The sequence below is a fragment of the Streptomyces sp. NPDC017940 genome (assembly GCF_044328435.1).
Taxonomy (GTDB): Bacteria; Actinomycetota; Actinomycetes; order Streptomycetales; family Streptomycetaceae; genus Streptomyces.
On sequence record NZ_JBIRHJ010000002.1, the window covers coordinates 802,306 to 859,976 of the forward strand.

Genomic DNA, 57,671 nt, shown 5'->3' on the forward strand with positions numbered 1-57,671 from the left:
AGGGTGTCCAGGCGGCCGTACGCCTCCAGGGCCGTCCGCACGAGGGAGGCGGCGCCTTCGGAGGTGGCGATGTCCCCGCGGTGCGCGACGGCGTCCCCGCCCGCCGCCCGGATCTCCTCGACGACGTCCTGCGCGGGCCCGCCGGACGCGCCGGAGCCGTCGAGACGCACTCCGAGGTCGTTGACGACGACGCGCGCCCCCTCGGCGGCGTACGCGCGCGCGTGGGCGCGCCCCAGGCCCCGGCCCGCGCCGGTGACGACCACGACGCGGCCCGCGCAGATCCCGGACCCGACAGCGGCGTGGGCCTTCATGCGCGCACTCCCTTCGTCTTCGTACGCGCACTCCCCCGCATTTTCCTACGCGTACTCCCCTTCGTCCTCATGCGCACACTTCCCTTCGTCGCTGGGCCGTACGGGTGTCCATGGCTGACGGGAGGTCAGTGGTTCACGGAGGCCGCGTCGAGGAACGCGGGCCGCTCGCCGCCGCCGTGCAGGTGCAGTGCGGCGCCGCTGACGTACCGTGCGGCGTCGGAGGCGAGGAAGACGCAGGCGTCCCCGACGTCGGCCGGGTCGGCGAGGCGGCCGAGCGGCACCGTGCGGCCCACCGCGGCGACACCCTCCGCGTCGCCGTAGTGCAGAGCGGAACTCTCCGTTCGGGTGAGGCCGAGCACGACGGTGTTGACGCGGACGTGCGGCGCCCACTCCACGGCCATGGTGCGCGCCAGGTTCTCCAGGCCCGCCTTGGCGGCGCCGTAGGCCCCCGAGCCGGGTGAGGGGCGGGTGCCGCTGACGCTGCCGATCATGACGATGGCGCCGCCCTCCTGCTGATGGCGCATCACCTCGTAAGCACCCAGGGAGGCGTAGAGCGGAGACAGCAGGTTCAGCTCGACGATCTTCCTCTGGCGGGCGGCGGGGGTCTCGGCGAGCAGGCCGAACGGTGTTCCTCCCGCGTTGTTGACCAGGACGTCGATCCGCCCGTGGTCGGCCGCGACCGCCGCGAAGAAGCCGGCCGCCGCGGCGGCGTCCCGCACGTCGAGGGCGCGGAACTCGGCAGCGGCGCCCCCCGCTTCGACGGGCGCCCCGGGGGGTCTGCGGGCACAGACGACGACGCGTGCGCCCGCGGCCAGGAAGCGCCGTGCGATGCCCGCGCCGACGCCTCGGGTGCCGCCGGTGACCACGACCATCTGTCCCTTGTCAGTCATGGCTGCTACCTTCCAGGTAACTAACAAATGTTTGGTTGAGGGCGTTGTTCGAAAGGTAGCGGATCTCCTGATGTCTGTCTCCACCTCGGCTCCGCGGGAAGGCGTGGCCGTCGTCACCGTCGACCACCCACCGGTCAACGCCCTGCCGGTGCGGGGTTGGTACGCCCTGGCGGACGCGGTGCGCGCCGCGGGCCGCGACCGCGGCGTGCGCTGCGTGGTGCTCGCCGCTGCGGGCCGCGGCTTCAACGCGGGCGTGGACATCAAGGAGATGCAGCGCGACCCCGGCCACGAGGCGCTGGTCGGCGCCAACCGCGGCTGCGCGGCGGCCTTCTCCGCGGTGTACGACTGCGAGGTCCCGGTCGTCGCGGCGGTGCAGGGCTTCTGTCTGGGCGGCGGCATCGGGCTCGTCGGCAACGCGGACGCCGTCGTGGCCGCCGACGACGCCACCTTCGGCCTGCCGGAGCTGGACCGCGGCGCGCTCGGCGCCGCCACGCATCTGGCGCGCCTGGTGCCCCAGCACCTGATGCGGGCGCTGTACTACACCTCGCGCACGGCGACCGCCGCCGAACTGCACGCGCACGGCTCGGTGTGGCGGGTGGTGCCCCGCGCGGAGCTGCGCGCGGCGGCCCTGGACCTCGCCCACGAGATCGCCCGTAAGGACGGCACGCTGCTGCGCCTGGCCAAGGCCGCGATCAACGGCATCGACCCGGTCGACGTGCACCGCAGCTACCGCTTCGAACAGGGCTTCACCTTCGAGGCCAACCTCACCGGCCTCGCCGACCGCGTCCGCGCGGACTTCGGCCGCGCGGACTTCGGCCGTGCGGAGACAGGAGGAACCTCATGAGCGGCGGGGGAACCTCATGAGCGGCGGGCGCGGCGGAAAGGTCATGACGCCCGACGCGATCGTGGGGCGCCTGGAGAGCGGCATGACGCTCGGCATCGGCGGCTGGGGCTCGCGCCGCAAGCCGATGGCGCTGGTGCGGGCGCTGCTGCGCTCGGACGTCACGGACCTGACGGTCCTGTCCTGCGGCGGCCCGGACGTGGGGCTGCTCGCCGCTGCGGGCCGTATCCGCAAGCTGGTCACGCCGTTCGTGACCCTCGACTCCATCCCGCTGGAGCCGCACTTCCGCGCGGCCCGCGAGCACGGCGCCGTCGAACTGGTGGAGCTGGACGAGGCGATGTTCCTCCAGGGCCTGACGGCGGGCGCCCAGCGGCTGCCGTTCCTGCCGGTCAGGGCGGGCCTCGGCTCGGACGTGCTGCGCGTCGACCCGTCGCTGCGCACGGTGACGTCGCCGTACGCGGACGGCGAGGAGCTGGTGGCGGTCCCGGCGCTCCGCATGGACGCGGCCCTCGTGCACCTGAACCGCGCGGACGCCCGCGGCAACGGCCAGTACCTGGGCCCCGATCCGTACTTCGACGACCTGTTCTGCGAGGCGGCGGACACGGCGTACGTGACGTGCGAGCGGATCACGGCCACCGCCGAGCTGACACGGCACGCGGCACCGCAGACGCTGCTCGTCTCCCGGCACGCGGTGACGGGCGTCGCCGAGACCCCCGGGGGCGCCCACTTCACCTCGTGCGCACCCGACTACGGCCGCGACGAGGCCTTCCAGAAGGAGTACGCCGCGGCGGCCCGTGCCCCGGAGACCTGGCGGTCCTTCACGTCCCGCTTCCTGTCGGGGGCGGGCGAGGAGGACTACCGGTCGGCTGTGCGGTCCTGGCACAAGGAGCGACGATGACACCGCAGACGCCCCAGCCCCAGCCCCAGCCCCCGACTCCGGCACCGGCACCGGCACCGGTGACGCGGGCCGAGTACTGCGTGGTCGCGTGCGCCGAGGCCTGGCGGGGCGACGGCGAGGTGCTCGCCGCCGCCATGGGCACGGTGCCGACGATCGCGGCGCGCCTGGCGAAGCTCACGTTCGCCCCCGACCTGCTCCTGACCGACGGCGAGGCCCTGCTGATCGGTGATGTCCCGGCGGTCGGGGCGCGGTCGGAGGTGACGGAGGGCTGGCTGCCGTACCGCCGCCATCTGACGATGGTGATGGGAGGCCGCCGCCACGTGATGATGGGCGCGAGCCAGATCGACCGCTTCGGCAACCAGAACATCAGCTGTGTCGGCGACTGGCGGCGGCCCACGCGCCAGCTCCTCGGGGCCCGCGGCGCGCCCGCCAACACCCTCAACAACCCGGTGAGCTACTGGATCCCGCGGCATTCGCCCCGTGTGTTCGTCGAGCGGGTCGACATGATCTGCGGGGTCGGGTACGACAGTGCCGCCGCGGCGGGCCCGTCCGCGACGCGCTTCCACGAGCTGCGCCGGGTGGTGTCCGACCTCGGCGTCTTCGACTTCGCCACGCGGGACCGCGCGATGCGTGTGGTGAGCCTCCACCCGGGGGTGACGGCGGACGAGGTCCGCGCGGCGACCGGCTTCCGCCTGGGCTCCCCGGAGGACCCGCCCCCGGGCGGCACCACCCGTGCGCCGACCGCTGAGGAACTCCAGCTGATCCGTGCCGTCCTGGACCCCGCGGGGCTGCGTGAGCGCGAGGTGCCCGCGCCGTGACCGCGCCGCCGGGACCGCAGACGGCGCTGACCCGGCTCGTCGGGGTGCGGCACCCCCTCGTGCAGACCGGCATGGGGTGGGTGGCGGGCCCGCGCCTGGTGTCGGCGGTGGCGAACGCCGGGGCGCTCGGCATCCTGGCGTCCGCCACGATGACGCCCGAGGGGCTGCGTGCGGCGGTGCGGGAGGTCAGGTCCCGTACGAAGGCGCCGTTCGGCGTGAATCTGCGGGCCGACGCGGGGGACGCCCGCGAACGGGTGCGGATCATGATCGACGAGGGGGTGCGGGTGGCGTCCTTCGCCCTGGCACCGACGAAGGACCTCATGGCGGAGCTGAAGGACGCCGGTGTCCTGGTGATCCCGTCCGTGGGGGCGCGGCGGCACGCGGAGAAGGTGGCGGCGTGGGGTGCGGACGCCGTGGTGGTGCAGGGGGGCGAGGGCGGCGGCCACACCGGCGACGTCGCCACCACAGTGCTCCTGCCGCAGGTCGTGGACGCCGTGGACATCCCCGTGGTGGCGGCGGGCGGCTTCTGTGACGGCCGGGGTCTGGTCGCCGCCCTCGCGTACGGCGCGGCGGGCGTGGCGATGGGCACCCGGTTCCTCCTCACGGCGGAGTCCACGGTGCCGGACGCGGTGAAGGCCCGCTATCTGGCGGCGACGGTCAAGGACATCACCGTCACCACGCGTGTGGACGGCCTCCCCCACCGCATGCTGCGCACGGACCTCGTGACCGCGCTGGAGCGTTCGGGCCCCCTCCGCTCCCTGCTCCGCGCCGCCCGCCACGCCTCCACGTTCCGCCACGCCTCCGGCACGAGCTGGCCCGCCCTGCTGGCCGACGGCCTGTCCCTGCGCCACGAGAAGCACCTCACCTGGAGCCAACTCCTCCTGGCCGCCAACACCCCCATGATGCTGAAGTCCGCCCTTGTGGACGGCGACCCGGACCGGGGCCTGATGGCATCGGGCCAGGTAGCGGCCCGCATAGCCGACTTGCCGACGTGCGCGGAACTGATCGCAAGGACGGTACGGGAGGCGAGGCGAACGCATGAGTCGCTGCATAGGGGTCCGTTCGGTACCTGAGCACGCGGGGGGCGCGGCCGACGCGACTGTGTCACCAGGCGGGCATACTTCAGCCCGTCCGGCGCTTGAGGACGAGGCCGCAGGCCGATCGACGGCGAGCAGGGCAGGGCGCGGCAGGGCAGGGACGCGCCCCTAGGCGCCGGCCAACCCCCGCTCAGCCCGGGCGGCCAGCCCATCCGCCCCGCAAGCCCGCGCCAGCGCAAGCCCCCGCTGCACCGCGTCCACGTCCCCCGCGGCGATCCCGTACTCGACCCGCGCGACAGCGTGCTCGTACGCACACGGCGAGGCCTCCAGATACGTGACGGCCTGGGCGTAGAGGGCCACGGCGCGCGTACCGGACGCGAGCCCCGCCGCACAGCGCACCGCCTCCCCGATCGCCGTGTCCGTGCCGAACCGCTCGGCCTGCGCGCGGGCGTCACTGACGAGGTCGGCGGCGCGCCGCGGGTCCTCGTGGGCGAGCGCGCGGGCGAGGTCGAAGGCCCACGGCGCGAGCACCGTGTTGTACTGGCCGCGGGCCGTCAAGGCCTTGGCCGTGGCCTCCAGTTCGTTGAGGCCCTCCTCCGTGTGGCCGAGCGCGAGCAGCAGTCTGCCGCGTACGGACATCGCATCGGGCACGTAGATCGTGGACGCGGACGGCGGGGCGAAGCCGTACTGGTCGGCGACGGCCTTGGCCTGCTCGGCGTGGCCGCGGGCGAGCAGCGTGTCGATGAGCATGCTGGCGGCCTCCCAGTGCATCGGGAGTCCGCCCTGCACCACGCGGTCGGCGAGCCGCAGACTCTCGCGCAGCGACTTCTCGGCGTCCCTGAGCCGCCCGCGCCTGCGGTACACATAGCCGAGGAAGGCGTGCGCGAGCGCGAGGTGGCCGCCGCTCCAGCCCGCCGTCTCGTACGCCCTCACCGCTTCGGTGAACAGGCTCTCCGCCCGGTCGAGCCGGTCCGCGAAGGCGTAGGAGCTGCCGAGCATCAGGCGCAGCTCGAAGCCCCACTCGGTGTCGGTCCAGCCGAGGCCGGGCGCGAGCCGGCCGTTGACGAGGGCGCGGTCGCACAGCTCGACGACCTCTTCGGCGTTCTCCCCGCGGGTCATCGCGTCGAAGGCGCGCAGGATGAGCAGCGCGCGCTCGGCGTTGTCGCGGCCGGTCAGCGGTCCCGCAAGCGCGGCGAGGCGCCGGGAGCGGCCCGGTGCGTCCTCCTCGCCCGCGTGGATGCCCTCCCACATGAAGTGGACGGCCCGCAGCCGCAGCCGGTCGGTGCCGTCGGGGAGCCTCGCGGCCTCCTCGTCGATGACGCGCAGGCCCTCGCCCAGCTCGTCGTTGTGCACGAGCGCCTGCGAGAGGCGGCACACCGCGTCGACGCGCAGCTCCTGGCTGAGCCCGGTCATCGACAGCGCTTCGCGCAGGTGCCCGATGGTGGTGACGGGTGAGGTGAGCAGCGTGGCGCAGCCCAGTTCGTAGAGCACGCGGGCGTGCACGCCGGGCCGGGGCGGTTCGCGCAGGGCACGTTCGAGACAGCGGCGGGCCGCGTCGGGCGCGCCGACCGCGAGGTGTTCGGCGGCGGCCTGACGCAGCTGTCCGACGAGTTCGGGATCGTCGTCGGGGATGACTTCGAGGAGGTGGGGCGAGGCCGCGGCGGCACCGCGCCCGGACTGGGTGACGGCCCAGGCGGCCCGGCCGTGGAAGGCGGTGCGGGTGGCGGGCGGCATGGAGCGGTACACCTCGGAGGCGATCAGTGGGTGCACGAACTCCAGGCCCATCTCGCCACTGGTCACGATGCGGGCGGTGGCGAGCCGCTCCGCGCACCGTTCGGCGTCGGCGAGCGGCATGGGGATGAGGGACGCGGCGAGCTCCACGGGAATCGCGGAGCCCAGGATGGCGGCGGCCCAGGCGAACTGGGTGACGTCCGTGCCGAGTTCCTGGATGCGGTCGACGAGGCCGCGGCCGCGTGCCGAGCGGTTGAGGTCGCGCAGCTCGGCGGCGGAGCTCTCCACCGGTTCGATCCCGCTGTCCTGGACCTTGGCGAGCAGTTCCACGGACTCGTACGGATTGCCGCCGGTGACCGCCCAGACCTCACGGCAGAACGGGGCGTCCGCGTGGTCGCCGAGAGTGGCGCGGGTCAGGCCCGCCGCGGCGTCCGGGGTGAAGGCGCGCAGCACCGTCGCGGGACGGGCGGCGGAGCGTATCGCCGCGAGGTGGACGGCGCTGTCGCCGTTGGCCTCGCCGGGACGGTGGCCGACCACCACGAGGACGGGCAGGTCGTCGAGGCGCTCGACGAACGCGGCGAGCCACCGCAGGGTCTCCTGGTCGGCCCAGTGCGCGTCGTCGACGATCAGGACGAGGGGCCAGTGCACCCCGGCGAGGCGGGTGACCACGTCGACCAGGCCGTCGCACACCGCCTGCGGGTCGGGGCGGCCGCTGCCCGGCTCGGTGATGCCGAGCGCGGGGCCCGCGATGTCGTGCCAGTCGCCGAGGTATTCGCGGGTCTCCTCGGGCGTGAGCGGGATCAGGGCGGGTTGCAGCAGGTGCCGTACGACGTTGAACGGGACCTCTTTCACGGTCTCGCCGCCGCGTGCCACCCAGACCGCGGCGGCCCGGTCCCGCGCGATGCGGCGGGCCTCGGCGAGCAGTGCCGTCTTGCCGATGCCGGCCTCGCCGCTGAAGACCAGCAGACCGCCCCGGTTCGTCCTGCCCGAGCAGAGGTCGGACACCGCGCGCTCGATCGCGGCGAGTTCCTTCTCGCGCTCCCACAGCGGGGCCCAGGCGCCGCCTCCGGGCCGTCCCTGCGTCATCGCGCTACCTCCCGGAGTCGCTCAATCGACGTACGGAACTTGAGACTAGCCCGGCCGGACTCTCCGCGGTGCACGGTCCGCGCAGCTGCTCACACAAGGAGTGACGGGATGTCATATGCCAAGGGCGCGCGGTTCCGCCCGCGGGGGCGGGGGATCCCGCCGCGGCGCCTTCGCCTGTGTGTCCGGCAGGTCACAGTCGTTCGATCACCGTGACGTTGGCCTGGCCACCCCCTTCGCACATCGTCTGGAGTCCGAACCGGCCGCCGGTGCGCTCCAGTTCGTGCAGGAGGGTCGTCATCAGGCGGGCGCCGGTGGCCCCGAGGGGGTGGCCGAGGGCGATGGCTCCGCCATTGACGTTGACGCGCCCCGGGTCGGCGCCGGTCTCCTTCAGCCAGGCGATGACGACCGGTGCGAAGGCTTCGTTGATCTCGACGAGGTCGATGTCGTCGAGCGTCAGGCCGGTCCTGCGCAGGGCGTGGGCCGTGGCGGGGATGGGTGCGGACAGCATCCTGATCGGGTCGTCGCCGCGCACCGAGAGGTGGTGCACGCGGGCGCGTGGCGTCAGCCCGTGGGCGCGGACGGCCCGTTCACCGGCCAGGAGCAGGGCCGCGGCGCCGTCGGACACCTGCGACGAGCAGGCGGCGGTGACGGTGCCGCCGGCCACGACGGGGGCGAGGCCCGCCATCTTCGCCGCCGTGGTGTCGCGGCGCGGTCCCTCGTCCGTGGTCACGCCCGCGAGGGGGACGAGTTCACGGTCGAAGCGGCCCTCGTCGACGGCGCGGAGGGCACGCCGGTGGGAGCGGAGGGCGAACTCCTCCATGTCCGTACGCGTTATGCCCCATTTCTTCGCTATCAGTTCGGCGCCGTGGAACTGGTCGACGGGCTGGTCGCCGTAGCGGGCGCGCCAGCCCTCGCTGCCCGCGAAGGGGCCCTCGGTCAGGCCGAGGGGCGCCGCCGCCCGCCGGGACGCGAAGGCGATGGGGATCATCGACATGTTCTGGGTGCCGCCCGCGACGACGAGGTCCTGGGTGCCGGAGAGGATGGCCTGGGCGGCGAAGTGCAGGGCCTGCTGGGATGATCCGCACTGCCGGTCCACGGTGACGCCCGGCACCTCCTCGGGGAGTCCCGCGGCCAGCCAGCTGGTGCGCGCGATGTCCCCGGCCTGCGGTCCGACCGCGTCCAGGCAGCCGAAGACGACGTCGTCCACGGCGGCCGGATCGACTCCGCCGCGCTCCACCAGCGCCTTGAGGACGTGGGCGCCGAGGTCGGCGGGGTGTACGGCGGCCAGGCCCCCGCCCCGCTTGCCGACGGGCGTGCGGACCGCCTCGACGATATAGGCCTCGGCCATGGCTGCGTACTCCTCGCGGTCGTGGCGCCGTACGGGCGACGGCGCGTGCTCAGGTGCGTACGGCGATGCCGTCCAGGACCATCGACAGGTACTGGCGGGCGATCTCCTCGGGGCTGTGGCCGCCCCCGGGGCGGTACCAGGACGCGGCGACCCAGACCGTGTCGCGCACGAAGCGGTAGGCGAGGCGGACGTCCAGGTCGGCCCGGAAGGCGCCTTCGGTGACGCCGCGTTCCAGGGTCGAGAGCCAGGCCTTCTCGAACCGCTGCTGGGACTCGACCAGGTACTCGAACCGGGTCTGGGTGACCAGGTGCCTGGACTCCTTCTGGTAGATCGCGACGGCGGAGCGGTGCCGGTCGATCTCCCGGAAGGACTCGGTGACGAGGGCCTCCAGGGTTTCGCGCGGTCCCAGTGGCGCGGAGAGGACGCTGTCGTACCCGTCCCACAGCTCCGTCAGGAACGTGCGCAGGATCTCTTCGAGCATCGACTCCTTGGAGTCGAAGTGGTAGTAGAGGCTGCCGGCCAACATGCCCGCGGCGTCCGCGATCTTGCGGACGGTCGTGGCGTTGTAGCCCTGTTCGGCGAAGACGTCCGCGGCGATGCCGAGCAGCTCGCCGCGCCGCTCGGGCGAGGGTGTCACCGGGGGCTTCCTCTTGGCACGGGCGGCCCGCCCGCCGCCGCTCGTCTTCGTGTCGCCGGTCTGCTCGGCGCTGGTGTCGCCGGACCGCTCGGCACTGGTGTCGTCGGTCTGCTCGGTACTGGTGTCGCTGGACTGCTTCTGTTTTGGCACACCGGCATTCTCCCCGTCGTCCGGATCCTAGGGATGCCTGCTGCTGACCGAGACCGTCTCCCCCGTCATGTACGAGGAGTAGCCGCTGGCCAGGAAGACGATCACGTTCGCCACCTCCCAGGGCTCGGCGGCGCGGCCGAACGCCTCGCGTGCGGTCAGCTCGTCGAGGAGTGCGCCGGAGGTGACCTTCGCCAAATGCGGGTGCAGGGCGAGGCTGGGTGCTATCGCGTTGACGCGGACGCCGTCGGGTGCCGCTTCCACGGCGGCGCAGCGGGTGAGGGCCATGACGCCGGCCTTCGCCGCCGCGTAGTGCGCCTGGCCCGCCTGCGCGCGCCAGCCGAGCACCGAGGCGTTGTTCACGACGATGCCGCCGCGGCCGCCGGAGCGCAGGCGGCGCAGGGCGGCTCTGGTGCAGCGGAACGTGCCGGTCAGTGTCGTGCCGACGACCGTGTCCCACTGCTCGTCGGTCATGTCCGCGAGCAGGGCGGTGCCGCCGAGGCCCGCGTTGTTCACGACGATGTCGAGGCCTCCGTGGTGCTCATCGGCCAGGTCGAAGAGGGCGGCCACCTGGGCCTCGTCCGTCACGTCGCACGCGGTGCCGTGCACGCGCCCGGCGCCGAACTCCCCGGCGAGGCGCGCCACCGTCTCCTCCGTGCGGCGGGCGTGCACATCGCCTATGACGACACGGGCGCCCTCCTCCAGGAAACGGCGTGCGGTCGCGCCGCCGATGCCCGCTCCCGCCGCCGCCGTGACGACGGCGGTACGGCCGCCGAGCAGACCGTGCCCGGTCACGTACGACGCAGCTGTCCTGTCCGCCTCGACCATGCCTGCCACCCCCTCACGCGAAGCCCGCTCCGAACTCGTCCGGGACCTCCGCCGCAGTCAGTCGACTCTCGACGAGCGCCCTCGCACACGGTAACCTACCAAACACTTGTTAGGGAAGGTGCCCGGGCGGAAGGCGGACCGGCATGGACCTCGATCTCACGGCGGCGCAGGAGGAGTTCGGGCGGCGGGCGCGCGCCTGGCTCGCCGCGCACGTTCCCCGGCGGCCGCTGCCGTCGCTGGAGACCGAGGAGGGTTTCGCCGCCCACCGGGACTGGGAGCGCGAACTCGCGGCGGACCGCTGGTCGGTGGTTTCCTGGCCCGAGGAGTACGGCGGACGGGGCGCGGGGATCGTGGAGTGGCTCCTGTTCGAGGAGGAGTACTGGGCGGCGGGCGCCCCCGGCCGGGTCTCGCAGAACGGCATCGCCCTGCTCGCGCCGACGCTCCTCGACTTCGGCACGCCCGAGCAGCGCGCACGGCTGCTGCCTCCCATGGCGCGCGGCGAGACGATCTGGGCGCAGGCCTGGTCGGAGCCGGAGGCGGGTTCGGACCTGGCCTCGCTGCGCGCCACGGCCCGCCGCGCGTCCGGCGGCTGGGTGCTGAACGGGCAGAAGGCGTGGTCGTCGCGGGCCGCGTTCGCCGACCGCGCCTTCGGCCTGTTCCGCAGCGATCCGACGGCGGACCGGCCGCACCGGGGTCTGACGTATCTGATGTTCCCGCTCGACGCGGACGGCGTCACGGTGCGGCCGGTCGGGCGCCTGGACGGCAAGCCCGCCTTCGCCGAGCTGTTCCTGGACGACGTGTTCGTACCCGACGACGACGTGATCGGCGAGCCCGGGCACGGCTGGCGGATCGCGATGTCGGCGACGGGCGACGAGCGCGGCCTGACGCTGCGTCCGCCGGGACGCTTCCTCGCGACGGCCCGGCGCCTCGTGCGCGAGTGGCGCGCGCACGGCGACCCGGCGGACACCGCGCTGCGCGACCGGGTCGCCGACGCGGTGATCGGGGCGCGCGCCTATCAGCTCTTCACCTGGGCCGGGGAGGCGCGCGGCGCGGCCGGTGAGTCGCTCGGGGCGGAGTCGAGCCTGAACAAGGTGTTCTGGTCGGAGCACGACATAGCCGTGCACGAGACCGCCCTGGACCTGCTGGGGACGGAGTGCGGCGACTGGACCGAGGGGTATGTGTTCGCGCTCGCCGGACCGATCTACGCGGGCACCAACGAGATCCAGCGCGACCTCGTGGCCGAGCGGCTGCTCGGCCTGCCGAAGGGACGCCGGTGATGCGGTTCCTCCTGGACGACGAGCAGCGGGCGTTCGCGCGCTCGCTCGACGGCATGCTGACGGCGGCCGGCACCTCGGCGGCCGCGCGCGCCTGGGCCGCGGGGGAGCACGCCCCCGGACTCGCCGTGTGGCGCGGACTCGGCGCGGCCGGTGTCTTCGCGCTCGCGGCGCCGGAGGAGCACGCGGGCCTGGGGCCGCTGCCCGTCGAGACGGCCGTCGCCTTCGTGGAGCTGGGGCGGCACGCGGTGCCCGGGCCGCTCGTCGAGACGGTGGCGTCGGTGGCGCTCCTGTCCCGCCTCGCCGAACTCGGCGCGCCGGACGCGGCGAAGCGGCTGCTGCCGGGGCTGGCCGACGGCTCGGCGGTGGCGACGCTGACGCTGGCCGGTACCGGTACCGGCACCGGCACCCGAGCCCTGGACGCCGACGCCGCCGCGGTGCTGCTCGCCGCCGGTGACGGCGATGTGCGGCTCGCCCCCGGGCACACGGACCTGCGCGCCTCCCTCGACCCGGCCCGCAGGTCGGCCGCGCTCCTGCCGGGCGGGGAGCGCCTCGCGTCCGGGGCGCACGCGGACGCCGCGGCCCGGCGGGCCCTCGACTGGGCGGCCCTCGCGACGGCCGCGCAGTGCCTGGGAGTCGGGTACGCACTCCTGGACCGCACGGTGGCCTATGTGCGGGGGCGGACGCAGTTCGGGGTGCCGGTGGGTTCCTTCCAGGCCGTCAAGCACCGGCTCGCCGATGTCCTCCTGGGCCTCGCCTTCGCACGGCCGCTGGTGTTCGGGGCGGCGGTGTCCCTGGCGGGCGGCGGGCGGCAGGCCGACGTGGACCTCGCCGCCGCCAAGGTGGCCGCCGGGGAAGCGGCACACCACGCGGCCCGGGCCGCGCTGCAACTGCACGGCGCCCTCGGCTACACGGCCGAGTACGACCTGTCCCTGTGGCTCCTGAAGGCCCGGGCCCTGCGGGGGGCCTGGGGCGGAGCCGGGGAATGGCGGGGGCGGGTGGTGCGCGCCTCCAGGGAGTGAGGGCGGGTCGGGGTGAGGGCGGGTCGGGGTGGGTCCTTTCGGGGGGTGACGGGGCCCGCGGTCTCAAGGATCATGGGGACGGCACCCGGCGAGACATCCGGGGGCGGCACCCGGCGGAGCCTCCGGGGCCGCGGCACCCGGCGAGGCAAGGAGACCTTCGTGCGCGTGATCGGTCTGATGTCCGGCACCTCCCACGACGCCATCGACGCAGGCGCCGTCGACCTCGCCCTCGAAGGCGACTGCCTCCGTCTCACGCCGCTCGGCGTCATCAGCCGCGCGTACGACGACGGCCTGCGGGCCGCCCTCACCGCGGCCCTGCCGCCGTCACCCACCACCCTCGCCGACGTCTGCGCCCTGGACACCCGCATCGGCCGTGCGTTCGCCGCGGCGGCAGCGGAGGCCGACAGGGAACTGTGCGACGGGCGAGCCGAGTTGATCGCCTCGCACGGGCAGACGGTGTTCCACTGGGTGGCGGACGGGCAGGTGCACGGCACCCTCCAGATCGGCCAGCCCGCGTGGATCGCGGAGGCGACGGGCCTGCCCGTGGTCGCCGACTTCCGGCCCCGTGACGTGGCGGCGGGCGGGCAGGGCGCGCCGCTGGTCAGCCTGTTCGACCAGCTGTGGCTGCGCGGCCGCCCCGGCACCCCGGTCGCCCTGAACCTCGGCGGCATCGCGAACATCACCGCCCCCGACGGCACCGCCTTCGACACCGGCCCCGCCAACGCGCTGATCGACGTCGCGGTGCGCGAACTGACGCCGCAGGGCCGTACGCAGGGCCTCGCCTACGACAGGGACGGCGCGATCGCCGCCCGCGGCACCGTGCACGGCGGGCTCCTCGCCCGCCTCCTGGCCGAGCCGTACTACGCGCTGCCCGCCCCGAAGACCACCGGCAAGGAGCTCTTCCACGCGGCCTATCTGCGCGAGGCCCTCGCGGGGTACGCGCCGTCGACGACGGAGGGCCCGATGAGCCCGCAGGACGTCGTCGCGACCCTCACCCGGCTCACGGCGGTGACGGTCGCGGACGCGGTGCGTTCGGTGCGGGCCACCGAGGTCGTCGCCTCGGGCGGCGGCATCCGCAATCCGACGCTGCTGGCCATGGTGCGGCAGGAGTTGGGGCCCGATGTGCCGGTGCGCGGCTCCGACGAGCTGGGCCTCGCGTCGGCGGCGAAGGAGGCGTACGCCTTCGCGGTGCTCGGTTTCCTCACGGTGCACGGCCTGCCGGGGACGGTCCCGGCGAGCACCGGCGCCCGGCACGCGAGCGTCCTCGGCTCGATCACGCCGGGCCGCGCGGGCCTGCGGCTGCCCGGTGGCACGGAGGCCGTCCGGGCACCGACACGCCTCGTCGTCAACGGATACACCCACTGAACCGAGCACCCACCCGACGAAGCCTCTCCGCCCAACAGCCACCCCCACGAAGCGACTCCGCCCCAACAGCCGCGCCACGCAACGGCTCCGCCCGGACAGCCGCGCCACGCAACGGCTCCGCCCGGACAGCCACCCCACGCAACGGCTCCGCCCGGACAGCCACCCCACGCAACCTCGCCGCCGTGACAGCCACTCGGGCAACCCCGCCACCCGAACAACCACCCCACGAAACGAGTACGCCCCAACAACCGCACCGCCGAACCATCCCGCCCCAACAACCGCACCACCCAACCACCCCGCCCGAACGGCCCCACCGCCCAACCACCCCGCCCGGCAGGCAGGCAGGCAGGCAGCCAGGACAGGAACCGGCGCCGGGCGACCCGCCCGGCCACCACGCACCCCCTCTCATCCGGCTTTCACGCGGTGCTCATACGCTGGCGCCCATGACGCACGCGACTCCCCCGGGCTGGTATCCCGACCCCGGGCAGATACCTGGTGCCCCGCCGTCCGAGCGATGGTGGGACGGGACCACGTGGACGGAACACGTCCGCGCGCCGGGCGGTGGCTTCGGTGCCGTCGCCCCCTACCCGCAGCAGCCGCCGCAGGCTCCGCGGCGCCGGACGCGTACGGCCGTCGTCGTCGTGGTGGCGCTCGCGGTCCTCGCGAGCATAGGGGGCGGCGTGTACGCGCTGACCGCGGGCGACGACGGCGATGACGACGACAGCGCCAAGCCCTCGGTCTCCGCCGGGCCCTCGAAGCCCGGCAAGGGCGACAGGGAACCCGGCAAGCCCGACCCGACGGGCCCGTCCGGGCCGTCCGAGGGGCCGCAGACCGAGGAGGGCTTCGCCACCGACACCGCGAGCGGCATCAGCATGCCGGTCCCGGACGGCTGGGAAGGCAGGTCGAGCGGCCTCGGCTCGAGCGTCACGACCGGCAAGTACCCGTGCCCCGGCGACGACACGAAGACCTGTGTGCGCGGCGGCGCCTTCTCCGCCCCGGCCCGCAGCCTGAAGGTCGGGGAGACCGACCCCGAGGCCGCGGCCAAGGCGGACATCGAGAAGAACGCCGAGGAGTCGTACGGCGGCAAGATCTACGGCGGCAAGCTGGTCTCGCACAAGGTCCTTGCGTCGAAGCAGGTGACCGTCGCCGGGCAGAAGGGCTATCTGGTCCGCTGGAAGGCCGTGAACCGCAAGGGCCCCGACGGCTATGTGCAGTCCCTCGCCTTCAAGTCGCCCGCCGACGACATGACCCTCGTACTCGTACGCTTCGGCATCGACGACCACGACGAGGCGCCGTCGGTGTCGTCCATGGACCAGATCACCAAGGGCATCAAGGCCGCCAGGGGCGGCGGCGGCACGGGCGACGGCCAGCAGGTCTGACGCCTGCCCCCCCACCTCAGAAGTGCCCGCCGTGCCACGACGGCGGGCGCCGGGCGGGCTGAGTGTGTTCAGCCCGCCCGGACCCGGGATGCGCGCCGCCCCCGTCCCCACGGTGCGGCGCCCGGCGGGCCCGGCCCGGTCATCCACCGGAGCCGGGCCCACGTTCAGTCGGCCACCGGCCGCGCCGGGGCCGGTGGCCCCTCGACGAGCCCGAGCACCGGAAGCAGCACGGCCTCCACGAAGCGCGTCAGATACGCCGCGTCGGCGTCCTTGCCCTCCACGAGGGGCCGCGCCCGCAGCACACCGAACAGCTGGACCGTGAGGAACTCCGCCGCCGGGTGCCCCTCGGTGATCTCCCCGCGCTCGACCGCGCGCCGCACGAACCCCTCGATGGCCTCCACCTCGGGCTCCACCAGCGCCTCGCGCAGCGCGTACTGGAGGTCCTCGTCCTGGAGGACGGCGTGACTGAGCGCCTGCTCGATCATGGTGTCGCGCACCGCCCAGCTGGATGCCGCGCGCGCCGCCTGCCGCAGGTCGCCCGCGAGTGAACCCGTGTCGATGCCCGCGAAGCGCACACACCGGTTGGCGCGCAGTGCCGCGGCCACGAACTGGGGCTTCGTCTTCCACTGGCGGTAGAGCGTGGACTTGCTGCACCGAGTGCGCGCGGCCACGCCCTCCATCGTCACGGCCTCGTAGCCGCAGGCGCGCAGCTGGTCCAGGACGGCGTCGTAGAACTCCTGCTCGCGCTCGGGCGTGAGCTTGGAGCGCCGTGACGCCGCCACCTGCTCGCAGAGCTCTTCGTGAACCCGTTCCCGCGGCGTCATCACTGGTCTCCTCGGTGCGGTGGTCCGCCGGTCCACAGGTCGCGGACCCATCGATACGTCAGTGTACCGGTACGCCCCCGTATCGGTACGCTCTAGTATCGGTACACTGGCGTATCGGTACACTGGCGTGTCGATGTACGCGGGAGCAGGGTCCCGCACCCACGACCACCGCACCGCGGCACATCGCACCAGCACACCCGCACCACACCAGCACACCGCACCGCACCGCACCGCACCACCACCCAGTCGTCACGCAGAGGGGCCGGCGGATGGATTCCCGCACCGAGCCTGCGGAACAGGAGCCGGAGACAGCCTCCGGACGACCGGACGCCCCCGCCCGGCCACCGCTCGTACGCGAGCTGCTCCTCGTCGCCGGTCTCTTCCTGTTCTACAAATTCGGCCGGCGGCTCGCGGGCGGCCACACCGGCGAGGCGTTCCGCAACGCGCGGCACGTCTGGGACGCCGAGCGGTTCCTGCGCCTGCCGGGCGAGGGCTCCGTCCAGGACGTACTGCTCGGCGGCGACACCCTCGTACACATCGCGAACACCTACTACGCCACCGTGCACTTCCCTGCGACGCTGCTGTTCCTGGTGTGGCTGTACCTGCGCCGGCCCCGGCACTACGTCTGGGCGCGGCGGATCCTCGCCGCGCTGACCGCCGCCGCGCTCGCGCTGCACCTCGGCTTCCCGCTGGCGCCGCCGCGCATGCTGCCCGGGGCGCACCTGGTGGACACGGCCCAGGTGTACGGCCCTTCGGTGTACGCCGCCAAGCCCGCGACCGACACCATGGCCAACCAGTTCGCCGCCATGCCGTCGCTGCACTTCGGGTGGGCGCTGATGGTGGCCGTCGGCCTGATCGTCGCCACCAGTTCCCGGTGGCGCCGGCTGTGGCTGCTGCATCCACTGCTCACGCTGTTCGTGATCGTGGGCACCGCGAACCACTACTGGCTCGACGCCCTCGCGGCGGCCGCGCTGCTCGGCATCGCCCTCGCCGTACTCCCGCTGCCGCGCCCGGCCCGCTCCCGGATCGTCCGCCGCTCCGCCCCAGGAGTCCCGGCACCGGGAGCACCCCCCGGCGCCCACGCCTCCGCGCTCGTCTCCACCTCCGCGCCCGCACCCGCACCCGCACCCGCCGTGCCCGCACCCGCATCCGCATCCGCATCCGCATCCGCATCCGCATCCGGAGCGTCCCGATGAACGGCCCGATGAGCGCCACCCTGCTCGCCGTCGCCCTCTCGCTCGTCTCCGCCGTCGCGTACGCCGCCGCGGCCGTGGCCCAGGAGCGGCTCGCCGCACGCATGGCGGACGGGGGCGGCCAGGTGCTGCGGCTGCTCGGCAGCGGCGCGTGGTGGTCGGCGGTCGGGCTGAACGCGGCGGCGGCGCTTTTGCACGTGGCGGCGCTGAAGTTCGGGCCGCTCACGCTGGTGCAGCCGCTCGGCGCGCTCACCCTGGTGGCCGCCGTGCCGCTCGGTGCGCGCCTCGCCGGGCGGCGGGTCACCGGCCTGGAGTGGCGCGGTACGGGACTGACCCTGATCGGGCTCGGCGCGCTGCTGCTCACCGCGTCGGGGCCGGAGCCCGACGACACGCTCTCGCTGCCGGAGGCGGTGACGGTCGCCGCCCTGACGATGGCCGTCATCGGTCTGCTCTCGCGGCCCGGCACCCGCCCGGGGCTGCGGCACGCGACCGCGTCCGGCTTCGCGTCGGGGGTGGCGTCGGCGCTCACCCAGACGGTGACGGTCGCGGCGACGGACCGGTCGGGGCCCGTGCTGAGCGGGCACGTCGTGGTGGTGGCGCTGCTCGTCGCCGCGCTCGCGGTGGGCGGCCTGCTGCTCTCGCAGACCGCGTACCGCGGGGGCCTCGGGGCGCCCCTCGCCGTCGTGACGCTCGCCAATCCGCTGGCGGCGTCGGCGATCGGCGTGGCCCTGCTCGGCGAACGGCTGCGCGGCGGCGCCGGCGGGGTGCTCCTCGCGGTGGCGGGCGCGCTGATCGCCTCGTACGGAGTGGTGGTGCTCACCCGCTCGTCGCAGCAGGTCACCGGCGAGGGACCGGCACAGGCGCCCCCACTGGGGCCCGCGCCGGGAGCCGAGCCCCCGGCGTCGGTCCTCGACGCGGTGGAGGGCGGCTATCTGCCCTCGATCCCCGTCCAGCCGGACCCGGCCGCCGCCGCCCTACGGGCAACACCCCACTAGCCCCCAACGCGCACCGCGGCCCCGCCCGGGACACCGCGCGCCCCCTCCGGAAACACCGCGCCCCGACGGCGGCCGCGAGACCGTGTCGGGGCGTAGGTCATCGGCTCGGGACGTGAGGCGCCGGGCAAGGGCGCGAGGCGTCGGTCCCGTCGGACCGTCAGCCCAGTCCCCGGGAGTCCTGCTTCAGGGCCGTGTCGACCGTCAGCGCGGTGGCCACGACCAGGCTCAGGAGCGGGTCGGGGAGCTGGAAGTGGATCTGTAGGACGTAGTTGTCCGCGGTCGTGAACATCGTCTTGGCGAGGCCTTCCCAGGTCTTCGTGATCCGGGCGACCTCGGTGTCCGTGTGGTCGACGATCGAGAAGTTCCAGGCGCGCCAGTTCTCCGCCTTGATCGCGCCGACCTGTACGCCGTTCACGTTCATCGCGAAGTTGATCTTGCCGAAGACGTTCTGCTGGACGATCTCGCCGACGACCTGGCCGTCCGGGCGCTCCACGACGACCCGCGACTTCATGAACTTACGCGGCCGGGTCATGAGGAGCTGCGGCGTGCCGTGCGCGTCGCGGATCTCCAGCTTGTGCGTCATGAACTGGTCGACGCTGGCGACGAAGCGCGCGACCTTCTTGAGGGTGCTCTGGCCGACCTGGACGACCGAGCCGAGCTGGTTGCCAGACTGGTCCATGACGGAGTACTCGTTGGTCAGCTCGATCAGCTTGGCCTTCTGGTTCACCACCAGGACGGGCTCGCTGAACAGGCTCCCGCCGCCCTGGGCGGTGGGGGCGACACCCGCCTGCCGCTGCACCTGGCGCTGGACCTTGGCCGGGTCCGCGGGCGGGGCGGCGGGGGCGGCCTGCCTGCCCTGCGGGGCAGCGTTGGTGTGGTCCGTCCACTGAGTGCCGTCCCACCAGCGGAGGAGCTGGGTGGCGCCCTGGGGGTCCGGGTACCAGCCAGCCGGAGTGTTCGATTGCGTGGTCACCGGGGCACACTACCCCGAAGGCCCCCGAGTCCGACCAGCCTCCGGATGGCACTTTCCGCAGGCCGGACGGGGGGCGGACATGCTTCGGACGGTGGCGAGCGCCGGGTCGCTGACGCCCGCCCGACCGGTCTCCGCATGTCCGGCGAGACGCCGCAGGAAGCCGGGCTCGGTGTCGGACACCACGGTCAGGTCGTACCAGCGCTCGCCGACCCGCAGGTCCACGGTGTGCCGGACCGTCGCGCCCGGCCTGACCCCGAAGGTCTCCTTGTGGCCGCCGTAGGCGTTGGCGACCGTGAGGTGGCAGTCCGCGGAGCCCGCGTCGGTCAGGGTCGGCGCGAGGTTCCCGGTCGCCCTGTCGTGGCGGGCCGCGACCTCGGGCTCCGCCTTCCCGCCGGGGTTCTTGTCGTTGCGGGTTCGTGAACTCCCGCGCGCCCCGGAATGCGGGAGGCGCGCCGGGCCTTGTGATCATTGAGCGCGGCTGGTCCCCGCAGGGTGCCGGGCCGCGGGCGCGAGCGGAAGCGGAGCGAGGGACACATGGCCAAGGCGTACGTCTTCACCCGGCACGGCGGCCCCGAGGTGGAGGCCCTGATCGACCGCGAGCCGCCCGAGCCGGGGCCCGGGCAGCTCCTGATCGAGGTGCGCGCGGCGGGCGTCAACCCCGTCGACTTCAAGCTGCGCGACGGCTACCGCAGGCCCGGCCAGGCCCCCGTCGAACTGCCCGAGGTCTTCGGGAGCGAGGCAGCGGGCGTGGTGGTGCGGACCGGGCCCGGCGTCGAGGAGTTCACCGTCGGGGACGCCGTGTTCGGTTCCACGCTGACCGGCGGCTACGCCGAGTACACCCTGCTGCCGGTGGCGGTGGCCGCCCGCAAGCCGGGGGGCCTGACGTTCGCCGAGGCGGCGACGCTGCCGGTCGCCGCGGCCACCGCCTACGACGGGGTGCGCCAGCTCGCGCTGCCCGCGGGTGCGACCCTGCTCGTCACGGGCGCCGGCGGGGGCGTGGGCAGCACCGCGGTGCGGCTCGCGCTGCACGAGGGGCTGCGGGTGGTGGGCACGGCGAGCGAGGGCAAGAAGGACGTCGTCGAGTCGCTCGGCGCCGTCCATGTGGCGTCGGGTCCCGGCCTGGTGGAACGCGTACGGGCGGCGGCACCCGACGGTGTCGACGGTGTCTTCGACCTCGTCGGCGGGGAGCCCCTGCGGGCCGTCGCCGAGCTGGTCGCCGACCGCACCAGGCTGATCACGGCGGGCGGCAAGCAGATCGTGGGCGAGCTCGGCGGCTCCCCGGTGGCACGGGCGCGCGACGCGGCCACCCTGACCGCGGTGGCCGGACTCGCCGCGCGGGGCGTGCTCAGGCCCCGCATCACGGCGACGTTCCCCCTGGCACGGGCGGGCGAGGCGCTCCGCACCGTCGAGGCGGGCCACGCACACGGCAAGGTCGTGATCGAGGTGGGGGCGTGACCGCCCCGGCGGTACGGCGGTCCGCCCCGGGCGCGGAGACGGCCCCCGCGGCACCTGGCGACCCCACCGCCCTCGCGCACAGCGATCCCGCCGCCCCCGCACACAGCAGCCCCATCGCCCTCGCACACAGCGGCCCCACCGCTCCCGCGCACAGCGTCCCCATCGGCCTCGCACACAGCGGCCCCACCGCTCCCGCACACAACGCCCCCGCCGCCCCCGCGCACAGCACCCCCGCGGACTCCGCGCACCCCCTCGACAACCCCGGCTTCGCCTCCCTCAACGGGCCGCACGCGCGGTTCGCCGAGCGGCGCGGGCGCGTGGTGCGCTATCCGGTCGACGTGTCGCCGTGGCTGGGGCTCCCCGCGGAGCCCGCCGCCGCGGACTGGGCGGACCTCGCCGCCCTCGCGGGGCCGGACGGCGAGGTGCCGCTGCCCGGTGTCGGGGCGCCGGTGCCGGACGGCTGGGTGCTCACGGCCGACGTGGCGGGGGTGCAGCTCGTGGCCGCGTCCGTCGTCGGCGCGCCCGACGCGGAGGCGGTGCGGCTCGGCCCCGACGACGTGCCCGAGATGCTCGACCTGGTGGCGCGCACCCGCCCCGGCCCGTTCCGGGAGCGCACACGCGAGCTCGGCACCTACCTCGGCATCCGGCACCGGGGCGCCCTGGTCGCGATGGCCGGGGAGCGGCTGCGTCCGCCGGGCGCGACGGAGATCAGCGCGGTCTGCACCGACCCGGCGCACCGGGGCAAGGGCCTGGCGGGCCGTCTCGTCCTCGCCGTCGCGTACGGGATACGCGAGCGCGGCGAGACCCCGTTCCTGCACACGGCGGCCCGCAACACCGCGGCGATCCGGCTGTACGAGTCACTGGGGTTCCAGGTGCGCCGCGCCGTCCGCTTCCGTGCCGCACGAGTGCCCACCCTCGCGTCCCGAGAGGCACCCGCAGGGCCCTGACCGGGGAAAATGACAGGACGCCCGGCGGGGCTCATTGATACTTTCCGGGCATGCGTGCCCTCGGTGAAAAAGACATCCGTGCCTCGTTCGTGAACTGCTCCAAGGGCGAGGCCAGACGACTGACCCTGCCCACGGGCTTCGCCGGGACGCCCTGGTCCGACCTGGACTTCCTCGGCTGGCGCGACCCCAAGGCCCCGGACCGCGGCTATGTGGTGGCGGAGCGGGACGACGCCCTCGTCGGCATCGCCCTGCGCGCCTCCGCCGGGGCCCGGCGCTCCGTGCTGAAGTCCAGCATCTGCTCGGTGTGCGTGACGCCGCAGGCCGGTTCGGGCATCGCCCTGCTCGTCGCGCCCCGCGCGGGCGAAGCGGGGCGGCAGGGCAACACGGTCGGCCTGTACATCTGCGCGGACCTCGCCTGTTCCCTCTACGTACGCGGCAAGAAGCAGTCGGCGCTGGCCCGCCGCATGGAGGAGAGCCTCACCCCGCAGGAGCAGAACGAGCGGACGGTGCGCAACCTGCGCGGCTTCCTGGACCAGGTCCTGGCGGGCACCTGAGAGCCGCAAGGCCTTACCAGCTATTGCTGCCGGGGGTCGACCAGTTGCAGGGTCAGGGCGTCCGGCGGGTCGGCGAGCCCGGGACCGCCCGCCTCCGCCCAGGCGAGGATGTCGTCGAGGGAGGCGTCGTCCAGGGCGAAGCCCACCCAGGCGGGGCGGCCGCCCCGGGCCCGGCCGTCGCGGGAGGGCTGGAGGACGACGATGTTGGCCTGGCCGCAGGGGCCGAGGCAGTCGCTGGTGCGTACCGTGAACCGGCCCCCCGAGCGCTCCGCTGCGGCCCGCAGCCGCGCCAGTTGGCCCGCGTGGTCGGTGCCGGGGTGCTTGCCGGGGTCTCCGCAGCAGCACCCCCGGCACACCACCAGCGTGCAGGGGCGGGCGGCGGGCCTCGGCACGGCAACGGCCGCGGGGGGCGCGGGGGCGGGCTCGGCGCGGAACTCGGACGCGGTCATCCGATGATCATGTCAGGTAGGCGAGGCCCGGGTGCGCCTGCCCGTAGCCGTCCATCAGGCGCCGGGCCACAGACACCGAGTCGACGAGCGGGTGCAGTGCGAAGGCCTTGACCGCGGTGGCCCGGGAGCCGCTCTCGACGGCGGCGAGCACCTCGCGCTCGACCGCCTTGACCGCGCACACCAGACCGGTGGCGTGCCCCGGCAGGGGGGACACCGTCGCCGGACTCGCGCCGGACGCGTCGACCGTGCACGGCACCTCGATGACGGCGTCCGTGTCGAGCTGCGGCAGGGTGGTGCGATTGCGGACGTTGAGGATCAGCTGGGCGCGCTCGTCGCGGGCGATGGCGCGCATCAGGGCGAGGGCGACCTGCTCGTAGCCGCCGGACTCCATGTCCTCGGCGGCCCGCTCCCCCGCGCCCGCGGCTTCCCTGCTGTGCGCCATGTACGTGGCCTCGCGCTCGACGCGCGTCGCCTCCCAGGCCGCGAACGCTGCGGTCTCCGGGTCCCGCATCCGCGCGTAGAAGCGGGCCTGCTGGTCGTGCAGGAACGCGCCGCGGGTCCGCTCGGCCTGCCGGTAGGCCCGTACCGCCTCGCGGTTGAAGTAGTAGTAGTGCAGATATTCGTTGGGGATCGCACCGAGGGACCGCAACCAGTCCGCGCCGAAGAGCTTGCCCTCCTCGAAGGACTCGAGGAGGTCGCGGTCGGCCAGGAGGCGCGGGAGGAGGTCCTCGCCGTCGACGTGGAGCCCGCTCAGCCAGCCCAGGTGGTTCAGGCCCACGTAGTCGAGCCACGCCCGGCGCGGCTCGGCGCCGAGCAGCCGTGCGACGCGGCGGCCGAGGCCCACGGGCGAGTCGCAGATGCCGATGACGCGGTCCCCCAGATGGCGGGACATCGCCTCGGTCACCAGGCCCGCCGGGTTGGTGAAGTTGATGACCCAGGCGTCGGGCGCGAGCCGGGCGACACGGCGGGCGATGTCGACGGCGACGGGCACCGTCCGCAGCCCGTACGCGATGCCGCCGGCGCCGACGGTCTCCTGCCCGAGCACCCCTTCGGCGAGGGCGACACGCTCGTCGGCGGCCCGGCCCTCCAGGCCACCGACGCGGATCGCGGAGAACACGAAGTCGGCGCCGCGCAGCGCCTCGTCGAGATCGGCGGTGACGCGTACGCCGGGCGCGTCCGGCACCCGGGCGCCCTGCTCGGCGAGCACCCGCGCGATGGCGGCCGCCCTGTCGTCGTCCACGTCGTGCAGGACGACCTCGGTGACCCTGCCTTCCGCACGGTCGCCGAGCAGTGCCCGGTACACCAGCGGCACCCGGAAGCCGCCGCCACCCAGTATGACCAGCCTCACGTCTGAACCACCTCGTCCGCCGTCGTCGTGTGCCGTCGTGTGCTGCACCCGTGAACCTATACGGCGGCGCCGCCCACCGGCGCGACGGCCCGGCCCGCCCACTGCGGCGCCGGTTCCACGAACTCGGCGAGGCGCTCGCTGACCGTGTCGGGGAACGGCACCGCACGCCCCCGTTCCTGGTCGACGTGCAGCGCGAGCAGCTCGGTCGTCGCCACGGGCGCAGCGTCCCGCGCCGGGTCGGCCCCGGCGTCGTCCACCACGTACATCTCGTGGGCGAAGTGCGCCTTCTTGCCGTGCACGCCGAGCACGCGGGTGCGCACGGCGAGGTGCGCGCCCTCGGCGACGTCCCGCAGATAGCGCAGATGCCCCTCGACGGTGTAGAGGGAACAGCCGGTCGCCTCGCGGTACGCGGCGTGCAGACCGGTGGCGTCCATCATGGCGTCCGTGGCCAGGCCGAAGGCCAGCGAGTAGTAGCCCTCGCTCATGTGGCCGTTGTAGTCGATCCACTCGGGCGGTACGACCTGCCGGTGCAGCGGAAGCCGCCGGGCGATCTCCCTGGTCACTTCGTACTCCTCTCGATGGCGGTGGCGGTGGCGGTGGCCTCGCGCGGCAGTCGGCCGGTCGCGCGCAGGACGTCGATGACGCCCTGGTCGCGCTCGGCGACGAGGTCGGCGACGGTGCGCCCGTCGGCGGCCTCCTCGCATCCGCGGACCACCGCGTCGTACAGCTTCCGGTCAAGCTCGGGGGCTTCGAGGCGCGTCCACGGCGACTTCAGGGACGGCCCGAAGTGGTCGAGCGTGTGCGCCATGCCGCCCTCGCCGCCCGCCAGCGCGAAGGTGAGCATGGGGCCCATGAACGCCCAGCGCAGACCGGGTCCTTCGGTGATGGAGGCGTCGATCTCCCGCACGGTGGCCTCGCCGTTGGCGACCATGTGCAGCGCCTCGCGCCACAGGGCCTCCTGGAGGCGGTTGGCGATGAAGCCGGGCACCTCGCTCCTCATGGTGATCACGGACTTGCCCGCGACCTCGTAGAAGCGGGACGCCCAGGTGACGGCGTCGGCGTCGGTCCGCTCACCGCCGACGACCTCGACGAGCGGGATCAGGTACGGCGGATTGAAGGGGTGCCCGACGACCAGGCGTCCCGGGTTCGCCGCCCCGGTCTGCATGTCGGTCATCGGATAGCCCGAGGTGGACGAGGCGATGACGACCCCGGCGGGCGCGGCCGCGTCGAGGCGGGTCAGGAGGTCGCGCTTGAGCTCCAGCTTCTCGGGGGCGCTCTCCTGCACGAACTGGGCGTCGGCGACGGCTTCTTCGAGCGTCGCGGCGACGGTGAGCCGCTCCCGCGAGGCGCCATCGGCGAGGCCGATCCGCTCGAGCGCGGGCCAGGCGGCATCGACGAGCCGCCGCAACCGCTGCTCGGCACCGGGAGCCGGGTCCCAGGCGGTGACGTCATAGCCACGCGCCAGGAAGTGCGCGACCCAGCCGCCCCCGATCACGCCCGCACCGACACAGGCGACGCGACGGACTTCTTCGGGTGTGGTCGTGCTCATGAGGGTGTCCTTCCAGATACGACAGGAATCGCGCCCCGAAGGAACGCCGGGGGGTGCGATGCGCCCCGAAGGGGCGCGGGGAACTGCGCGACCAGCCACAGCCGACCCGCAGACGGAAACACCGGGCGAACCCCTACGGACGGGGTTTGAGGCCCAGCTTCACCCGGGCCTCACCGGCCGAAGCCACCCGCGACCCGAGACTTTCCACAATCAGGACAGCGCGCTCAACAAGGTGAGCGTTGGTCGCCTTGTTGCCCCTGCCGAGGTACAAGTTGTCCTCGAGCCCCACCCGGACCTGTCCCCCGAGCAGCACGGACTGCGCCACCCACGGCATCTGCATCCGGCCGAGCGCGAAGCTGGCCCACTGCGCGCCCGCGGGCAGCATGTTGACCATGGACTGGAGCACGCCGGGGTCGGCGGGAGCACCCCACGGGACGCCCATGCAGAGCTGGAAGACGGTGGGGTCGTCCAGCAGGCCCTCGGCCAGGAGCTGCTTGGCGAACCACAGCTGGCCGGTGTCGAAGATCTCCAGCTCGGGCCGTACGCCGAGTTCCTGGATGCGCCTGGCGCCCTGGCGGAGCATGTCGGGCGTGGAGACGTAGAGGGTGGAGCCGTCGCCGAAGTTGAGGGAGCCGCAGTCCAGGGTGCAGATGTCGGGGAGCAGGTCCTCGACGTGCGGGAGGCGGTCGAGCCCGCCGACGAGATCGGTGCCCGGCAGGTGGGTGAGGGGCTCGTCCGGGTCGATGACGAGGTCGCCGCCCATGCCCGCCGTCAGGTTGATGACGACGTCGGTGCCGGTCTCCCTGACGCGTTCGACGACCTCGCGGTACAGGCGCGGGTCGCGGGACGGGGCGCCGGTCTCCGGGTCGCGGACGTGGATGTGCACGACGGCGGCCCCCGCCTCGGCGGCCTCCACCGCGTTCCGGGCTATCTGCTCGGGGGTGACGGGGACGTGCGGGCTCTTGCGGACGGTGTCGCCGGCGCCGGTGAGGGCGCAGGTGATGATGACGTTGTCGTTCACGAGCATGGGGGACTCCCTTGCGGGTGCTGGGGGTTGGGGCTGGGGCTTGGGGGCTGGGGGCGCGTGGCGAGGCGTACGGCCGTACGGGGTTCAGTGCGCGGTGAGCGCGGTGTCCACGTGGGCGAGCAGGGCCGCGTACATGTCGTCGGGGCTCGTGCCGGGGCCTTCGGGGGCGCCGACGAGGACCTGGGTGGCCAGGCCGTCGATCAGGGCGGTCAGGTGCAGGGCGGCGGCGTCGGGGTCGACGGGCCTGAAGACGCGCTGCTCGACGCCGCGCCTCACGACGTCGGCGACGGTGGCGCGCCACTGCCGGTAGTACTCGGTGTGCAGCAGGCCGACCGTGGTGGAGCGGGCCGCCTCCGCCCACAGGTCGAGCCAGACGCTCCACTGCTCGCGCCGGCGTGCGGTGCGCGGGGTCTGGAGCTCGATGAGCTGGCGCAGTTCGTCGGCGGCGTCGGCCGCGTCGGCGAGGGACGCGGCCCTGCGCGCGGTGTCCTCGTCCATGCACCAGCGCACGGCGGCCTCCAGGAGGTCGTCGCGGCCGGGGAAGTGGTAGTGGATGGCGGCCGTGCTCGTCTCGCAGGCCCGGGCGATGTCCTGGACGCGGACGGCGTGGAAGCCGTGCTCCGCGATGAGGCGGACCGTCTCGCGGATGATCTGGAGTGGACGGCCCTCGGGCGGGGCGGTGGCGCGCCGTCCGCGTGCCGTACCGGAGCGGGCGGGCGGGGGTTCCGCGCCGCCGCGCGTGCCGAGCAGCCAGGCGGCGTCGACGTCGGCGGTGTCCGCGATGCGGGCGAGCTCCGCGGCGGTGAAGCGCCGGGTGCCGCCGAGCGAACGGGAGAGCTTCGAGGGGTCCATGACGATCCGGCGGGCGAACTCCCGCTGGGTCACGCCCGCCGCGGCGATGACTTCCCGCACCCGGGCGGGCACGTCAGGGTCTTGCTCCATGCCGACCACCGTACCCCCGCATTGAGATCAGCACAACGAGGAAGTCAGCCGCCCCGCCGCGACGACTCGCAAAGCTCCTACGATCAAGGCGAGAAAGCCTCTCCACGGAACGATTCCTCGAAGCCGTTGCGGCACTAACTGTCGCATCAGTCAGCGCCGCAACACCTGCTCCCGCCGCGACAAGCACGACGACAAGACCGCGACGGACACAGCGACCTGCACCGCGACGAGCACAGCGACGAGCACCGCAGCGGGCGCCTCGCACCCCGTCCGCCACCCCGCGCGTCCCGGCGCTTCCCGGCGCTCCGTACACGCGTTTGACCCGCACGAATGCATTCCGGCGGGCTTATCACGCGATGGTGTGACCGGTGGCGTCCGGCGGCATCGGGGGGCGCGCCGCGGGTAGTGCTCGGCTGCCCGTACGCCATTCCTTGCGAGGAGAGACCCCGCATGCCGCAGTCACGCCCCTTCGAACTGCCGCGCTTCTACATGGTGCATCCGGCGCGCCTCAACCCCCATGTGGATCAGGCGCGTTCGCACACCCGGCGGTGGGCGCGGGACAGGGGGATGCTGGAGGGGTCCGGGGTCTGGGACACGGCCGACCTGGAGGCGCACGACTACGCGCTGCTGTGCGCGTACACGCACCCCGACTGCGGGAGCCAGGCGCTCTCGCTGGTCACCGACTGGTACGTGTGGGTGTTCTTCTTCGACGACCACTTCCTGGAGCTGTTCAAACGCACCCAGGACCGGAAGGGGGGCAGAGCCTATCTGGAGCGCCTTCCCATGTTCATGCCGATGGACCTGGGCGCGCCGATGCCGGAGCCCGCCAACCCGGTGGAGGCGGGCCTCGCCGACCTGTGGACGCGCACGGTGCCCAGCATGTCCCTGGAGTGGCGCGCACGCTTCGCGGAGAGCACCCGCAACCTCCTCAACGAGTCCCTGTGGGAGCTGTCCAACATCAACGCGCACCGTGTCGCGAACCCCGTCGAGTACATCGAGATGCGCCGGAAGGTGGGCGGCGCCCCGTGGTCGGCGGGGCTCGTGGAGTACGCGACGGGCGCGGAGGTGCCGGACGCGGTGGCGGCGTCGCGGCCGCTGCGGGTGCTCAGGGACACCTTCGCCGACGCCGTGCACCTGCGCAACGACCTGTTCTCGTACCAGCGCGAGGTGGAGGACGAGGGCGAGCTGAGCAACGGCGTCCTGGTGCTCGAAACGTTTCTGGGCTGCACGACCCAGGAGGCCGCGGACGCCGTGAACGACCTGCTGACCTCGCGCATGCAGCAGTTCGAGGACACCCTGTGCACCGAACTCGTGCCGCTGTTCACCGAGCGGGCCCTGCCACCGGACCGGTGCGCGGACGTCCTCGCGTACGCCAAGGGCCTCCAGGACTGGCAGTCCGGCGGCCACGAGTGGCACCTGCGCTCCAGCCGGTACATGAACGAGGGCGCCGTCGGCAGCCGCTCACCGCTCGCGGGCCCCACCGGCATCGGCACGTCGGCGGCCGGCGTCAAGGACCTCATCGCGGCGACCGGCACGGCGCGTACGCGCCGCTTCACGCACGTGCCGTTCCAGCGCGTCGGCCCCTCCAGGATCCCCGACTTCCACCTGCCGTACACGACCACGATCAGCCCGCACGTCGACGGCTCCCGGCGCGAGGTCCTCGACTGGGCCGCCCGCATGGGCATGCTGCGGCCGCAGCCGGGCGTTCCCGCCTCCCACATCTGGGACGCGCGCAAGCTCGCCGGTTACGACTTCCCGCTGTGCGCGGCGGGCATCCATCCCGACGCGACGCCCGAGCAGCTGGACATCGGCTCGTGCTGGCTGACCTGGGGGGCGTACGGCGACGACTACTACCCGGTGGTGTTCGGCAGGTCCCGGGACCTGCTCGGCGCGAAGGTGTGCACCGAGCGGCTGCCGCTGTTCATGCCGCTCGACTGCTCCCCGACGCCCCCCGCGCACAACGCCATGGAGCGCGGCCTCGCCGACCTGTGGGCGCGTACCGCGCGGCCGATGGACGCGGAGGGACGCGCCTCGCTGCGCCGGTCGCTGGTGTCGATGACGAACAGCTGGCTGTGGGAGCTCGCCAACCAGGCGCAGAACCGCATCCCCGACCCGGTCGACTACATCGAGATGCGCCGCCACACCTTCGGCTCGCACTTCACGATGAGCCTGTGCCGCTTCTGGCACGGCAGGCACGTGCCCCCGCAGGTCTACGCGAGCGCCCCGGTCCAGAACCTGGAGAACGCCGCCGCCGACTACGCGATGCTCATGAACGACGTGTTCTCGTACCAGAAGGAGATCGAGTACGAGGGCGAGGTGCACAACGGGATCCTCGTCGTGCAGCACTTCTTCGACTGCGACTACCCGACGGCGCTCGCCGTGGTCGACGACCTGATGACGTCCCGCATGCGGCAGTTCCAGCACGTCGTCGCGCATGAACTCCCCGTTCTGTGCGAGGACTTCCGGCTCGGCGAGGAGGCGCGGGACGTCCTCGACGGCTATGTGGAGGAGCTGAAGCACTGGATGGCCGGCCTCCACATCTGGCACCGCGACTGCCGCCGCTACCGCGAGCAGGACCTTGCGGGCGGCCCGCTGCCCACGCCTTCGGGGCTCGGCACGCAGGTGGTGCGCCCCGGCTGGCTGCGGGAGCCCGCCACGCCCTGAACCCGGCCCGCGCGGCGCCTTGTCACCACTCCGCGAAGGAGCCGTCCGGGTGCCGCCAGACCGGGTTGCGCCAGGCGTGCCCGCTCCGGTCGGCGGCCCGTACCGCCGCCTCGTCGACCTCGATGCCGAGCCCCGGCAGCGCGGTGCGGTGGGCGTGGCCGTCGGTGAAGCGGAACGGCTCGGTGTCGACCACGTACGACAGGAGGTCGCCGCGCTTGTTGTAGTGGATGCCGCGGCTCTGCTCCTGGATGAGGAAGTTCGGTGTGACCCAGGCGATCTGGAGGCAGGCGGCGAGCGCGATCGGGCCGAGGGGGCAGTGCGGGGCGAGCAGCGTGCCGTAGGTCTCGGCGAGCGCGGCGATGCGCTGCACCTCCGTGATCCCGCCCGCGTGCGACAGGTCGGGCTGGGCGACGGCGACGCCCGCGGTGAGGGCGGGCAGGAAGTCGGCGCGGCTGTAGAGGCGCTCGCCGGTGGCGATGGGGACGGGGCTCGCCGCGACCAGGGCGGGCAGCAGATGACTCTGCTCGGGCAGCAGCGGCTCCTCCGCGAACAGCGGGTGCAGCGGGGCGATCTCGGTGAGGACACGGCGGGCGCTCGCCGGGGTGAACCGGCCGTGGAAGTCGACGGCCACGTCCCGGCCCGGGCCCATCGCCGCGCGGGCGACGGCGACGCGGTCGACGACTGCGGCGGTCTCCGCGGGCGTGGTCAGGGGCGATGTCGCTCCGGCCGCGTTCATCTTGACGGCCGTGAAGCCCGCGTCGAGCTGCGCGGCGATGTGCTCGGCGAGCACCGCGGGCTCGTCGCCGCCCACCCAGGCGTACACCCGCACCCGGTCCCGCACCGGCCCGCCGAGCAGGGCGTGCACGGGCGCCCCGTACGTCTTGCCCGCGATGTCCCAGAGGGCCTGGTCGAGGCCCGCGACGGCGCTGGAGAGCACGGGGCCGCCGCGGTAGAAGCCGCCCTTGCTGAGCACCTGCCAGTGGTCCTGGATGCGCAGCGGGTCCTGCCCGATCAGATGCTCCGCGAGTACGTCGACGGCGGCGCGCACCACCTCGGCCCGGCCCTCGACGACGGGCTCGCCCCAGCCGACGACGCCGTCGTCGGTCGCCACGCGGCAGAACAGCCAGCGCGGCGGGACGAGGAAGGTCTCCACGCGGTCGATCCTCATGTCCGGTGCCTCCTCGCCGAGGGTTCGCGGCCCGCCCGGCTCACGCCGATGCCTTGGTCACGCTCCAGCCGCCGTCCACGACCAGGCTCGTCCCGGTGATGTACGACGCCTCGTCCGCGGCGAGGAAGGCGATGGCCGCCGCGACCTCCTCCGGCGAGCCGAACCGCCCGGCGGCCGTACCCTGGACGGTGAGCGCGCGGTCCGCCTCGCCGATGCCCTCCCAGGCGGGCGTGAGGACCGGTCCCGGAAGCACCGCGTTGACCCGCACGTCGGGCCCGTACTCGACGGCGAGCTGGCCGCACAGCGAGAGCAGGGCGCCCTTGCTCGCCGCGTACGCGGGACGGCCGGGGATGCCGGTGCGCGCGTGCACGGAGGAGGTGAGGACGACGGCGCCGCGGTGGGCGCGCAGGTCCGCGAGGACGGCCTTGAACCCGAGGAACACGCCGGTGAGGTTCACCGCGAGCTGGCGCTCCCAGGAGGCCTGGCTCATCTCGTGGGCGGGGGCGATGTCACACGCGTAGGCGTTGGCGGACAGGACGCCGACGGGGCCGAAGCTGTGCGCGGCGGCCACCACGTCGTCCCAGGCGGAGGCGTCGGTGACGTCCGCGGGCACGAGGACGGCGCGGCCGCCGTCGGCCCGGATCGCCTCCACGACCGCCTCGCCGCGCTCGGCGGCCACGTCGGCGACGACGACGGCCGCGCCCTCCGCCGCGAGGCGGGCGGCGGTGGCGGCACCGATGCCGGAGGCGCCGCCGGTGACCACGGCGACGCGACCGGTGAAGCGGGCTGCCGCGGGGGCGGGGCTGGGGGTGTCACTGTGGCTGTGGGTGTCACTGTGGCTGTGGGCGGCTGCGCCCGGGCCCCTGGCTGATCCGGGGTCGGGGCCTGGGTCGGGATCAGCGCCGGTGTAGGCCGAACCGGCGTCGCCGGGGGCGGGTGCGCCTGGGTTCACGTGTGCGGTCCCCTCGTGCGGGTACGGGCCTGCGCGCCCACTCTAGGACCGGACCCGGCCCGGTTCCATCGGCACGCGACACTCGGCATGCGGCGCGCGGCACTCGGCATGCGGCACGCGGCGCACGGCATGCGGCGCTCGGCGCACAGCACGCGGCAGGTCGCCGCAGAACCTCCCGGCCCCTCGGCCCCAGCCCCAGGCCCGCTCGGCCCCTCCGGCCCCAAGCCCCCTCAGCGCCTGGGCCGCAAACCCTCCACCTGCTCCGGCTCGGGCAGGATCTGCCACAGCCGTGGCGAGGGGTGCCAGTCGCGCTGCCACTCGCGCGGGTAGCCGACGGACACCTCCACGTGCCGCACGCCGTCGTGGGTGAGGGTGCGCGGGATGTGCAGATGCCCGTACACGACGGCCGTCGCGCGGTACCGCACGGGCCAGTCGGCGGTGGCCTCCGTGCCGCACCACAGGGCGAACTCGGGGTAGTGCAGGATGCGCGTGGGCTCGCGGACCACGGGCCAGTGGTTGACGAGGACCGTCGGCAGCTGCGGGTCGAGGGCGTCGAGCCGTTCCCGGCTGTACGCGACGCGGGCGCGGCACCAGTCCTCGCGGGTGGCGTACGGGTCGGGGTGCAGGAGCACCTCGTCCGTGCACACCACACCGGTCTCGTAGGCGTACTCGAGCGCCGCCTTCTTGGTGTGCTTGCCCTCGGGCCGGAACGTGTAGTCGTACAACAGGAACAGCGGGGCGACGACCACCGGGCCGCCCTCGCCGCGCCACACGGGGAAGGGGTCCTCGGGGGTCGGCACGCCGATGTCGCGGCACAGGTCGACGATGTGGCGGTAGCGGGCCTCGCCGCGCAGCCGGTTCGGGTCGTCGACAGGCGTCCACAGCTCGTGGTTGCCGGGCGACCAGACGACCGTGTCGAACCGCTCGGCGAGGGTGCGCAGCGCCCACTCGACGTCGCGCATCATCTCGCCGATGTCACCGGCGACTATCAGCCAGTCACCTTCGTGTTCCGGCCAGAGCTGGTCGACGAACTTCCTGTTCTCGGCATAGGCGATGTGCAGGTCACTGATGCCGAGCAGCCTCGGTGCCCGTCGCGGAGCGGCAGATGTCGTCACCACGCGAGGCTAACCGACGCGCGGGGCCCGTCGGCAGCCGTTCCCGGTGGCCGTCGTCGCCCCGCTGCGCGGGCGCCCGCTCACGGTCTAAGGTGCCGGGAAGCGGGTGTGCACGGCTGGGGGTGTGAGTGGACGCAGGCACGGTGGGGCTGCGGATCGCGTCGTCGGTGATGGTGCCGCTGGTGAAACGGTTGCTGCTGCCGCCCCCGAGCCGGCCGGGCGCGGAGTTCGGCGAGCGCCCGGTGCGCATCCGGCGCCTGCTGTCCTTCACCGGCGACCGGCGCACCCTCAGCGAGGCCGATCTCTACCAGCTGGCACGGGAGTTGGTGCGCCGCGCGATGCGTGCGGCAGGACCCCACGACCCGCCCATCGCACCCGACGAGCAGAACGCCGTCGGCTACGCACTCGGCCACACCCTGCGCGCCCTCGGCGACCTGGACATGGACGACGTGCAGGCCTTCGACCTCGGCCCCGAGAAGCTCGCCGCGGCCCTGGTGCGCGCCAGCGCCCCGGAGACCCGCGCCCTGCTCAGCGACGACGCCGCCCGCCTGCACGACCGCCTGCTCGTGACGGCCTGTCTGCACCTGGTCCACCAGTTCAGCAAGCGCCCCGGCTTCGAGGCCCGCTCCCACGTCGAGCTGCGGCGCGGTCTGAGCGAGCAGAAGGAGCAGATCCGCGTCCTCCTGGAGCGGCTGCCGACGACGCTCGCGGAGGACACCGACTTCGAGGAGCGCTACACCCGCTACGTCGTCGGCGCGCACTCCAGCCTCACCATCCACGGCGTCGACCTGCACGACCGGCGGAGCCAGGTCTGGCCCCTGGAGACCGCCTACCTGAGCCTGGAGGCCGTAGCCGCGAGGGATCCCGTCGAACCGGTGCCCGGCACGGCCAACGGCGAGGCCGACGGGCGTGCCGTCGACCCCGACCCGGAGTCCGAGCGCGCCACGGGCCCGGTGGAGGCGGCGCTCGCCGCACACGACCGGGTACTGCTCCGCGGCGTCGCGGGCACCGGCAAGACCACGCTCGTGCAGTGGCTCGCGACCACCACCGCGCAGCAGGACCGGGTGCCCGGGCATCTGCCGCAGCTCCTCGGCCGGGTGCCGTTCGTCCTTCCGCTGCGCACGCTGGCCCGCGAGGACACCGAACTGCCCGTGCCCGACCGCTTCCTGGAGTGGATCGACTGTCCGCTCACGGGCAGCGAACCCCGGGGGTGGGCGGTGCGGGTCCTCCAGGCCGGTCGCGGGGTGCTCCTCGTCGACGGCGTCGACGAGATCCCCGAGGGCGAGCGGCTCCGGGCCCGCTCCTGGCTCGCCAAGCTGCGCAAGGCCTTCCCCGGCAACCTCTGGCTCGTCACCACCCGGCCCTCCGCGCTGCCCCGGGACTGGCTCGGCAGCGAGGGCTTCCGCGAGTTCACCCTCACGCCGATGCGGCCCGGTCACGTACGCAGGTTCATCCAGCGCTGGCACGACGCCGCGGGCCCCGACAACGCGCTCGCCGCGACGCTGATGCGCGCGCTGCGGTCCTCGCCCGAGCTGAGCCGCCTGGCCACCAACCCGCTGCTGTGCACCCTCATCTGCGCGCTGAACCGCGAGCGCAAGGGCCATCTGCCCAAGGGCCGGGTCGCGTTGTACGAGGCCGCGCTCGCGATGCTCCTGGAGCGCCGCGACCAGGAACGCTATCTGCCCTCGCTCCTGGACCAGAAGTCGGCGACCGAACCCCTCAAGCGGCTCGCGTACTGGCTGATCCGCAACGAGCGCACCCGCCTGAAGCGGCAGGAGGCCGTCGACCTGGTGGAGCGGCTGCGCCCGTCCGTGCCGCAGCTCGCCGCGGCGGGCAGCGCCGAGTTCGTCCTGTCGCTGCTCATCGACCGCTCGGGGCTGCTGCGGGAACCGGGCGTCGGCGCGGTGGACTTCATCCACCGCACCTTCCAGGACTTCCTCGGCGCGAAGGCCGCCCTGGAGGACCACGACATCGGGGCGCTCGTCGCGCACGCGCACCTCGACCAGTGGGAGGACGTGCTGCAAATGGCCGTCGCCCAGGCGAGGCCCGACGAGCGCGCCGACCTCCTCACCCGGCTCAGCGCGCGGGCGGACCGCGAGGACGACGACACCGTGCGGGTGCGCCTGCGCCTGCTCGCCCTGGCCTCCCTCGATCACGCCACCCGACTCGACCCGGGCGTCCGCGCCGTCGTCGAGGAGCGCGCCGCCCAGCTCCTGCCGCCGCGGAGCATGCGCGAGGCCAGGGCACTCGCGGAGACCGGGACGCTGCTGCTCGGCCTGCTGCCCGAGGCGGCAGGGCTCTCCGGCGACGCCGAGGTGACGACCGTGCACGCGATCTGCCGCATCGGCGGCGACGCGGCCCTGGCCCGGCTGCGTGAGTTCGTGACGACGACGCAGCCCGCGGTGCGCACCCAACTGCTCGCCCACTGGGACCGGTTCGACACCGACGAGTACGCCGAGGAGATCGTCAAGCCGCTGCTCGCGGCCGGCGCGGGCGAGGCCGTCACGGTCCGCTCGGCGGCCGAGCTGAAGGCACTGAGCGCGATGTCCGGGTACGCACGCGTGGTGCTCCAGGGCGACTTCAGCGAGCAGGAGATCGTCGGCGCCCTGAACGCGGACAACCTGCGCGAGCTGCGCCTGCGCGGCAACGAGCGGCTGACGTCGCTGGGGTTCCTGTCGGCGTTCTCCGGCCTCCAGGCCCTCGCCCTGCACGGCTGCCACGCCATCAGCGACACCGCGCCGCTGACCCGGCTGCCCCTGCTCTCCCGGCTCACCCTCGCCGACCTGCCCCAGCTGGAACCGCTGGCCCGGCTCTCCGCGTGCCCGAACCTGGACTCGCTGCTCCTGGGCGCGGCCGTTCCGTGGCGCGGCCTGCGCGACCTGCCGCGGCCCGGCGCGCTGCGACTGCTCTCGCTGCCGCCCGACGCCGTCGAGCTCGCCGACGTCACCGCCCTGACCCAGCTGCGCGAGCTGCGGCTGCACAACGCGAGCGACCGGCTCAGGCCCGACGACTGGGACGCGCTCCTCGCCGACCTGCCCACGCTGCGCACCCTGCGCCTCTCGCACGAGCAGCTGAGCATGATGCTCTTCCCGCCGGGCGCCCGCATCCCGCAGCTCACCGCCCTCGAAGTGCGCTCACGGCCCGGCGCCACGGTGTCGCTGCGGCGGATCGCACGCCGCCTGCCGGGCCTCCAGGACGTTCACCTCACCCTGTTCGACACCGTCGACCTGGTGCATCTGGCCGGGCTTCCCGCACTGCGCCGGGTGCGCCTCGACTATCCGGGCGAGGTGCACCACGCGGACGAGCTGCCCGCGCGCGTGGCTCTCACGGTGCGCCCGCGCACCTGAACCCCGACGCGCCGCCCGACACCTCCGCGCCCCCTGTGCACCCCCCTCGTACCTCTCTGCGCACCCCTTTTGCACCCCCCTGCGGCCGGGCTCAGGACCCGCCCGCACCCCGCTCCCACCACGCCCTTCATCCGCAACCCGCGCCATGTCACAGATCCGCCGTAATATGCCCGATCCCCTGCCACGTAAGCCCTGGCCAGCGGATAGTGGTGGGTGTAACTTCATGCACCTTCACCGCAGTTGACGCCGGCATGGCGCCCCCGGGAGACCTTCGGTACCGGCGGGACGGGAAGCAAGCGGGAGCTGCCAAGGACGGGAGCGGAATCCGGCGAGATGCACACATCCGAAGCCCCTCGGCTGTACGCACGCGATCCGCTGCTCCACGGTCTGGTCCCCCGCCTCACGGGTCTCGCCTACGCCCAGCGCACCCGCGTCCCCTGGGAGCACGACAAGGACCTGCCGCTGGTCCTCCTCACCGGGCGGCACGGCATGGGCAGGACCGCCGTCCTGCGCGCCCTGGAACGGCACTACGCCGGGCGGCTGCCGCTCGCGTTCGTCGACACCGCGGAGACACCCCAGGTCGTCGAGCTCCTCGCCGACCTCGTGCGCTCCCTCGCACCCGACACCGGCCGGCGCTTCCCGCTGCTGCTTCCCGGCCTGCTCACCGTCTTCGCCGGGTACGGCGAACCCGGCGACCACGGCGAACAGGGCGAGCGCACCCGCACCACCCTGCGCCTCGCCCGCCTCCTGCTCGCCTGCCACCTGGAGTCCGGCTCCGAGGCGGACGTCGCCCAGCGGTGGGCGGGCCGGCTGCGGGGGCGCCTGGACGGCGGTGACGTGCGGGACGCGGTCCCGCAGCACGCCGGTGACGCCCGGGGCGACCGGCACGCCGGTGGCGCCCGAGATGACCGGCACGCCGGTGGCGCCCGGGGCGGTCGGCACGCCGTCGTGCGCGCGGCGCTCGCCGAGTACTTCGAGCGGTACGCGCGCGGGCGCGGCTCCGCACCCCCGCGCCAGTGGTACCAGGACCGGTACGCCGAGTCCGAGGGCGCCGCGGGCGCGGCGGCGGAGGACCACGACGGCCTCCTCCGGCTCGCCGACTGGTTCCACCGCGGCGGCGACTACCGGCAGGCGGCCGAGCAGACCCTCGTGCACGCCTTCCTCCAGGACATCACCGCCGCCCGCAGCAAGTGGCAGCGCCTGAACCGCGATCCGCGCCCCCTGGTCCTGCTCGACAACACCCACTCCCCCGCGGGCGAACGCCTCGTCGACCTCGTCCTCGCCTACCGCGCGCGGCCCGGCACCGCCCCGCACGACCCGCTGGTGGTCGTCGCCACCCGGCTCGGCGACGCGCCGGCCGACGCCGGGGACGCCGCCCGCCGCGCACTGCCGGACCTGGTGACCTCCACGCACTGGCGGCGCGCGGGACACGCCCCGTCGGCGGGCCTGCTCGTGGTGCCGCTCACCCCGCTCAGCCGCGACGACGTCCTGCTGATGCTGGACGCCGCCTCGGCTCCGCTGCACCCGTACCTGGCGTCCGCGCTGCACACCCTCACCGGCGGGCACCCGCTGGCCGCCGGTGTGCTGTGCGACGCCGTCCTCGACCACACCCGCGCGACGGCCACACGGGACTCGGCGCCGGGGCCGCCCGCGGGTCCGCTCGGCCCGCGCAACCTCCTCGAACTGACCACCGCCGACGGCGTGCCGGTGACCCAGGCGATCCTGGAGCGGCTGCTGCCCTCGCCGCACCAGCGGGCCAGGCTCGTACCGCTGTCCCTGGCCCGCGACAGCACGGCGGCGCAGGCACTGGCCGCGCATCTGCGCCTCGAAGGCCCCGAACAGCTGCCCGCGAACGCCGCCGCCGACTACCTGGAGGCCGAGCAGTGGCAGCACGACACGCCGCAGGACCGGCCCCTCGCCGCCGACCCGCTCCTCTCCACCCTGCTCGTGCACGAGGCGCGCCGCACCTCCCAGGGCACCGACTCGCGCCGCGGCTGGCAGGAGATCCACGGCTTCCTGCGGCGCCACCACACCACGCGCGGTGAGGACAGCGAGGCCGACGCGCTACGCCACACGCTGGCGGCCGGGGACGCGAAGACGGTGGTGGCGGCGCTGTCCGAGGAGTTCCAGTCGGAGCAGGACCGGCAGAGCGCGCTGCGCTGGCTGAACTGCCTGTGGTACGCGGCGACCGCACCGCCCCCGCCCGCGGCGGACTGGGACGACGAGCGCGCCGCGATGGCGGCGGGCGCGTTCGACGAGCGCTATCACGACATAGACGAGATCGACCGCTGCATCAACAGGCTGCTGCACGGCCTGTGGTACCTGTCCGACGCGGCCGCCGAGCCGGAGGCCGACCTGTGCGACGACATCGGAGCGGAGCTGGCGTTCCTCTCGCTGCGGCACCAGTCCTGGCGCGCGGTGCTGAGCCAGGCCGCCCGCACCTGGCCGGCCGCCGTCCGCGCCAAGCGTCCCCTCCCGCTGCCCGAACTGTGAGGAAGCATGTTCCTGAGCCGTCGCAACGGGTTCGGCCCCCTCGACAAGGCCGTCGCCGTGCTGGTGCCGCTGGTCCTGATCGCCGTGGGCGTGGTCGTGTATCTCGCGACACGCCCGGGGGACTGCGCCGGGGGCCTGGAGAGGCATGACGGCGAGTGCGTGGGCGTCACCGGCGAGGTGTTCGAGGCGAACGACGACATCGAGGCGCTGGTCGAAGCCGTCGCGGACGAGAACGCGCGGGTGGCGAAGGCCTGGTCGGCCCCGAAGCAGGGCGAGACGCCGATGCCGTACGGCCGCATCGCGCTGATGATGCCCTTCACCTCCGACGACTCCAGTGCCATGACCGCGGACATGATCCGCCGCGCCCTGGCCGGTGCGCACGCCGCCCAGCTGCGCGCCAACAGCAGCGGCGGGCCGCACTACCAGCTCCTCATGGCGCCCGACGGCAAGGACCTCGACGAGTGGCGCCCCGTGGTCGACGACCTCGAGGAGCTCACCGACGACCGGCAGACACCGCTGGTGGGCGTGATGGGCCTGCCGAGCAGTACGCCCGAGACCCGGGACGCGATGCGGGCACTGAGCGAGCGCCGGATCGCGACCGTGGGCCCGGTCATCACCTCCGCCGACATGAACGCCCCGTATTTCTTCAAGACCTCACCGAACAACGACCTGTTGGTGGATGCACTCGATCAGTACCTGAAGAAGAACAAGGGCCGGGGAAAAGGCTTCCTCGTCTTCGACAGCCGACCCGACGACGTGTACTCGCGCAATCTCCACCGGCTCCTGGAGAAGAAATTCGGTGCGAAGTACGGGCTGCGCAAGCGCTCGGCCTCGTTCCTCGGTTCGACGGGACCGGTCGCCGGCATCCCGCAGCGATTCCAGTCCGCCGCGCAGAAGATCTGTGTGACCGACTCCGACACCGTGTTCTTCGCCGGACGCGATCAGGATCTCCCGGCACTCGTGAAACGTCTGTCACAGGAGCCTTCCTGCGACCGCGACAACCCCGTGCGCATCCTGAAGGTCGGCATCGGCCTCGAACCGACCCTCACCACCGACGAACTCACCGCGATGCTGCGGGAAACACGGACGACACTGGTCGCCGCCGCGTCGGTGACGCCCGAATGGTGGCGGACGAAGAACGGCGCGCCCGTCGGACTCGGCGGCTTCCTCTCGGTCTTCGAGAAGATGAGGAAGCCCTACGACCTCGGTGCCAAACCGCTCGACGACGGTTACGCGATCATGTACCACGACGCCTTCATGCTCCTGGCCAACGCCTTCGACCGGTCGTACTCGGAGGCGAACGAGGGCACCGACGGCTCCACGGGCACGCCGTCACCGGTGCGGACACCGACGAAGGACGACGTGTACAACACCCTCATCGACGCGAGCATCGTCGACACCGGCGAGTCCACCCGCTGCATCGGCTGCCTACAGGGCGCTGCGGGCACGTACGGGTTCGAGAAGTCCTCGGACACCGACCAGTGGCCGGTGTGCAAGCCGGTCCCCGTCATCGAGCACCCGGCCGCGAAGCACCGGCGCCCGGGAACGACGTACCGGACCTTCGCGAAGACGTTCCGGCACCCGTGCCCCTGACGGACAGCAAGGGGGCCGACGGCCAGTCGGCGGCCAGTCAGCGGCCAGTCGGCGGTCGAGGGACGGCATCCGGGGATGGCACGTGACAACAACACGTGCCCCCCACATTGGCCTGAATCGACGACGCGATAGATGTTTACTCAACTTCCGGTTTGTCTAGACCCGTTGACACTTTAGGAAGCGCTCTCCTACTGTCGCCAAGGTCGCTCGGACAACGTAAAACGCAGCCCAAAAGCGCGTGGAGGCGTTCGTGAACAGCACTGAAGGTGCCCGCGATATCGGCCTGGCCGCACCCAAGAACGGCGACGGCCTCCCGGACGTAAGTCTCGATCAAGCACACTCACCGCAGAAAGTCATGGCGCACGGTGATCTCCTGCGGCGATTCGTGGCAGGCGAAGAGATCAAACCGGTCCACATGCGGATCGGCATCATGGGCGCCTGCAATATGCGTTGCAATTTCTGCAACTTCCATTCGCCGAACGAGGAGCAGTTCTACGACCTGTTCTCGTTCAAGGACTCCCTCACCACCGACAAGGCGATCACCCTGCTCAAGGAGTTCGCCGCGAACGAGGGCCGCGCCGTGACGTTCTGCGGCAGCGGTGAGTGCACCATCCACCCGGGTTACGCCGACATCTGCTACGCCGGGCACGATTCCGGCCTGCGCATCGGCCTGATCACCAACGGCTCCCGGCTCGGCCGCCCGAAGGTCGCCGACTGTGTCACCGCGACCCACACCTGGGTGCGGGTCGGCATGAACGCGGGCACGGAGGCCACGTTCAACGACATCACCCGGGACCGCGAGCAGACGTTCTCCAAGTTCATCGGGACGATCGGCCATCTGCGGGACAACGCGGTCGCGCCGGACTTCCGCATCGGCTTCAACTACGTGATCACGATGCAGAACTACCGCGAGATCCTGGAGGCGGCCCGCATCGCCCACGAGTCCGGTGCGCACTACGTCCGCTTCGAGCCGGAGTTCTACAGCGCGATGGGCCACGAGACCATCGAGTCCGTCATGGCGGAGATCTCCGGATCGCTCACCGAGGCCGCGGCCCTGTCCACGGACGAGTTCGAGGTGTCGGTGCCGAAGCTGGACCGTGGTCCCATGGACCAGGTCGAGGAGGTCGAGGGCGACTTCGACCGCTGCCACTACAGCCGCTTCGTGACGGCGGTCGGCGCCGACGGCCACCTCTACCCGTGCCCGCAGGTCCACCTCAACAGCCGGTACCGCATCGGTGACGTCGTGGACCTCGGCTATCCCACGGTCCTCGACGGCGGCCCGCGCGCCGAGTGGGAGGCCACCAACCCCAACCGCACGGACCTGTGCAAATCGTGTTTCTACCGCCCGCAGAACGAGCTCCTCGAGCTCCTCAAGCGCGGTCAGATCAAACTGGACGAGGCGCTGGACGCGTACGCGGTCGAGGTCCCTGACACCTTGCACGCGGACTTCGTCTGAGCCCTGCCCCCGCCCGCCCTGTCCCCCTCCCCTTGCCGTTACAGCCCGTCCGGCGTTTGAGGACGAGGCGCGAAGCGCCGAAAAAAGGGGGGCCCGGGGGCGCAGCCCCCGGTTCGGGAAGGGGCGGGCCAGGGGCGCCCCCGCGAGGGCAAGCCACCCGCACACTCACAGGAGCGATCGCACCCGCATGCAGACCACCCACGTGCGCCGCCTGCTCGGAGCCGAACCCACCCTGCGCCCCACTCCACCCCTCTCCGACGCCCCCGCGCACATCGCCTGGTCCCGCGGGGTCCGAGCGGTAGTGGAACGCCTGGCCCGCGTCGACCGCGCCCCGCTGGAGACCACCGCCGTCGACACCACCGTCACCGGCGGTCTGCGGCGCGAACACCTGACCCTCAGCTCCCCGGCGCGCGGCTCCTTCCAGGCCACCCTGCTCGCCCCGCCCGACACCACCGCCCCCGCCCCCGCCGTCCTGGTCCTCGGCGGCAAGAACGCCCGCCTGGAGCAGCTCACCGGCGAGAGCCCGCCGGACTTCCCCGACCGGAACGTCGCCGAGCACCTGGCACGGTCGGGGTTCGTCACGCTGACCTTCGAGCACGGGATCGGCGGCGGCCTCGACGAACAGCGGCGCGGCGGGCGCGAGGAGGGCGCCCTGCTGGCGCACGCCTTCGCCCTCACCGGTCGCTCGCTCCTCGGCGCCCTCGTCGGCGACACCCTGGGCGCCCTCGACGTCCTCACCTCGCACCCCCTCGTCGACGCCGACCGCGTCGGCCTGTTCGGGCACAGCCTGGGCGCGGCCGTCGCCCTGCACACCGCGCTGCTCGCGCCGCGCCCGCTGCCGGTGTGCGCGGCCAGCCACCTCGGCAGCTATCCGGCGCTGTACGAACGGCTCCTGACCGGGTACGAGGGCGCGGTCCTGCCGGGCATCCTGGAGTACGCCGACCTGGGCGACCTCTACGCCGCGCTCGCCCCGGCCCCGCTGCACCTCCAGTTCGGCACCGACGACGCCTACCTGGAACCAGCCGACGCCCGCGCCGCCGCCGACGTCGTCCGCCGCGGCTACCGGGCGGCGGACGCCACGGACCGCCTCGACGTGCACGAACTCCCCATGGGGCACGGCACACACGTACGGCACGCGGCGGACTTCTTCACCGGCGCCCTGGGTCGCGGAGCCGGAGCGTCCGGGGCCGCCGGGGGCGGAGCTGCCGGGGCCGGGGCGGTCGGCGACGTTCCCGCCCAGCGCGTCCACTTCGGCGTGGCCGAGCGCCGCGCCGTCCTCGACCGGGTGGACGCCGCGCTCGCCTCCGGTCACCTCACGCAGGGCCCGGGGCTCGCCCGCTTCGAGGAGCTCTCGCGGAGCTGGACGGGGCGCGAGGGCGTGGCGGTCGCCTCCGGCGCGGCCGCTCTGGAGATCGCCCTGCGCATCGTCGGCGTGGCGGGGCGCACCGTGCTCGTACCGGTCAACACGTTCTTCGCGACGGCGGCCGCGGCCGTGCGGGCGGGGGCGCGGGTACGGTTCGTCGACATCGAGCTCGACGGGCTCGGCCTCGACCCGGACGCCTTGCGCGCGGCGCTCGACCGCCATCCGGACACCGCGGCCGTCCTTCCCGTACACATCGGCGGCATCGTCGCGCCCGCGCTCGACGACGTGATCACGCTGTGCGAGCGGCGGGGAGTCGCCGTCGTGGAGGACGCCGCGCACGCGCTCGGCGCGACCCTCGGCGACCGGTTCGCGGGTGCCTTCGGGCGGTTCGGCGCGTTCTCCTTCTTCCCCACGAAGGTCGCGGTGAGCGGCGAGGGCGGCCTCGTGACCTGCGCGAACGCCGAGGACGCGGAGCAGGTGCGGCGCTGGCGCGACCACGGCAAGAGCGCCCAGGGGTCGACGCTGCACGACCGCCCCGGCGGCAACTGGCGCATGAGCGAACTGCACGCCGCCGTCGGCACGGTGGACCTGGAGCGGTTCGACGACACCCTGGCCGCGCGCCGCGCGCTCGCCCACGAGTACGACGAGCTGCTGGCCGACGTGCCCGGCGTCCGCGCCCACACGGTGCCCGCCGACGTGCACAGCAACTACTACAAGTACCTCGCCTATCTGGACGCCCCCGCGGACCGGACCCTCCTGAAGAAGCGGCTGCGCGAGCGGCACGGGGTGTCCCTCGCGGGCGAGGTGTACGACCATCTGCTGTGCGACCAGCCGTACTTCGCGTCGGCGGAGGCGACGCGTACCGATGGGGGTGCGGGGGCCGGTGTGGGTGCGGGTGCGGGGGCCGGTGCGGGGGCGGGGGCCGGTGCGGGTGCGGCCGTCGTCGGCGGGCCGTTCGAGCAGGCACGCTGGTTCGCGCGGCACCACATCGCCCTGCCGCTGTACCCGACGCTCACCCGCGCCGAACAGCTCCGGGTGGTCGAGGCGCTGCGGGGCGAGCTGTCGTGACGGCGCCGTACGCAGGGGGGCCCGAAGGGGAAGGGGCACAGGGCGGCGGGTCGCCGTGCGTCCACGCGTTCCGCAGGGGCACGTGGCAGCCCTCCCTGGACACCACCCCCCTGCCCGGCCCCGCGGGCACCCGCCTCGCGCTCGTCCCGCACATCGTCGCCCACGCAGACCGCCGCTGGTGGGACACGGTCCGCCCCGCCCTGCCCCCGCTCACCGACCGCCGCGAACGCGTCCTCGCCGCCCTGGAGTTGTTCCGGCACGGCACCGTCACGGTCGGCGGCATCGGACCGCAGAGCGCCGCCGGGTTCCGGGCGGTGCTGTGGGAGAGCGCGGGACTGCCCGGCCCCCTGGTCGACCGCTGGGGGGCGCTGCTCCACGACGGTGCCGCCCGCCGCGCGGCCGCCGCGCCCGACGAGGCGCTCGCCCTGGTGTCCCTGCCCGGCAACACCTTCACCTGCCTGGACTCCGTCCTCGACGAGGCCGAGCGGTCCGCGTGCGTCTGGGTGCGTCCCAGCCGCCGCGAGCCGTTCTCCGCCGCCCGCCTGGTCGCCGCCCTCCTCGCGGTGGGCTGGCCCCCGCAGCGCCTCGCCCTGTACCCCACCGAACAGCGCGTCCTGCACGGCCTGACCGGCCTCACCGACCGGCACGTGGTGTACGGCGGCGCGGGCCTCGCGGCTTCGGTACGGGACTCGGCGGCCCTCACGCTGCACGGTCCCGGACGCGGCTGCGCCCTGGTGCCGCCCGACCCGGCGCGTGCCGGCGGCGGTCGCGGCCCCCTCCCCCTGGCCGACACGGTGGCCTGGCTGCTGCCGCTGGTCGCCGCCGACTCGGGCCGGTTCTGTAGCAACGTACGCACCGTCGTCTGCGTGGACCACGACCCGGAACCCCTGGCGAAGGCCCTCGCGACGGCGCTCGACGCGCTGCACCCCGGGCCGGCCCCCGACCCCGCGGAACCGCACTGGCCGCTGACCGCCTTCCGCGACCCCGCGGAGGCCGACCGCGCCGTCGCCTCCGTACTCGACAGGATGCGCCCCGGAGACCGCGTCCTCACCCGCGAGCCCGCCCTCGTACGCGGCACGAGCGGGGACCTCTTCGTACGGCCGCTGCTGGCGCTGCTCGACAGCCTCGGGGGCGGCGGTCTCGGCGACGGCGGCACCGATGACGGCGGCCTCGGCGACGGCGGCACCGATAGCGGCGGCCTCGGTGACGGCGCCCCCAGTGACAGCCGCCCTGGTGACAAAGCGCGCCATCCGCTCGCCGGGCACGAAGTCCCCTTCCCCTTCGCCGCCGTGCTCGGCGCCACCGCCGACGCCGCGCGCGCCCTCGCCGACGACTCCCTGTTCGTGTACCGACCGCCGGTGGCACCAGGAGAACAGCCATGACCACCTCGCCCCGGGCGGACCACGCCCCGCAGGTCACCTTCGACACCCTGTACGACACCCTGCGCGAGCGCGTGCCCGAGCTGGCCGTGGACCTCGACGCGTGGACGCGCCGCATGATGCGCTGGCACTTCGAGCCGGAGACGGGCTCCCCGTTCTGGGTCGGCCGCAGGGACAGACTCGGCTTCGACCCGCTCACCGACGTCGACGGCTTCGCGGCCCTGGAGCTCTTCGGGCTCTTCGACAAGGGCGAGCTGCGGGCCGCGAGCGCCCTCGACCTGCGCCCGCGCGGCTACCGGGACCGGCCGTTCCGGGTCTTCGAGACGGGCGGCACCACCGGCGCGCCCTGCCGGATCGTGAACGTGACGCGGCTCGCGTACGACGTGGAGATCTACCGCACCGTCCTGGAGGCGCGCGGCGTCGCGGGCGGCGACGTCCTCGCGATGACACCGAGCGGCCCGCACGCGTACGGGCACTTCGTGGAGGGCCTCGCCGACAGCTGGCGCGGCGCGGTGTACGCCATCGACTTCGACCCGCGCTGGGTGAAGGCGTCCCTGCGCGCGAGTGGCGAGGTCGACGCGTACACCTCGCACCTGGTGGAGCAGACCCTCGCCCTGCTGACCGCCGAACGCCCCTCGCTGCTGTTCACCACCTCGCGGCTGCTCCTCGAACTCGCCATGCGGCTGCCACGACCGCTGCACACCTACGGCATCCGCGCGGTGTGCACGGGCGGCACCACGTGCTCCGCCGCCGAGGCCGCCTTCCTGCGCCAGGAGCACCTCGACGGCGTGCAGTGGATCGACACGTACGGCAACACCCTGGCCGGCCACGCCCTCCAGGCCGACGCGGTGCCGGGCGCGCCCGCGCCGCCCGGCGGCACCGGCCACTCCTACCACCTGCCGCCGCCCTTCGCGGTCCTGGAGGTCGTCGACCCCGCCGACCCCTGGCGCGAGGTGCCCGTGGGCGAGCGGGGGCGGGTGCGCGTCACCACCCTCCTCGAAGACCTCTTCCTGCCCAACCTCCTGGAACGGGACAGCGCGATCAGGACAGGGCCGCACCCTTGGTTCCCGTGGGAGGGCGTGGCCGCGGTCCAGGCCTTCCGGGACGGTCTGACCGGGCCGCACGGGGCCGTCGAAGGCGTCTACTGACCATCGCTGACGTTAGGACTCCTGGTGAATCTGTCGTCGAACGGCGTAGCCATACCCTTTTCCCCCGAGCTGTTCGGTCCGCTGCGCGCCACCGGTACCGATCCCCTGCCGGATCCGGAGACCCTGCGGGAGCGGCTGCACGCGGACGGCTATCTGTATCTGCCGGGCTTCCTCGACCGCGAGGCCGTCCTGCGGTTACGGGCCAGGTACTTCTCGCGGCTGCCCGCCGGGTTCCTCGCGCCGGGCACGAGCGCGCGCGAGGGCGTGTTCTCCGGCCGGGTGCCGGAGGGGATGCCCGAGCACGGCGTCGCCGGGCATCCCGCGCACGCCTTCGTCCGCTCCGAGACGTTCGACCGCTTCCTCGACGAGCCGCGCCTGCGCAAGCTGGCCGCCGACCTGCTCGACGGCGACGCCCTGATGCTGCCGCGCCGCATCCTGCGCCACTTCCACCGCGGGGTGCGCAGGGCCTCCCGTGCCCACGTCGACTTCGACTACATGAACGAGGGCTCGCCCCGGGTCGTCACGACCTGGATCCCGGTCGGCGACTGCCCGCCGGAGTCGGGCGCCCTCATCTATCTGGAGGGCTCGCACCGGCTGCCGCCCGAGGCGTACGAGCCCCTGCGGGACACCACGGACCGGCCGGGCGACCGCCGCCAGATCTGCCACGACCTGGAGTTCACCGCGCGCAGCCTGGAGCGCCGCTGGCTGTGGACGGACTTCGCTGCGGGCGACCTCATGGTGCACCTGCCCCGCATCATCCACGCCTCCCTCGACGCGACGACGGAGGCAATGCGGCTGTCCATCGACACCCGCTTCATACGCCGGTCGGACGCGCCGGACCGACGGTGGCTGCGGGCGTGGTCGGCGGACGATGGGGCCTGAGTTGGGGGGTGTTGTGGGGGGTGTTGTGGGGGGGTGGCTGGGCCTGCGCCTCGGCGGGCGGCTGGCCTGTGCCTTGGCGGGCGGCTGGCCTGTGCCTTGGCGGGCGGCCGGGCCCGCGCTTCGGAGGGCGGCTCGGGTGGCTGGACCTGCTCCGCTGGGGGCGCCTAGGCCTGCGCCCCGGCAGGCGACTGGACCTGCGCCCCGACGGGCGGTGGCAGTCGGACGGGGGCGCCGTCGGCGGCGGACCGCTCCGCGGCCACGATCACCTCGTCCACCAGGTGCCCCTGCGACAGGGGACACACCGGCGGCCTGCCATCGGCGACCGCTTCCAGGAAGTCGGCGACCAGCGGCTGGTGAGGGTTGGGGGCGGGCGGCAGCAGCCATTCCGCAGCCCCCGGCCCGCCATCCGCCGCCCGGGGTCCGCCCCCCGCCGACCCCGGTCTGCCTTCCGCAGTCTCCGGTCCGCCTTCCGCCGACCCCGGTCCGCCATCCGCCGCCCGGAGTCCGCCCTCCGTCACCGCGCGGCGGAGCAGACGGCCCGAGTCCAGAGGGTCGAGCGTATGGATCCAGCCGTCGCCGCTCACCTCGAAGCGGTCCGCGGGCGGCCCGTCGCTCCACTCCGCGAGCACCCGCGCCCGCAGGCCCGACGCCCACCGCAACTCCACGTCGGCCGACCGTTCGGCGCCCTCGGGGAAGCGGCGGTCCAGGCGGGCCCGCACCTCCTGCGCCCGCCCGAACAGCAGGTGCAGCAGGTCGATCCGGTGACTCGCGGCGTCGGCGAGCACCCCGCCCCCGGACAGGGCGGGATCCGTACGCCACCGCATCGGATGCCCGGGTCCGGGGTCGAACGCGCACCGGAAGCGCACCTCGACGTGTTCCGGCGTGCTCCCCCGCAGCTCCTCGCGGAGGCGGCGTACGGCGGGCGCGAGCCTGCGGTAGTACGCGACACCCGCACACGGCCCGCCATCGGCCTCACGCACCGCCCCCGTCCCCAACCCGCCTGCCAGCGGCTTCTCCACGAGTACGGGAAGTCCGGCGGCCAGCACCCGCCGCACCAGGGGGACATGGCGCACGACGGGCGTGGCCACGTACACCGCGTCCACGCCCCGGGTCAGCGAGTCCTCGTCGTCGGTGCCGCACGGCACCCGGTGGCGGGCGGCGACATGTGCGGCCCTGAGGCCGTCGCGCCCCCAGACGCGCACGGGTTCCTGTCCGAGCGCCCACAGCGCGGGCAGCACCCGCCGCTCCACGACATCTCCGTACCCGGCGACGGCCCATCTCACCGTCCCCGCCCCCACGCGTGGGTGCCGGGCCGCCACCGGTCACACACGGCACGCCCGCACCTGACAGGCACGTCCCGCACGGCACTCACGTCCCTCACGTCCCTCACGGCACGATCGCCACCTTCAGCGTCTCGGGCGGCGGCCCGTCGTAGGGGGCGCGTTCCGCGTCCGGGTAGAGGGACCTGCTCGCCGACAACTGCTCCATGGCCTTGGGGAGTTCCTCGAGTGCGTACGTATGGGTGTGCAGATCGGGCAGCCGCAACGTCTCCGCGCCGTGGCGCAGGAGACGTTCGGCGACCGCGAGGGCCTCGGCGCGCGCGGTGTCCACGGGCTCGGCGGAGCTGTGCACGCGCAGGCCCTTGCGTTCCCAGGTCACGAGGTCGACGGTGACGTGCGTGTCGACGTGGTGCGTGCCGAGCATGACGACGAGGCCGTTCTGGCGTACGAGACCGACGCACGCGTTGAGGGTGGTGGGCGTGCCGACGGCGTCGATGGCGACGTCGTACTCCTCCCCCTGCTCGGCGAAGAGCCTCCCCAGGGCGGCGAGGCTGTCCGCGCCGCCGTCGACTCGGTGCACGGCGTGCGCGCCCGCGCGCCGCGACCGCTCCAGGCGCCACTCGTCCAGGTCGGCCACGGTGACATGGGCCGCGCCCCGCCGCAGTGCCATGCGCAGCGCCATCTGGCCGACGGGCCCCTGACCGACGACGACGACCCGGTCACCGAGGCCGACGCCGCGCGTGGCGTGCACCGCGAGCGGCAGCAGTTGGAGGATGGAGCCCTGCTCGAAGGGGATCCCGTCGGGAAGGGCACCGACGGAGATCTCCCTGGCCAGGGCGTACTCCGCGTACCCAGTGGTGAGCGGGGTGCGCACGAAGACGCGCTGCCCGGCAGCGACCCGGGTCACCCCGGGCCCGGTCGCCTCGACCACACCCGCCACCTCATGGCCGTAACAGCCGGTGGCGCAGTGCTCCCTGAGGCCGTGGTAGTGGTAGTACGCGAGATCGCTGCGGTTGCAGACGCTGCACGAGCGCACCCGCACGAGGACCTGGCCCGGCCCCGGCTCGGGCACCGGGGCATCGCCGACCAGCCTGATGTCACGCCTGCCGACGAGTTCGTAACGCCGCACGGTGTACCTCCTTCGCCCGGCCCAGGTCGGGCCCTGCCGCCGGCACCGGCGGAGCCGCCCGGTGCGTGCCGTGCCTGCCCCGCTTCCCGGAATTCCCTCGCGTTCCCGGAATTCCATCGTGTGGCGGGGCGCCGTACAAGGTGGCCTCGGTGGCCGGTGGGGCCGGGGTGGCCGGAATGACGTCCCGGGCCGGCCCGTGGCCGGTGCCCGACCTGCCCGCAGCCGTGTGCCCCCCTGGTCCGTGACCGGTGCCCGACCGCACCTGACGCGCCCGCCCCAAGGGCCCCACGACGTTGCGACGGCTGCAACACCCCACTTCCAACTGCTGCTTCATCCTCCGTTTCCTGCCGGTTCGCACTCCTTGACAGCTCCAATTGGTCTAAGCCAACATCCGATTGGCCTGTACCAAGCCGCCCGGCGGCCCGACCACCGCCGAAGGCGGGCTCCAGTCCACCGACCGGCCCCACAGTCCGGTCTCCCACCACCGCCCCCGGAGGTCCCGGCATGGTCTCGAGCAGACACCCCCAGCTGGAGCAGCTCGCCAACTCCGTGCTCCAGCCGGGGTTCGTGGGCACGACGGAGGCACCGGACTGGCTGCGCCGCAGGATCGCCGACGGGCTCGGCGCTGTGGTGCTCTTCGGCCGGAACATCGTCGATCCCGCGCAAGTCGCGGCGCTCACCGCGTCGTTGCGGACGGAGAACCCCGACCTGATCGTCGCCATCGACGAAGAGGCCGGTGACGTGACCCGCATGGAGGCCTGGACGGGCGCCTCCCGCCCCGGCAACCTCGCGCTCGGCGCCGTCGACGACGTCGACCTGACCGAGAGCGTCGCCCGCGACATCGGGCGTGAACTGCACGCGGCGGGCGTCTCGCTGAACTACGCGCCGAGCGCCGACGTGAACTCCAACCCGCTGAACCCCGTCATCGGCGTACGGTCCTTCGGCTCCCGCACCGACGTCGTCTCCCGGCACACGGCGGCCTGGATCCGCGGCCTCCAGGCGTCCGGCGTCGCCGCCTGCGCCAAGCACTTCCCCGGCCACGGCGACACCTCCGTGGACCCGCACTTCGGGCTGCCGCAGGTCAAGGGCACCGCCGCGGAGATCGCGCGCACCGCCCTGCCGCCCTTCATCGCCGCCACGGAGGCGGGCGTACGCGCCATCATGACGGCCCATCTCCTGGTGCCCGCCTACGACCCGACCCTGCCCGCGACGCTCAGCCCGCGCGTCCTGAACGACCTGCTGCGCGGTGAGCTCGGCTTCGACGGCATGGTGGTCACGGACGGCATCGAGATGGGCGCGGTCACCGACCGGTACGGCATCGACGGGGCGACGGTCCTTGCGGTCGCGGGCGGTGCGGACGCGGTGTGCGTGGGGGGCGAGAGCGCCGAGCAGTCCACCGTGGAACTGCTCGCCGGCGCGCTGGTGAAGGCGGTGCTCGACGGGCGGCTGCCGGAGCGGCGGCTCACGGAGGCGAGCCGGCGGGTGCGGGAGTTCGCCGCCTGGTCCGGCGGGCGGGCGCGGGCGGTGACCAGGGCGGGCGACCGCTCGGACATCGGCCTGGTCGCGGCGCGCCGCGCGGTGCGGGTGCGCCGCCGCCCGGACGCGTCGGGGTCCCCGCTGCCGCTCACGGCGGCGCCGCACGTGGTGGAGCTGTCGCCGGTGATGAATCCCGCCGTCGACGGCGGCACCCCCTGGGGCGTCGCGGACCCGCTGCGCGACCTGCGCCCCGACACGACGTCCGCGCGCCTGACCCAGCCCGAGCTCGCCGACCACGACGGCACGGACGAGGTCCTCGACCGCGTGGTCCTCGGCCCGGCGAGCGGCAGGGCCCTGGTCCTGGTCGTCCGCGACGCGGCCCGCCACCGCTGGATGTCGGACACCCTGACCCGCCTCCTGCGCACCCGCCCCGACGCCCTGGTCGTGGAGATGGGCGTCCCCACGGGCACGACCCTCGGCGCCGTCCACATGATCACCCACGGGGCGACGCGCGTCTCGGGCATCGCGGTGGCGGAGCTGCTGGTGGGCGGCGTCTGACGCCCGGCCGGGGGCGAACGGATACAGGGTCAGGCGCCGCAGAAGGTCAACTGTCTTGAACGGGGCGGACACACTCGATGTCCGGAAACGAAGAAAGCCCCGATCAAGGGGCTGTTCTTGCTGGTGTCCGAGGGGGGACTTGAACCCTCGCCTCGGGCACCAGCTCATTAGTTAGCTGACCTGCGGATACACACCCACTGAACCCCCTTGAGAGTTGCGGGTGTTGGTCCTGCTCACCTGCTATTTCTGCCTGTTCCTGGCCGCGGTTGGTCATACGTTGGTCACGTAGCTAACGTCTACTCCGGAGGGCGGCTGTACCGCTCCAGAGTGGCCTTGCTGGTGGACGGGTCCATGAGCCGCAGTTCCCAGGGACCGGTGTTGACGTCGAAGTCCTTCCCGAACCCGACCCACTTCCCGGCCATGCGACGGCCCGTCGGTTCCACCAGCATCTGAATCGCCCCGTGGTAGCGAGCGCCTTGGTAGTAGCCGTCAGAAGCGGTCTGCTCCGTCCACGTACCCGTCACCACCGCCCGATCAAGAGTGAGGTCCAATGACAGTGGGCTGTCCGGATTGGCGCTCGCGCCGGGCAGGCTCCGGGCCGTAAGACGGTTGCCCGTCTGAACGATCACTACGTAGTGCTTGCCGTCGTAGGCACTGTCGCGGCCCGACGAGAAGTACTCGTACCGGGAGAGCCACACCCCGCCATACTGACCTGCGGACTCCATGACCGTTCCCACATCGCTCGACGCGTCAGCCACACCTTCGGATGCCGACTCCATGTCGTGCCCCCCCCTGCTCCATCGTTGTGCACTCGTGCCATGACAGACAGTGTGAACCCGAGGTCTTCTATACGACGCCCCGTGACATGCTCCAGGGCTCGGATGTAGGCCGCACGGGGTGATTTGCTTTGGCCCCCTTCCCAGCGCTGCACCAGGCGTTTGCCGGCGCCGTTGGGCTCGCCCAGATCGTCACCCGCCCTACGCAGGGCCTTTGCGAACTCTTCCTGGCTCGCAAACCCCAGAGCCACGAAGTGAAGGCGGACAGGATGAGTCGGTCGACGCAGTGGAAGTCCGGTACCCCAGTGTTCGACAGGGCCAGCCAGTTGGTTGGCGTGGTCCATCAGCAGCGAGGGGCCTTGGTGACCCTGAAACGACCGTCCGGGCTTCGCTGGGCCACCCGGGCCGTTGCTGTCTGGGCAGCCAATCACAGGGAAGAGATCCAGCTCAAAGCCCTGGCCCGGCACAACCGTAACGTGCGCGCCCTCGCCGCCATCGGGGGCAGGAGATGAGCCGGTTACGGAGCTGGAAGGTCACTCGCGACGGGCTGTTCTGGGGCGGGGTCCTGGTCCTGCTGACCTGGGGGACGTGCGTCGCTCTCCTGGTCATGGCGGCTGTCGGAAGGCGGAGTCGGCCGACCGGGTCAGCAAGTGCGGTGCGGCCCGGCCATTCGGCCTAGCTGCCTCCACCACCAAAGGAAGGGAAGCGCGATGACTGTCGTACTGGACAGGCCCACGCGGACACAGCTCCGTGACCCGGTGACACTCCTCAACGCGGTACGCCCGCACATCAGGGAGTACACGTACAACGTGCTGGAGAGCCCCGGCTCGGTAGGCGCCACCATCTGGGAGCGCGAAATCAAGCTACTGATGCGGGACAACGTCATGGTGCGTGACATGGCGGAACGCATCCTCGGGCAAGCGATCGCCCACACCCTCACGGCCATGGAGCGCCGGGACGTGCACATCGGCGTGGGCAAGACGGTGGACATCGGCGTCCATCAGCTCCTACTCGACACGCCCGTGTACTTCGCACTCTGCGAGGTCTACAACGGCGGCAAGTACAAGCACCACGCGCCGCTGATCGAACGCCGCAGGGACGGGCTCGTGGGCCGCACCGCCGAAGTCATCCGAGCGAACGGGTTCGCCGTTGATGACGAACTATGGGCCATGGATGACCCGGACTGCTCGCCGTGCGACGACAAGGTGCCCGACAGTCACTGAACCCCGATAGAGTCCCTGCCCCGCACAATGGGGCAGGGGCCCAACCTCAACTAGGCGCAAAGGAAGCTCCGTTGGCTGCTCAGCACAACATCGACAGCGAACGCGAACTCTGGGACCAGTACGCCAACAGCAAGAGCGTGCAAGGCTCCGTCAACGACTCGCCTACGGTCTTTTGCTGGACGCAGTACCAGGGACACGGGCCGGGGCCGGAAGTGCTGGGGCAGCCAACGACCGCTCTTGAGATCGGATGCGGCACCGGACGGGCCGCCGCGTACCTCGCGGAGCAAGGTGTCAAGGTCACGGGTGTAGATCTCTCACCCGCCATGGTGGACAACATCGCCCAACGGTGGGGCTCGCTCGGGGCGCGCTTCGTCTGCGCCGAGGTGCTGGAGCATCTGCGCGAGAACCCGGAGTTGTACGAGGCGATCTATTCGATCTTTGGGGCGGCCTGGTTCGCCGATCCTGCGCGGCTCTTCCCCTTGGTGGCGCAGCGGCTCACCCCTGGCGGGGTTTTCGCGTTCTCGCATCCCCCTGCCATCCCTGGCGCCTACGGACCCCAAGGCATGTACAAGGGCGGGTTCGCGGGGAAGGCCCTGTTCACCTACCGCTACAGCTACACCCCAAGGAAGTGGGAAGGCATGCTTTTGCGAGCGGGATTCGAGCAGGCGGAAGTGCGGGTTCTCGACGCCCCCGAGCCTGACCACATCGGGACCCTGATCGCTCGTGCTGTGGTGAGCTGATCCAGAGCAAGACAAGAACGCCCCGGCCATTTCTGGCCGGGGCGGTTTCATTGGTTGGTTAGAGAAGTGCTTGGAAGGGGTTGGCCGCAAGTGGTTCCCGCCGCATCGTCGGTGGCTGCTGCTGGGCGGCAAGCGGGGCCGGGCGGTACGCGTCCATCGAAACAACGGCGCCCCCATTCCCGTTACGGTATTTCGAACGCCCGCAAGGCAGGTCCATTCGGCTAGAGGGAAGGCAACCAACCCACGTGACGAAGCGCGGAAACAGGCTCGGGGGGGCTCCGGTGGAGATCCCGCGCAAGGGCAGACCCAACACCTGGGGTGTGCGTACCCCGCTCCACTTCAATCCGGCGACAGGTAAGAAGGAGCGCTACTGGATAGGCCGCGACTACAAGACCAAGACGGAAGCGGAGCGGGCGCTGCGCCACTGGCTGAGTGATTACGAAGCGGGAACACTTAACCCTCGCTCCGACATGTCCATGAGCCAGCTCATGGACTCCTGGCTTGCCAAGCACCGGGGCGAGGACACCACCCGAGAAGGCTACGAGCCCAAGATCCGGCTGCACATCAAGCCCCACATAGGAACAGTGAAGGTGGTGGAGGTGACAGACGAGCGCCTGGACGACCTGTACCGCCTCCTGGAGGCCAAGCCGATCGAAACCAATGGGGACAAGCCTCTGGGGCCCAAGAGTGTCCGTCACGTCCACAACATCATCTCGGCCGCGCTCGACTCCGTCCCCGGCCCCAGGAAGCTCCTGACAGTCGACCCGGCCCACACCGCCACCCCGCCCACGGAGCGGCAGATCAAGGCGGCTCAGCCCGACTTCCCGAGGCTCAATGATCAGGAGACGGCGCATTTCCTGGGTCAGATCTGGGAGCCATGTGGCAACCGGGCATATGACGGGCTGTCCCATCACTGCCTGCGGGACGCTCCGCTGTGGACGTCTTACGCGGCCACTTCCTGCCGCCGCAGCGAAACCCTGGGTTGGATGTGGGACCTCATCCACTGGGACGACTGCGCCATCGAACCGGCCTGGGTCGTGGTCGAAGAAGGCAACAGCTACCGGCTGCGCAAGCTCACGAAGGACGGAGACGACAACGCGATCATCTACGTAGACCAAGCCCTGATGAACGTCCTCAAATGGCAGCGGGAGCGCCAGCAGGCCGAGAGGGAGCGACTGGGGAGATTGTGGGTGGAGCACGGCCTGGTGTTGGCCCGCGACGGCTTCAAGCTCCAGAAGGGGCGCACGGCGGGAGGGCCGCAGGATCCGGAGAAGGTCTCTGCCCGCTGGCGCACTGCCCGTGCGCGGATGAAGCTGCCGGACGGCTTCCGGCTGCATGACTGGCGGGCCTCGAAGATCACAAACGATCTCGACAACCACGAGAACCCGGTGGAGGTCTCCGCCAACGCCCGGCATCACTCGCCGGGCTACACCATGACCCGGTACGGCAGGCGCCGCGCCGAGGGAGCCAAGAAGCTGGCCGCGTCCAGTGCGGCCCGGATCTGCCTGTCATCCCTGGTCTGACCAGGAAACTCTCTGGGCCGTTGGTCACGTGGTTGGTCACGCCACTGCCCGGAAATGAAGAAAGCCCCTGATCAGGGGCTGTTCTTGCTGGTGTCCGAGGGGGGACTTGAACCCCCACGCCCGATAAAGGGCACTAGCACCTCAAGCTAGCGCGTCTGCCATTCCGCCACCCGGACTAGGTGTCTGCCGCTCCGCGGGGTGTTCCCCGTGGCGACGAAGACAACAATACCAAGGTTTCGGAGTGCGTTTCACCTGCGTATCCGTGCATCGGAGCGAGCAGCCGCGCGCCGCCCCGGTTCCCGCGCGGGCGCACCTAGAGTCTCACCATGAGTGACGGTCTGCTTACGGTGATGCCGGGTGACGGGCGGGCCCGTCGGCCCCGGATGCTGTCCCCGCTGCGCGAGCACCTGCGGGACACGATGTGGTTCGCCCCGACGGCGGGCCTCGTCGGCGCGCTCCTGCTGTGGTGG

At 73.1% G+C, this 57,671-nt stretch carries 46 protein-coding genes, 1 tRNA gene and 2 pseudogenes (2 of these 49 only partly in view); 27 read left to right on the top strand and 22 right to left on the bottom strand.

Annotation, left to right across the window (positions count from 1 at the left end):
- A protein-coding gene (locus ACH4DX_RS09005; protein ID WP_398154581.1) for an SDR family oxidoreductase crosses the window boundary here: on the bottom strand, positions 1-311 show its 5' portion. Its footprint begins 631 nt before the window's first position; 311 of the gene's 942 nt are visible here — the first part of the coding sequence; it begins with the start codon at positions 309-311; its stop codon lies beyond the left edge, outside the window.
- A 125-nt stretch (positions 312-436) separates the two neighbouring features.
- The gene (locus tag ACH4DX_RS09010; protein WP_398154582.1) at positions 437-1,201 is read right to left on the bottom strand and encodes an SDR family oxidoreductase; all 765 of its coding nucleotides are present in this window, start codon (positions 1,199-1,201) and stop codon (positions 437-439) included.
- Positions 1,202-1,271: 70 nt separating this feature from the next.
- On the opposite strand from ACH4DX_RS09010, the gene ACH4DX_RS09015 reads away from it, so the two are divergent.
- The 4 genes from ACH4DX_RS09015 to ACH4DX_RS09030 are packed head-to-tail and all read left to right on the top strand — an operon-like array spanning position 1,272 to position 4,831.
- Positions 1,272-2,045: an enoyl-CoA hydratase family protein gene (locus ACH4DX_RS09015; protein WP_398154583.1), complete on the top strand. Its 774-nt coding sequence runs from the start codon at positions 1,272-1,274 to the stop codon at positions 2,043-2,045.
- A 43-nt stretch (positions 2,046-2,088) separates the two neighbouring features.
- Positions 2,089-2,940, top strand: coding sequence for a CoA transferase subunit A (locus ACH4DX_RS09020; protein WP_398114789.1), 852 nt, complete (start codon positions 2,089-2,091; stop codon positions 2,938-2,940).
- A complete protein-coding gene (locus tag ACH4DX_RS09025; protein ID WP_398154584.1) occupies positions 2,937-3,758 on the top strand; it encodes a CoA-transferase subunit beta in 822 nt (273 codons plus the stop codon). The genes ACH4DX_RS09020 and ACH4DX_RS09025 overlap by 4 nt, the downstream gene beginning before the upstream one ends.
- Positions 3,755-4,831: an NAD(P)H-dependent flavin oxidoreductase gene (locus tag ACH4DX_RS09030; RefSeq protein ID WP_398154585.1), complete on the top strand. Its 1,077-nt coding sequence runs from the start codon at positions 3,755-3,757 to the stop codon at positions 4,829-4,831. Before ACH4DX_RS09025 ends, ACH4DX_RS09030 begins: the two co-directional genes overlap by 4 nt.
- A gap of 132 nt (positions 4,832-4,963) precedes the next feature.
- Here ACH4DX_RS09030 and ACH4DX_RS09035 read toward each other — a convergent pair whose 3' ends face one another.
- From ACH4DX_RS09035 to ACH4DX_RS09050, 4 genes are all read right to left on the bottom strand, one after another.
- Positions 4,964-7,612: an ATP-binding protein gene (locus ACH4DX_RS09035; protein WP_398154586.1), complete on the bottom strand. Its 2,649-nt coding sequence runs from the start codon at positions 7,610-7,612 to the stop codon at positions 4,964-4,966.
- A gap of 190 nt (positions 7,613-7,802) precedes the next feature.
- Positions 7,803-8,960, bottom strand: coding sequence for an acetyl-CoA C-acetyltransferase (locus tag ACH4DX_RS09040; protein WP_398154587.1), 1,158 nt, complete (start codon positions 8,958-8,960; stop codon positions 7,803-7,805).
- 49 nt (positions 8,961-9,009) lie between these two features.
- Positions 9,010-9,597 carry a TetR/AcrR family transcriptional regulator gene (locus ACH4DX_RS09045; RefSeq protein ID WP_398116053.1) on the bottom strand — a complete coding sequence of 196 codons (588 nt, stop codon included), beginning with the start codon at positions 9,595-9,597 and terminating at the stop codon, positions 9,010-9,012.
- A 177-nt stretch (positions 9,598-9,774) separates the two neighbouring features.
- Positions 9,775-10,572: an SDR family oxidoreductase gene (locus ACH4DX_RS09050; protein ID WP_398154588.1), complete on the bottom strand. Its 798-nt coding sequence runs from the start codon at positions 10,570-10,572 to the stop codon at positions 9,775-9,777.
- Between the two features lie 143 nt (positions 10,573-10,715).
- Here ACH4DX_RS09050 and ACH4DX_RS09055 point away from each other — a divergent pair, with 143 nt between their 5' ends.
- The 4 genes from ACH4DX_RS09055 to ACH4DX_RS09070 all read left to right on the top strand — a co-directional run bounded on the left by ACH4DX_RS09055 (position 10,716) and on the right by ACH4DX_RS09070 (position 15,612).
- On the top strand, positions 10,716-11,849 hold the full coding sequence (locus tag ACH4DX_RS09055) for an acyl-CoA dehydrogenase family protein (protein ID WP_398154589.1): 1,134 nt from the start codon (positions 10,716-10,718) through the stop codon (positions 11,847-11,849).
- Positions 11,849-12,868 carry an acyl-CoA dehydrogenase family protein gene (locus ACH4DX_RS09060; RefSeq protein ID WP_398154590.1) on the top strand — a complete coding sequence of 340 codons (1,020 nt, stop codon included), beginning with the start codon at positions 11,849-11,851 and terminating at the stop codon, positions 12,866-12,868. Before ACH4DX_RS09055 ends, ACH4DX_RS09060 begins: the two co-directional genes overlap by 1 nt.
- Before the next feature lie 159 nt (positions 12,869-13,027).
- Complete coding sequence (locus ACH4DX_RS09065) at positions 13,028-14,233, top strand: anhydro-N-acetylmuramic acid kinase (RefSeq protein WP_398154591.1); 1,206 nt, start codon at positions 13,028-13,030, stop codon at positions 14,231-14,233.
- Positions 14,234-14,676: 443 nt separating this feature from the next.
- The gene (locus ACH4DX_RS09070; RefSeq protein ID WP_398154592.1) at positions 14,677-15,612 is read left to right on the top strand and encodes a DUF2510 domain-containing protein; all 936 of its coding nucleotides are present in this window, start codon (positions 14,677-14,679) and stop codon (positions 15,610-15,612) included.
- Between the two features lie 164 nt (positions 15,613-15,776).
- On the opposite strand, the gene ACH4DX_RS09075 is transcribed toward ACH4DX_RS09070, so the two are convergent.
- Positions 15,777-16,436: a TetR/AcrR family transcriptional regulator C-terminal ligand-binding domain-containing protein gene (locus ACH4DX_RS09075; protein WP_398154593.1), complete on the bottom strand. Its 660-nt coding sequence runs from the start codon at positions 16,434-16,436 to the stop codon at positions 15,777-15,779.
- Between the two features lie 269 nt (positions 16,437-16,705).
- Between ACH4DX_RS09075 and ACH4DX_RS09080 the strand changes: the two genes are divergently transcribed.
- Both ACH4DX_RS09080 and ACH4DX_RS09085 read left to right on the top strand, forming a co-directional pair.
- Entirely contained in the window at positions 16,706-17,632 is a 927-nt protein-coding gene (locus ACH4DX_RS09080) for a phosphatase PAP2 family protein (protein WP_398154594.1), read from the top strand.
- Positions 17,633-17,640: 8 nt separating this feature from the next.
- Positions 17,641-18,624: a DMT family transporter gene (locus ACH4DX_RS09085; RefSeq protein WP_398154595.1), complete on the top strand. Its 984-nt coding sequence runs from the start codon at positions 17,641-17,643 to the stop codon at positions 18,622-18,624.
- 157 nt (positions 18,625-18,781) lie between these two features.
- On the opposite strand, the gene ACH4DX_RS09090 is transcribed toward ACH4DX_RS09085, so the two are convergent.
- Both ACH4DX_RS09090 and ACH4DX_RS09095 read right to left on the bottom strand, forming a co-directional pair.
- Positions 18,782-19,597: a phospholipid scramblase-related protein gene (locus tag ACH4DX_RS09090; RefSeq protein WP_398154596.1), complete on the bottom strand. Its 816-nt coding sequence runs from the start codon at positions 19,595-19,597 to the stop codon at positions 18,782-18,784.
- 9 nt (positions 19,598-19,606) lie between these two features.
- Positions 19,607-19,963: pseudogene (locus ACH4DX_RS09095) on the bottom strand (phospholipase domain-containing protein); the annotation flags it as partial.
- A gap of 168 nt (positions 19,964-20,131) precedes the next feature.
- Between ACH4DX_RS09095 and ACH4DX_RS09100 the strand changes: the two are divergent.
- From ACH4DX_RS09100 to ACH4DX_RS09110, 3 genes are all read left to right on the top strand, one after another.
- Positions 20,132-21,052 carry an NADP-dependent oxidoreductase gene (locus ACH4DX_RS09100; RefSeq protein ID WP_398154597.1) on the top strand — a complete coding sequence of 307 codons (921 nt, stop codon included), beginning with the start codon at positions 20,132-20,134 and terminating at the stop codon, positions 21,050-21,052.
- Between the two features lie 161 nt (positions 21,053-21,213).
- On the top strand, positions 21,214-21,999 hold the full coding sequence (locus ACH4DX_RS09105) for a GNAT family N-acetyltransferase (RefSeq protein ID WP_398154764.1): 786 nt from the start codon (positions 21,214-21,216) through the stop codon (positions 21,997-21,999).
- 50 nt (positions 22,000-22,049) lie between these two features.
- On the top strand, positions 22,050-22,553 hold the full coding sequence (locus ACH4DX_RS09110) for an FBP domain-containing protein (RefSeq protein ID WP_398154598.1): 504 nt from the start codon (positions 22,050-22,052) through the stop codon (positions 22,551-22,553).
- 20 nt (positions 22,554-22,573) lie between these two features.
- Here the strand turns inward: ACH4DX_RS09110 and ACH4DX_RS09115 are convergent, their stop codons facing one another.
- The 6 genes from ACH4DX_RS09115 to ACH4DX_RS09140 form a co-directional block, all read right to left on the bottom strand.
- Positions 22,574-23,002 carry a (2Fe-2S) ferredoxin domain-containing protein gene (locus ACH4DX_RS09115; protein WP_398154599.1) on the bottom strand — a complete coding sequence of 143 codons (429 nt, stop codon included), beginning with the start codon at positions 23,000-23,002 and terminating at the stop codon, positions 22,574-22,576.
- A 7-nt stretch (positions 23,003-23,009) separates the two neighbouring features.
- Entirely contained in the window at positions 23,010-24,350 is a 1,341-nt protein-coding gene (locus tag ACH4DX_RS09120) for a 6-phospho-beta-glucosidase (protein WP_398154600.1), read from the bottom strand.
- 56 nt (positions 24,351-24,406) lie between these two features.
- Entirely contained in the window at positions 24,407-24,913 is a 507-nt protein-coding gene (locus ACH4DX_RS09125) for a thioesterase family protein (protein ID WP_398114820.1), read from the bottom strand.
- Positions 24,910-25,899: a 3-hydroxyacyl-CoA dehydrogenase NAD-binding domain-containing protein gene (locus ACH4DX_RS09130; protein WP_398154601.1), complete on the bottom strand. Its 990-nt coding sequence runs from the start codon at positions 25,897-25,899 to the stop codon at positions 24,910-24,912. Before ACH4DX_RS09130 ends, ACH4DX_RS09125 begins: the two co-directional genes overlap by 4 nt.
- Positions 25,900-26,032: 133 nt before the next feature.
- Positions 26,033-26,926, bottom strand: coding sequence for a 3-keto-5-aminohexanoate cleavage protein (locus ACH4DX_RS09135; RefSeq protein ID WP_398154602.1), 894 nt, complete (start codon positions 26,924-26,926; stop codon positions 26,033-26,035).
- Between the two features lie 84 nt (positions 26,927-27,010).
- The gene (locus tag ACH4DX_RS09140) at positions 27,011-27,868 is read right to left on the bottom strand and encodes a TetR family transcriptional regulator C-terminal domain-containing protein (RefSeq protein WP_398154603.1); all 858 of its coding nucleotides are present in this window, start codon (positions 27,866-27,868) and stop codon (positions 27,011-27,013) included.
- 450 nt (positions 27,869-28,318) lie between these two features.
- Between ACH4DX_RS09140 and ACH4DX_RS09145 the strand changes: the two genes are divergently transcribed.
- The gene (locus ACH4DX_RS09145; protein ID WP_398154604.1) at positions 28,319-30,532 is read left to right on the top strand and encodes a germacradienol/geosmin synthase; all 2,214 of its coding nucleotides are present in this window, start codon (positions 28,319-28,321) and stop codon (positions 30,530-30,532) included.
- A 22-nt stretch (positions 30,533-30,554) separates the two neighbouring features.
- Here ACH4DX_RS09145 and dgoD read toward each other — a convergent pair whose 3' ends face one another.
- The 3 genes from dgoD to ACH4DX_RS09160 all read right to left on the bottom strand — a co-directional run bounded on the left by dgoD (position 30,555) and on the right by ACH4DX_RS09160 (position 33,767).
- Entirely contained in the window at positions 30,555-31,700 is a 1,146-nt protein-coding gene (gene dgoD / locus ACH4DX_RS09150) for a galactonate dehydratase (protein WP_398154605.1), read from the bottom strand.
- A gap of 40 nt (positions 31,701-31,740) precedes the next feature.
- A complete protein-coding gene (locus tag ACH4DX_RS09155) occupies positions 31,741-32,463 on the bottom strand; it encodes an SDR family NAD(P)-dependent oxidoreductase (protein ID WP_398154765.1) in 723 nt (240 codons plus the stop codon).
- Between the two features lie 419 nt (positions 32,464-32,882).
- Positions 32,883-33,767, bottom strand: coding sequence for a metallophosphoesterase family protein (locus tag ACH4DX_RS09160; RefSeq protein ID WP_398154606.1), 885 nt, complete (start codon positions 33,765-33,767; stop codon positions 32,883-32,885).
- A gap of 128 nt (positions 33,768-33,895) precedes the next feature.
- On the opposite strand from ACH4DX_RS09160, the gene ACH4DX_RS09165 reads away from it, so the two are divergent.
- From ACH4DX_RS09165 to ACH4DX_RS09200, 8 genes are all read left to right on the top strand, one after another.
- The gene (locus tag ACH4DX_RS09165) at positions 33,896-37,114 is read left to right on the top strand and encodes an NACHT domain-containing protein (protein ID WP_398154607.1); all 3,219 of its coding nucleotides are present in this window, start codon (positions 33,896-33,898) and stop codon (positions 37,112-37,114) included.
- Between the two features lie 333 nt (positions 37,115-37,447).
- Positions 37,448-39,607 carry an ATP-binding protein gene (locus tag ACH4DX_RS09170; protein WP_398154608.1) on the top strand — a complete coding sequence of 720 codons (2,160 nt, stop codon included), beginning with the start codon at positions 37,448-37,450 and terminating at the stop codon, positions 39,605-39,607.
- A 6-nt stretch (positions 39,608-39,613) separates the two neighbouring features.
- Positions 39,614-41,200, top strand: coding sequence for an ABC transporter substrate-binding protein (locus ACH4DX_RS09175; protein ID WP_398154609.1), 1,587 nt, complete (start codon positions 39,614-39,616; stop codon positions 41,198-41,200).
- A gap of 250 nt (positions 41,201-41,450) precedes the next feature.
- Positions 41,451-42,656: a radical SAM protein gene (locus ACH4DX_RS09180; protein ID WP_398154610.1), complete on the top strand. Its 1,206-nt coding sequence runs from the start codon at positions 41,451-41,453 to the stop codon at positions 42,654-42,656.
- A 187-nt stretch (positions 42,657-42,843) separates the two neighbouring features.
- Positions 42,844-45,087: an aminotransferase class I/II-fold pyridoxal phosphate-dependent enzyme gene (locus ACH4DX_RS09185; protein ID WP_398154611.1), complete on the top strand. Its 2,244-nt coding sequence runs from the start codon at positions 42,844-42,846 to the stop codon at positions 45,085-45,087.
- Positions 45,084-46,469, top strand: coding sequence for a hypothetical protein (locus tag ACH4DX_RS09190; protein ID WP_398154612.1), 1,386 nt, complete (start codon positions 45,084-45,086; stop codon positions 46,467-46,469). Before ACH4DX_RS09185 ends, ACH4DX_RS09190 begins: the two co-directional genes overlap by 4 nt.
- Positions 46,466-47,614, top strand: coding sequence for a hypothetical protein (locus ACH4DX_RS09195; RefSeq protein WP_398114845.1), 1,149 nt, complete (start codon positions 46,466-46,468; stop codon positions 47,612-47,614). The genes ACH4DX_RS09190 and ACH4DX_RS09195 overlap by 4 nt, the downstream gene beginning before the upstream one ends.
- A 24-nt stretch (positions 47,615-47,638) precedes the next feature.
- Positions 47,639-48,496 carry a phytanoyl-CoA dioxygenase family protein gene (locus tag ACH4DX_RS09200; RefSeq protein WP_398154613.1) on the top strand — a complete coding sequence of 286 codons (858 nt, stop codon included), beginning with the start codon at positions 47,639-47,641 and terminating at the stop codon, positions 48,494-48,496.
- Positions 48,497-48,660: 164 nt separating this feature from the next.
- Here ACH4DX_RS09200 and ACH4DX_RS09205 read toward each other — a convergent pair whose 3' ends face one another.
- Together ACH4DX_RS09205 and ACH4DX_RS09210 are read right to left on the bottom strand one after the other, a co-directional pair.
- On the bottom strand, positions 48,661-49,779 hold the full coding sequence (locus tag ACH4DX_RS09205; RefSeq protein ID WP_398154614.1) for a Gfo/Idh/MocA family protein: 1,119 nt from the start codon (positions 49,777-49,779) through the stop codon (positions 48,661-48,663).
- Between the two features lie 103 nt (positions 49,780-49,882).
- Positions 49,883-50,905: a zinc-binding dehydrogenase gene (locus tag ACH4DX_RS09210; RefSeq protein ID WP_398154615.1), complete on the bottom strand. Its 1,023-nt coding sequence runs from the start codon at positions 50,903-50,905 to the stop codon at positions 49,883-49,885.
- A gap of 504 nt (positions 50,906-51,409) precedes the next feature.
- Here ACH4DX_RS09210 and ACH4DX_RS09215 point away from each other — a divergent pair.
- Complete coding sequence (locus ACH4DX_RS09215) at positions 51,410-52,939, top strand: glycoside hydrolase family 3 protein (protein WP_398154616.1); 1,530 nt, start codon at positions 51,410-51,412, stop codon at positions 52,937-52,939.
- Between the two features lie 296 nt (positions 52,940-53,235).
- Here ACH4DX_RS09215 and ACH4DX_RS09220 read toward each other — a convergent pair.
- Positions 53,236-54,002 (bottom strand): annotated as a pseudogene (locus ACH4DX_RS09220) (XRE family transcriptional regulator).
- Between the two features lie 423 nt (positions 54,003-54,425).
- On the opposite strand from ACH4DX_RS09220, the gene ACH4DX_RS09225 reads away from it, so the two are divergent.
- From ACH4DX_RS09225 to ACH4DX_RS09235, 3 genes are all read left to right on the top strand, one after another.
- Positions 54,426-54,938 (top strand): hypothetical protein, encoded by a 513-nt coding sequence (locus ACH4DX_RS09225; protein WP_398154617.1) that lies wholly within the window; start codon positions 54,426-54,428, stop codon positions 54,936-54,938.
- 71 nt (positions 54,939-55,009) lie between these two features.
- Complete coding sequence (locus tag ACH4DX_RS09230; RefSeq protein WP_398154618.1) at positions 55,010-55,678, top strand: class I SAM-dependent DNA methyltransferase; 669 nt, start codon at positions 55,010-55,012, stop codon at positions 55,676-55,678.
- Positions 55,679-55,959: 281 nt separating this feature from the next.
- Positions 55,960-57,201 (top strand): hypothetical protein, encoded by a 1,242-nt coding sequence (locus ACH4DX_RS09235; RefSeq protein ID WP_398154619.1) that lies wholly within the window; start codon positions 55,960-55,962, stop codon positions 57,199-57,201.
- 88 nt (positions 57,202-57,289) lie between these two features.
- On the opposite strand, the gene ACH4DX_RS09240 is transcribed toward ACH4DX_RS09235, so the two are convergent.
- Positions 57,290-57,377 (bottom strand) — tRNA-Leu (locus ACH4DX_RS09240).
- A gap of 150 nt (positions 57,378-57,527) precedes the next feature.
- Between ACH4DX_RS09240 and ACH4DX_RS09245 the strand changes: the two genes are divergently transcribed.
- On the top strand, positions 57,528-57,671 hold the 5' end (the start) of the coding sequence (locus tag ACH4DX_RS09245) for a DUF2254 domain-containing protein (protein ID WP_398154620.1). It continues 1,191 nt past the right edge of the window; the window shows 144 of its 1,335 coding nt (coding positions 1-144); its start codon is at positions 57,528-57,530; its stop codon lies off the right edge, out of view.

Coding starts and splice junctions, on each gene's coding strand:
- ACH4DX_RS09010 (WP_398154582.1), bottom strand. CDS start 1,201: ATGACTGACAAGGGACAGATGGTCGTGGTCACCGGCGGCACCCGAGGC.
- ACH4DX_RS09185 (WP_398154611.1), top strand. CDS start 42,844: ATGCAGACCACCCACGTGCGCCGCCTGCTCGGAGCCGAACCCACCCTG.
- ACH4DX_RS09145 (WP_398154604.1), top strand. CDS start 28,319: ATGCCGCAGTCACGCCCCTTCGAACTGCCGCGCTTCTACATGGTGCAT.
- ACH4DX_RS09075 (WP_398154593.1), bottom strand. CDS start 16,436: ATGACGCCGCGGGAACGGGTTCACGAAGAGCTCTGCGAGCAGGTGGCG.
- ACH4DX_RS09060 (WP_398154590.1), top strand. CDS start 11,849: ATGCGGTTCCTCCTGGACGACGAGCAGCGGGCGTTCGCGCGCTCGCTC.
- ACH4DX_RS09195 (WP_398114845.1), top strand. CDS start 46,466: ATGACCACCTCGCCCCGGGCGGACCACGCCCCGCAGGTCACCTTCGAC.
- ACH4DX_RS09130 (WP_398154601.1), bottom strand. CDS start 25,899: ATGAGCACGACCACACCCGAAGAAGTCCGTCGCGTCGCCTGTGTCGGT.
- ACH4DX_RS09110 (WP_398154598.1), top strand. CDS start 22,050: ATGCGTGCCCTCGGTGAAAAAGACATCCGTGCCTCGTTCGTGAACTGC.
- ACH4DX_RS09080 (WP_398154594.1), top strand. CDS start 16,706: ATGGATTCCCGCACCGAGCCTGCGGAACAGGAGCCGGAGACAGCCTCC.
- ACH4DX_RS09135 (WP_398154602.1), bottom strand. CDS start 26,926: ATGCTCGTGAACGACAACGTCATCATCACCTGCGCCCTCACCGGCGCC.
- ACH4DX_RS09115 (WP_398154599.1), bottom strand. CDS start 23,002: ATGACCGCGTCCGAGTTCCGCGCCGAGCCCGCCCCCGCGCCCCCCGCG.
- ACH4DX_RS09225 (WP_398154617.1), top strand. CDS start 54,426: ATGACTGTCGTACTGGACAGGCCCACGCGGACACAGCTCCGTGACCCG.
- ACH4DX_RS09020 (WP_398114789.1), top strand. CDS start 2,089: ATGACGCCCGACGCGATCGTGGGGCGCCTGGAGAGCGGCATGACGCTC.
- ACH4DX_RS09055 (WP_398154589.1), top strand. CDS start 10,716: ATGGACCTCGATCTCACGGCGGCGCAGGAGGAGTTCGGGCGGCGGGCG.
- ACH4DX_RS09100 (WP_398154597.1), top strand. CDS start 20,132: ATGGCCAAGGCGTACGTCTTCACCCGGCACGGCGGCCCCGAGGTGGAG.
- ACH4DX_RS09140 (WP_398154603.1), bottom strand. CDS start 27,868: ATGGAGCAAGACCCTGACGTGCCCGCCCGGGTGCGGGAAGTCATCGCC.
- ACH4DX_RS09040 (WP_398154587.1), bottom strand. CDS start 8,960: ATGGCCGAGGCCTATATCGTCGAGGCGGTCCGCACGCCCGTCGGCAAG.
- ACH4DX_RS09015 (WP_398154583.1), top strand. CDS start 1,272: ATGTCTGTCTCCACCTCGGCTCCGCGGGAAGGCGTGGCCGTCGTCACC.
- ACH4DX_RS09085 (WP_398154595.1), top strand. CDS start 17,641: ATGAGCGCCACCCTGCTCGCCGTCGCCCTCTCGCTCGTCTCCGCCGTC.
- ACH4DX_RS09215 (WP_398154616.1), top strand. CDS start 51,410: ATGGTCTCGAGCAGACACCCCCAGCTGGAGCAGCTCGCCAACTCCGTG.
- ACH4DX_RS09025 (WP_398154584.1), top strand. CDS start 2,937: ATGACACCGCAGACGCCCCAGCCCCAGCCCCAGCCCCCGACTCCGGCA.
- ACH4DX_RS09170 (WP_398154608.1), top strand. CDS start 37,448: ATGCACACATCCGAAGCCCCTCGGCTGTACGCACGCGATCCGCTGCTC.
- ACH4DX_RS09035 (WP_398154586.1), bottom strand. CDS start 7,612: ATGACGCAGGGACGGCCCGGAGGCGGCGCCTGGGCCCCGCTGTGGGAG.
- dgoD (WP_398154605.1), bottom strand. CDS start 31,700: ATGAGGATCGACCGCGTGGAGACCTTCCTCGTCCCGCCGCGCTGGCTG.
- ACH4DX_RS09070 (WP_398154592.1), top strand. CDS start 14,677: ATGACGCACGCGACTCCCCCGGGCTGGTATCCCGACCCCGGGCAGATA.
- ACH4DX_RS09175 (WP_398154609.1), top strand. CDS start 39,614: ATGTTCCTGAGCCGTCGCAACGGGTTCGGCCCCCTCGACAAGGCCGTC.
- ACH4DX_RS09050 (WP_398154588.1), bottom strand. CDS start 10,572: ATGGTCGAGGCGGACAGGACAGCTGCGTCGTACGTGACCGGGCACGGT.